Here is a 57110-nt window from a genome sequence, read left to right as displayed (position 1 = left end):
GGACCATCAACACGGCCTCGCAGTTCGGCTTCTTCGTCATCCTGCCGGTGCACTTCACCCGGACCGTCGGCTTCAGCCTCACCCAGTGGCTGCACCTGCTCAGCGCGATGTTCGCGACCAACATCGTGGCGAGCCTGCTGTGCGGCATGATCGGCGACCGCTTCGGCTGGCGCCGCACCATCGCCTGGTTCGGCGGCGCGGGCTGCACCGTCAGCACCCTGCTGCTGTTCTACGTACCGCAGGCGGCGGGCGACAACTTCGGCCTCGCCCTGGTGGTCGCCGCGTTCTACGGCGCTACCCTGGCGGGATACGTCCCGATATCGGCGCTGATGCCCTCGCTGGAGCCGCGGCACAAAGGCCAGGCACTGGCGGCGCTCAACCTGGGCGCGGGCGCCAGCACCTTCGTCGGACCGGCCGTCGTCGCGGTCTTCGCCGGGCCGCTCGGCGTCGAAGGGGTGGTCTGGATCTTCGCGGGGATGTACGCGGTCAGTACCGTGCTCACCGTCTTCCTGAAGCTGCCGGACGAGCCGGGCACGGCACCGGCGGAGGCGGCTCCCACCGCGGCCGCCGCGCCGTCCGCCCCGTCACCGGCGTGAGAGGACGCACCTGATGTCCGTACTGACCATCGACGTCGGCACCACGATGATCAAGTCCGTGGTCTTCGACGACCTGGGCCGCGAGATCGCGGTCTCCCGGCTCGCCACCGAAGTGCTCCGCCCCCGCCCGGGCCGCGCCGAGCAGGACATGGACGCCGTCTGGAACGCCGTCGTCTTCACCGTCCGCAACGCCCTGTCCGAACTCGCCGGCCGCCCCGGCCCGGCCGACCCCGTGTGGCTGGTCTCCTTCACCGCCCAGGGCGATGGCGCCTGGCTCGTCGACGACCGGGGCCGCCCCACCGGGCCCGCGATCCTGTGGTCCGACGGCCGGGCCGGCGAGATCGTCGGCCAGTGGCAGCGGGACGGCGTCCTGGAGGCCGCCTTCCGCCGCAACGGCTCGCTGACCTGCGCCGGCATGCCCAACGCGATCTTCGCCTGGCTGGCCCGGCACGACCCGGACCGGCTCGCCCGCTCGCACGCCTCCCTCACCGCCGCGGGCTGGCTCTTCCTGCGGCTGACCGGCGTCACCGCCGTCGACGAGTCGGACGCCTCGGCGCCCTTCCTCGACCACGCCACCGGCGCGTACGACCCGCACCTCCTCGACCTCTTCGGCCTCACCGGGTACCAGCGGCTGCTGCCGAAGGTGCTCGGCGAGCACGAGCGGATCGCCGAGATCACCTCCGAGGCGGCCGGCCAGCTCGGGCTGCCCGCCGGCCTCCCGGTCGTCATGGCCCCGTACGACATCGCCGCCACCGCGCGCGGCGTCGGCGTGGTCAACCCCGGCCAGGCGTGCAGCATCCTCGGCACCACCCTGTGCACCGAGATCGTCCGCACGACCGTGGACACCACCGGCGAACCGTCCGGCATCACCATCGCCTACCGCGGCCGCGAACGCGTCCTGCGCGCCTTCCCGACCCTCAACGGCGCCGAAGTGCTCGGCTGGGCCGCGCGCACCCTGCACCTGTCCGGGCCGCCGGAACTGTCGCGGCTGGCCTTCGAGTCCGAGCCGGGCGCACACGGCCTGATGTTCCTGCCGTACCTCTCCCCGGCGGGCGAACGGGCACCGTTCCTCGACGGGCAGGCCCGCGGCGGGTTCTGGGGCCTGTCCCTGGAACACACCCGCGCCGACCTGGCCCGCGCGGTCTTCGACGGCCTCTCGCTCGTCCTGCGCGACTCGCTGACCGCCTCCCGCACGCACGTCAGCGAACTGCGCCTGTGCGGCGGCGGCGCCAACAGCGACGCCTGGTGCGCGCTCATCGCGGACGCGACGGGCGTACCGACCGCCCGCTCCGGCGACACCGAACTCGGCGCCAAGGGCGCCTTCCTCACCGGCCTGGTGCTGTCCGGAGCCGAGTCCAGCATGCACAGCGCCGCCACCAAGTACGTACGGATGCGGTCCAGCTGGGAGCCCGACCCGGAGCGCACCGCCCGCTACTCGGAGCTGTACGAGGACTTCCTGCACTGGCGCGGCCTCGCCCGCGAGGCGGGCTGGCGCCCCGGAGCCGGACGCAAGAGCACCCCCGAAGTCCCCGACCGGCCGCCGGCCCTGTCGCACCCGATACCCGCACCACCCGAACACCCCGCCCAAGGAGCCCCCCACCGTGTCTGACGCCCTGACCGCCGACGCCGTCTGGCTCGGCCTCGACCTCGGTACGCAGAGCGCCCGCTGCGTCGCCGTCGACGGGACCGGACAGCTGCTCGCCGCCGCCTCCCGGCCGCTGACGAGCCACCGCGACGGCAGGCGCCACGAGCAGCGGCCCGAAGAGTGGTGGAGCGCGCTGTCCGCCGCCTGCCGCGCGGCCCTCGCCGGCATCGACCCGGCCCGGGTACGCGGCCTGGCCCTCGACGCCACCTCCGGTACGGTCCTCCTCGCCGACGCAGACGGCACCCCGCTCACCCCCGGCCTGATGTACGACGACGGGCGCGCCGCCGCAGAGGCGGAAGCCGTCAACGAGGCCGGGGGAGCGGTGTGGCAGGAACTCGGCTACCGCACCATGCAGCCCTCCTGGGCCCTGCCCAAACTGCTCTGGCTGCTCCGGCAGGACCCGGGCCTGACCGAGCATGCCCGGCTGCTGCACCAGCCCGACCTCATCACCTGGCGGCTGACCGGCCATCAGGTCCCCGCCGACGCCAGCCACGCCCTCAAGACCGGCTACCACCTCGCCGACGAACGCTGGCCGTCCGCCGAACTGGCCCGCCTCGGCGTGCCCGAGCGGGTCCTGCCGCAGGTCGTACGGCCCGGAACCGTCCTCGGCGCGGTCTGCGCGGCGGCGGCCGAAGCCACCGGCATCCCCGAAGGCACCACCGTTGTCGCCGGAATGACCGACGGCTGCGCCGCCCAGATCGGCGCGGGCGCACTCGCCCCCGGCGCCTGGAACGCCGTACTCGGCACCACCCTCGTCCTCAAGGGCACCAGCCCCCACCTGATCCGCGACCCGCACGGCGTCGTCTACTGCCACCGCGGACCGGACGGCAACTGGCTGCCCGGCGGCGCCTCCAGCTCCGGCGCGGGCGTCATCGCCCGGCACTTCACCCCGGAGAACGGCGACGACCTCGACGCGCTCACCGCCGAAGCCGCACGCGACGGCCGGGACTGGGACGCGGTCACCTACCCCCTCGTCCCGGCCGGCGGCGAACGCTTCCCCTTCCGCGCCCCCGACGCCGAACCCTTCACCCTCGGCGACGTACCCACCCGCGCCCAGGAGTTCCACGCCTGCCTGCTCGGCGTCGCCTGCGTCGAACGCCTCTGCTTCGACTACCTCGACCACCTCGGCGCCCCCGTCGACGGGCCGCTCACCTTCACCGGCGGCGGCGCCCGCAACGCGTACTGGTCACAGCTCCGCGCCGACCTGCTCGGCCGCCCCGTCCACCGGCCCGAACAGGCCGAAGGCGCCCTCGGCATGGCCGTGCTCGCCGCCACCTCCGGCGGCGTCACCCTCCAGGACGCCGCGACCGCCATGGTCCGCACCGGCACACCGGTCACACCCGACCCGGCCCGTACCACCCGCCTGCTCCCCGCCTACCTCCGCTTCCTCGACGAACTGACCCGCCGTGGCTGGCTCGACCAGACCGTGGCCGACCACGCCCGCAGGAGGGCCGCACCGTGACCGACTTCATCCTCGTACGCCACGGCGAGACCGAATGGCATGCCGAGAACCGCTACGCCGGCCTCACCGACGTGGCACTGACCGGACGCGGTGAGGAGCAGGCGGCGGCCCTCGCCGACTGGGCCGCCACCGCCCGCCTGGACGCCGTCTGGTGCTCCCCGCTGTCCCGCGCCCGCCGCACCGCCGCGCCCGCCGCCGCGGCCTGCGGCCTGACCCCGCACATCGACGAACGCCTCTACGAGGTGGACTTCGGCCGCGGTGAGGGCCTGACCAAGGCCGAGATGCGCCGGCGCTTCCCGGACGAGCTGGAGGCGTTCCTCGCCGACCCGGTCGGCCACCACCTGCCCGGTGGCGAGGACCCCCGTGCCGCCGCCCTGCGCGCCGCCGACTGCCTCGCCGACATCGAGCGCGCCCACCCGGACGGCCGGGTCCTGCTGGTCGCCCACTCCACCCTCGTACGGGTTTTGCTCTGCCATCTGCTGGGCATCCCGCTCGCGGACTACCGGCGCGTCTTCCCGCAGCTCCTCAACGGCGCGCTGACCGAACTGCGCGTCCGCGACGGCCAGGCCGCGCTGCTGCGCCTCAACGCCCCCGCCACGCCCGCGCCGGTCGCCACCGCACCGCACTGACCCGCCTCCCGTACGTACGCCGACACCGCACACCCAGGAGAAACACCCCCCATGAGCAGCCCCACCGTTCTCGCCGCCGGCAACCACTTCATCCTCCCCAGCCTGCTCACCGAGGCGGTCCGCGAGGCCACCGGCGGCGCCGTGACCGCCGACGCGATCCGGGAGCTGCAGCTGCCCTGGCCGCACACCCCGCTCGGCAAGGTCGCCGAGGTCGACGAGGCGTCCGGTACGGAGGACCAGCTCATCGAGGCGCTCCAGGGCGTCCGCGTCTGCGTCACCGAACACGCCGCTCTCACCGAGCGCATCCTCGCCCACTGCCCGGACCTGGAACTGTTCTGCGTCGGCCGCGGCGGACCGGTCAACGCCAACCTGGAAGCCGCCACCCGGCACGGCGTCGCCGTCTGCTACGCCCCCGGCCGCAACGCCACCGCCACCGCCGAACACACCCTGACCCTGCTCCTCGCGGCCGCCCGCGGCGTCGGCGACACCCACACCGACCTGCGCCAGGGCATCTGGCGCGGCGACTACTACGACTACGACAAGTGCGGCATCGAGATCGAGGGCACCACCGTCGGCCTGGTCGGGTACGGGGCGATCGGCAGCCGCGTCGCCAAGGTGCTGGCCGCCATGGGCGCGCACGTCCTCGTCCACGACCCGTACGCCGCCCCCGAGGCACTGACCGGCGTCGCCGAACAGGTCGGCCTGGACGAACTGCTGAGCCGCTCGCGCATCGTCTCCCTGCACGCCCGTCTCACCGAGGAGACCCGCGGCATGATCGGCCGCGCCCAGCTCGCCGCCATGCCCCACGGCTCCATCCTGGTCAACTGCGCGCGCGGCGCCCTCGTGGACTACGACGCGGTCTGCGACGCGCTGGAGTCCGGGCAGCTCAGGGGCGCCGGCTTCGACGTCTTCCCCGAAGAGCCGGTCCCGGCCGGCTCCCGCCTGCTGGCCGCGCCCGGCGTCGTGCTGACCCCGCACATCGCGGGCGGCAGCCGCCAGGTCGCACACAAGGCCGCCCGTATCGTCGCCGCCGAAGCCGCCCGCTTCCTGCGCGGCGAGCCGCTCGCGCACTGCGCCAACCCGGACGTGCTGCGCGGCTGACCCGCACACTCCCGGTACGGCGAAGGGCCGTCCCCCAGGCTTGGGTTCTAGGAGTCGTCGCAACACCCCAGCTCAAGGGGTGCGATGGACTTCAGGATCCGAGGGGACCGGACGCCGCAGGGCCCCGGGAAGCTGTCACGGGAGCGGGAGGCATACTCCCGGCTCGTGCAGCAGGGATACAGCAACACCGAGGCGTGCCGAATCGTCGGCGTCGAGGCGCGGACCGGCCGGAAGTGGCGCAACGGCCGCAGTGCCGGCCGGCGGCAGAAGGCGGCACCACCGATTCACCCGGTGGTGCCGCCTTCCGGCCCGTCCCGATTCCTGCGTGAGGAGGAGCGGATTCACCTCGCCGACCGGTTGCGGGAGAAGGCCACGGTGCGGGCGGTCGCCGCGGAGCTGGGCCGCAGCCCGTCCACGGTCAGCCGTGGGATCCGCCGCAACCCTCACCCCGGAAGCGGGGCCTACCGCCCGCACGCCGCCCAGGCCCGCGCCGATGCCCGCCGGCCCTGCCCCAGGCCCCGCAAGATCCTGGGGAATCCCGGGCTGCGGGCCACCGTCCAGGCGATGCTGGACGAGAAGTGGAGCCCGGAGCAGATATGCCAGGCTCTGCGGACACGATTCCCTGACCGGCCGGAGGTGCACGTGGTCCACGAGACCGTCTACCAGGCGCTCTACGTCCAGGGCAGGGGCCAGCTGCGGCGTGAGCTCGCCGGTGCCCTGCGTTCCGGCCGTGCCCGGCGCAGGCCGCAGCGGCAGGCCAACTGTCGCCAGCCCCGCTTCACGACACCGATGGTCATGATCAGCGAACGCCCCGCCGAGACCGAGGACCGGGCCGTGCCCGGTCACTGGGAGGGCGACCTGATCATCGGCAAGGACGGGAAGTCCGCGATCGGCACCCTGGCCGAACGCGCCACCCGCTACGTCATGCTCCTGCACCTGCCCGGCGGCCACAGTGCCGAGGCGGTCCTCACCTCCCTGACCTCCACCGTCCAGACCCTGCCCGCCGAGTTGAAGCGGTCCCTGACCTGGGACCAGGGCGGCGAGATGGCCGGCACGGCGAGTTCACCCTCGCCACCGACATCCCGGTCTACTTCTGCGACCCGCCAGCCCCTGGCAGCGCGGCTCGAACGAGAACACCAACGGCCTGCTGCGGCAGTACTTCCCCAAGGGCACCGACCTGACGGTCCATACCCCTGAACACCCGGCCGCAGTCGCAGACCAGCTCAAGCGCCGCCCACGCAAGACGCTCGGCTGGGAAACCCCAGCCGAGCGTCTGCATAAACTGCTCGCGGCCTGATCAAACCGACCACGTGTTGCGACGACCCCTAGAAACCGCCAGGTGGGGACGGCCCTTCCTGCGTAGGTGCCTACCGGCGCCGCACCAGCGGGAACGGCAGCGTCTCGCGGATCGACAGCCCCGTGAGGAACATGACGAGACGGTCCACGCCGATCCCCAGACCACCGGTCGGCGGCATCGCGTATTCGAGGGCCTGCAGGAAGTCCTCGTCCAGCTCCATGGCCTCCGGGTCGCCGCCCGCCGCCAGCAGCGACTGGGCGGTCAGCCGGCGCCGCTGCTCGACCGGGTCGGTCAGCTCCGAGTAGGCGGTGCCCAGCTCGGTGCCGAACGCCACCAGGTCCCAGCGCTCGGCGAGCCGCGGGTCCTTGCGGTGCTGGCGGGTCAGCGGCGAGACGTCGGTGGGGAAGTCCTTGTAGAAGGTGGGCAGCGTGGTCTTCTCCTCGACCAGCCGCTCGTACATCTCCAGGACGATGTCACCGCGTCCCAGCTCCGGCTTCACCGGCACCCCGGACCGCAGACACAGCCGGCGCAGCTCGTCCGGCCCGGTGTCCGCGTCGACCTCTTCGCCCAGCGCCTCGGAGATCGCGCCGTAGACTGTCTTGACCGGCCAGATGCCCGAGATGTCGTGCTCGACGAGCTTGCCGTTCGCGTCCGCCTTGCGGGCGGTGGCGCTGCCGAACGCGGAGACGGCCGCGCCCTGGATCAGCTCCCGGGTCAGGTCGAGCATCACGTCGTAGTCCGCGAACGCCTGGTACGCCTCCAGCATCGTGAACTCGGGGTTGTGCTTGTACGAGATGCCCTCGTTGCGGAACGTGCGTCCCATCTCGAAGACTTTCTCCATACCGCCCACGCACAGCCGCTTGAGGTACAGCTCGGGCGCGATACGCAGGTACAGGTCGAGGTCGTAGGCGTTGATGTGGGTCTGGAACGGGCGCGCGTTGGCGCCGCCGTGGATCTGCTGGAGCATCGGCGTCTCGACCTCCAGGTAGCCGCGCTCGATCAGACCCTGGCGCAGCGCCTGCACCGCGGTGCTGCGGGCCCGCAGGTTGTCCCGCGAGTCCGGCGAGACGACCAGGTCGACGTAGCGCTGACGGACCTTGGCCTCCGGGTCGGTCAGACCGCGCCGCTTGTCGGGCAGCGGGCGCAGGCACTTGGCCGTCAGCCGCCAGTGGGTGACGAAGACCGTCAGCTCGCCGCGGTCGCTCGCGCCGACCTCGCCCTCCGCCTCGATGTGGTCGCCCAGGTCGATGTCGTCGGCGAACCGCGCCAGCTCCTCGGCGCCGGTGCCCTCGCGGGTCAGCGCGACCTGGAGGTCACCCGACCAGTCACGCAGCACGGCGAACAGCACACCGCCGTGGTCGCGGGTGAGCAGCACCCGGCCGGCGATCCGGACGACCTTGCCGGTGCGCGTACCGGAGTCCAGGTCCGGGTGTTCGTCACGGACGTCACCGAGCGTGTGGGTGCGCTGGACGCCGACCGGGTACGGGTCGGTGCCCTCGGCGCGCAGCCGCTCCAGCTTGAGGTGCCGCACCCGGACCTGCTCCGGGAGCGCCGCCAGCTCGCGCTCGCGCAGCTCCTCCTCGGTCGCGGGCTTCTCCACCAGGCCCAGCTCGTCCAGCGACGGCAGGTTGGCGGTGTTGGCCGGGGCCATCACCCGCTTCTTGCGGCCCTTGCCCCACAGCTTGCCCAGGCTCGGTACGGCCACGAAGCCCTCGGCGATGCCGGAGGCCATGCCGATCCGGGCCAGGGCGCCGGTGTCCGCGTAGCACAGGAAGCGCGGGTACCACTCGGGCGCGTACTTCGCGTTGGAGCGGTACAGCGCCTCCAGCTGCCACCACTTGGAGAAGAACAGCAGCAGCTTGCGCCACACCTTCAGGATCGGCCCCGCGCCGATGCGCGCGCCCTCCTCGAAGGCGGACCGGAAGACCGCGAAGTTCAGCGAGATACGGCGTACGCCGATCTGCCCGGCGTGCGCGCACAGCTGGGCGACCATGTACTCCATCACGCCGTTCGGCGCGCTGCGGTCGCGGCGCATCACGTCCAGCGAGATGCCGTCCTTGCCCCAGGGCACGAACGACAGCAGGGCGATCATGTTGCCGTCGCCGTCGAACGCCTCGGCCAGCAGGCAGTCCCCGTCCTCCGGGTCGCCGAGCCGGTCCAGCGCCATCGAGAAGCCGCGCTCGGTCTCGGTGTCGCGCCAGGCGTCGGCCCGGTGGATGACCTCCTGCATCTCCTCGTCCGACAGCTCCGAGTGCCGGCGGACCCGGAAGGTGGCGCCGCTGCGCTCGACGCGGTTCACCGCCTGGCGGGTCACCCGCATCTCGCGGCCGTCCAGGTCGAAGTCCTTGACGTGCAGGATCGCCTCGTCGCCGAGCTGCAGCGCGCTCAGGCCGCTGCGCGCGAACGCCTTGGCGCCGTCCTCGCTGGCGCCCATGACGGCGGGCTGCCAGCCGTAGCGCCCGGCGACCTTCAGCCACTCCTCGATGGCCGGGCCCCACGCCTCGCGGTCACCGACCGGGTCACCGCTGGCCAGGCAGACGCCGGCCTCCACCCGGTAGGTGACGGCGGCCTTGCCGCTGGGGGAGAAGATCACGGCCTTGTCGCGGCGGGTGGCGAAGTAGCCGAGCGAGTCCCGGCCGCCGTAGCGGGCCAGCAGCGCCCGGATACGGGTCTCCTCGTCGCCGTGCAGCGCGGCCTCCATGCGCTGCGACCGGAAGAGCGTCAGGGCCGCGTTCAGCAGCGCCACCGCGCCGAACAGGCCGAGCAGGAAGATCACCCAGTGCGGCGGGTGGCCGTGGAACTGGTGGTTGCTGAGGGTACCGCCGCAGACCCGGTCGGCCGCCCACAGCAGCCGGCTGTCCGCGCCGTGCTCCAGGCTGCCCGGGAAGAGCGACACCAGGCCCCAGCCGACGAGGATCGACACCACCAGGCCCGCGACCAGCACACCGGTGGCGCGCCAGAACGCGCCGCGGCGGGTGACGGCGTAGAACTCGCGGTGCGCGACCAGCAGCAGCACCAGCGCGGCCGAGCACAGCACCAAGGAGAAGCAGAACTCCCGGTTGCCGTCGATCACGAGGATCGCGTCGGTCAGCGTCACCAGCACCATGTAGACGACGGCGAACCACAGGGCGACGCGTTTGCGCGCCGTCATGGCCGCGGCCAGCAGGAAGAGGAAGACCGCGTACGCGAGGTTCGGTTCGACCACGATGGTCAGGATGTCCAGCCATTCGATGACCGGTTTCAGGGCGCGTCGCAGCGGCCCGATCAGCGCCGTGACGGCGCAGAACAGCCCCAGAAGGCTGAAGAAGATGGCAAAGCCGTTGGGCACGCGGCGGCGAAAGCGCGCCCACGCCGTTATTTGGTCCTGGTCCTGCACGGTGCTCATTCCGTCACACTAGGCTCTGTAAGGGGTCAGCTGCTCGATGGGAGGGCGCTCTTCTTCTGCCACTGGGGCCAGTCGACCATCCAGTCCCCGAGCCCGTTGTTCTCGGCCGCCCTCCCCCGTACGGAGGAACCGGTGACCTCGAACGGGTCACCGACGCGCACCTTCGAGTAGAGCCAGTCGGCGTCGGCGTCGGTCAGCCCGATGCAGCCGGAGCTGTCGTTCACCCGGCCCACCTTGTCGGCGTTCCACGGCGCCGCATGGGCGTACGTGCCGGAGCTGGTGAGCTTCATGGAGTCGCGCACCGTCTTGTGGTACGCGTCGCCCAGCCCCACGGTCTCGGAGTTCATGGTGATCGTGCCCTCCTTCGCCATGAGCGGGAAGACGCCAGTCCAGGTGGAGTGCTGCGCGTCCGGCCGGCCGGCGGAGAAGGGAATGTCCTTCACCTCCTTTCCGTTCTCGGTGAACGTCAGATGCCTGCTGTCCAGATCGATCTTGACCACATGGCTGTCGCCGATGGTGAAGTTCAGGTCGTAGTCCTTGGCGAAGTAGCGGCCGCCGCCGGAGTCCACGCCGTTCAGGTCGGCGCGCAGCCCGACCTTCGTCCCCGGCTTCCAGTACTCCTTCGGCCGCCAGTCCACCCGGTCCTTGCCGGAGAAGTCCTTGACCCAGCCCCACGAGCCCGTCGTCCGGTTGTCCGTGGTGACCTTCAGGTGCCGCTCCACCTCCGCCTTGTCGGTCACCGGGAAGTCGAAGGTGACCGAGACGGGCTGGGCCACGCCGACGGTGGCGCCCTGCGAGCCGGGGTTCAGCACCAGCTTGTTGAGCTTGTCGGCCTGGGCGGTGGTCAGCGACTCCTTGACCGTGTCCGTGCTGCCCTGCGCGTTCCTGGTCTCGGCGGCGACCGAGTACTTGGTCCCCGGCGCGGTCTTCTCGTGGGAGGTCCACACCCGGCCGCCGTCGCCCAGTCCGCCGGGCAGCCGACGGCCTCTGGGGTCGGTCACGACGACCTTGGTCAGACGGCCGCCATCCGCACTGACCTGCAGTTTGTCGCCCGCCTGCACCGTCTTCACACCGTTCGCCGCACTCAGCGTCACCCGCACCGGAGCGCCCTTGGTCGCGGATGCCGCGGGGCCTCCGCAGGCGGTCAGCGCGCCGACACCGATCAGCGGCGCCAGGGCCAGCGCGGCCCGCGCACTGCGCGGCGGCCGGTGGCGGTGCGGGGCGGAGGCAGGGGTCATCAAGGGGCTTTCCATGTGGCGGTCCGGCGGATGTCGGCCGCTAAGACGCGAACCATCGAGAATGCGTTGCGGTGCGTGACGTGATCCATGACACGCCGCGCCACCGGTGCGCGTGTCCCGCCCGCGCGATGGCGTGTTTCATGATCCGCGTTCTGGTGTGCTGCCTTGCCCGCTCTCTCCCGACCTGTTGTTCGACTTTGATCCCTGCACCGTTGACGACGCCACCTTCCGCCCCTACGGTTCCCGCGTGTATCGCTTACGGGCCGCGGTGGCGGCAGCAGCAGCACTTCTCCTCACCCTCACGGCGTGCGGAAACGACGGTTCCGGATCGGGCGGCGACGGTCCCGACACGATCGAGGTCGGCGCGCTCTCGATCGTCGACACCGCACCGGTCCACCTGGCCCGGTCGCACGGCTTCTTCGCCAAGCAGGGCATCGACGCGAAGATCACGCCCGTCCAGGGCGGCGCGTACAGCTCCTCCGGCGTCATCAGCGGCCAGTTCGACTTCGGCTTCAGCAACACCACCACGCTCCTCACGGCCCGTGAACAGGGGCTGCCCCTGAAGGCCGTGGCCAACGGCGTGGCCTCCACCGGGCAGACCGGAGCCCGCAAGGACTACAGCGCCGTCCTCGTACCCAAGGGCAGCGCCATCAGATCGGCCAAGGACCTGCCCGGCCACAAGATCGCGGTCAATCAGCTGAAGAACATCGGCGACACCACCATCCGGGCCGCCGTGCGCCGGGCCGGCGGGGACCCCGAGAAGCTCGAATTCACCGAGATCCCGCTCCCCGACATGCCCGCCGCCCTCGCCGCCGGGCGGGTGGACGCCATCTGGACCGTGGAGCCCTTCCAGACCCAGGCCCTCGACCAGGGCGCCCACGAGGTGTGCTGGCCCTTCGCCGAGGCCACCGGCGACCTCACCGTCGCCATGTACTTCACCAGCGAGAAGCTGCTCCGCGAGAACCCGGACCTGGTCAAGCGCTTCAAGGCCGCCATCGACCAGGCGCTGGCCTACGCGAGCGCGCACCCCGACGAGGTACGCAAGGAACTCGGCACGTACACCAAGATCCCGCCCGCCGTCATCCAGCGGATCGTGCTGCCGAAGTGGCCCACCGAGATCAATCGCACGTCCGTGCAGACCATCGCCGACTTCGCCCGCAAGGACGGTGTCCTCAAGAAGCCCGCCGACGTCGGCGCGCTGCTGCCGTGACCCGCCGAGGGGTGCGCGCCGGGGCGCCGATGAGCGTGCCGCGCGCCGCCGGCCTCGGGCTCCTGGGCCTGGCCTGCCTCTTCGCCATCGCCGAGGCGGTGCCCCGGCTCGGCCTGGTCGACCCGAGCCACCTGCCGCCCGCCACCGCCATCCTGCGCCGCCTCGCCGCCGAACTCGGCGATGCGACCCTGTGGACCGCACTCGGCGAGACCCTGCGCTCCTGGGCCCTCGGACTCGCCATCGCCTGCAGCCTGGCCGTCGCCCTCGGCGTCCTCATCGACGCCGTACCGGGACTGCGCGCCGCCACCGCCTCGACCATCGAGTTCCTGCGCCCCATCCCGTCCGTGGCGCTGATCCCCCTGGCCACCCTCCTCTTCGGCGCCGAGACCGGCTCCACCCTCCTCCTCGTGGTCTACGCCGCCTTCTGGCAGGTGCTCATCCAGGTGCTGTACGGCGTGGCCGACGTCGACCCGGTCGCCCGTGAGACCGCCCGCAGCTACCGCCTCGGCCGCTGGGCCCAGCTGCGCCACCTCGTCTGGCCGACGGCCCTGCCGTACGTCATGACCGGCCTGCGGCTGGCCGCCGCGGTGGCGTTCATCCTCGCCGTCACCGCCGAACTGGTCATCGGCAGCCCGGGACTGGGGCTGCGCATCCAGCTCGCCCAGTCCGGCGGCGCGGTCACCGAGGTCTACGCGCTGATCGTGCTGGCCGGGCTGGTCGGGGTCACCGTGAACGCGGCGGTACGGGCCGTGGAACGCCGGGTGCTGGCCTGGCACCCGTCCGTGCGGGGCGAGGCGGCGCGGTGAGCACAGTACGTACGGGGGGCGCGGCCCGTAAGCGTCTTACCGGGCCGGTGCGGCGCGCGGGCCTGTGCCTGCTGCGCGTCCTGGGCCTGCCGGTTCTGCTCGTCCTCGGCTGGTGGGCGTACAGCTCCGCGAGCCCCACCTTCTACCTGCCGACGCCCGGCCGGGTCGCCACCGCCTTCACCGAAGTGTGGTTCTCGGCGCGGATCACCGAGGACGTCCTGCCCAGCGTGGGCCGGCTGCTCACCGGCTACGCCCTCGCCGGCCTGCTGGGCGTCGGCCTCGGCGTCGCCATCGGCTCCTCACGCACCCTGCGGGCCGCCGCCGAACCCGTACTGGAGTTCTTCCGCGCGATACCACCACCCGTCCTGGTCCCCCTGATCATGCTGCTCGCGGGCCTGGACACCGCGATGAAGGTGCTGGTCATCGTCTCCGGCTGCGTCTGGCCCGTCCTGCTGAACACCGTCGAGGGCGTACGCGCCGTGGACGAGGTGCTGGACGACACCGGCCGCTGCTTCGGGCTGCGCGGGCCCGCCCGGCTGCGCCACCTCGTACTGCCCGCCGCGAGCCCGCAGATCATGGCGGGGCTGCGGCAGGCCCTGTCGATCGGCATCATCCTGATGGTCATCGGGGAGATGTTCGCCAGCACCTCCGGCATCGGCCACACCGTCGTCCTCTTCCAACGCGGCTTCGCGATCCCCGAGATGTGGAGCGGCATCGTCGTCCTCGGACTGCTCGGATTCGGCCTCTCGCTCGCCTTCCGCGCCGCCGAACGCCGCATACTGTCCTGGCACTTGGCACGCGGCGAGGAGCGGGGGCGACATGCTTGAGATCACCGGGCTGGGCAAGGTGTACGAGGGGCGCGGCGGCGTCGAGGCACTACGGAAGATCGACTTCCGGGTGGCCGACGGCGACCTGGTGTGCGTCGTGGGACCGTCCGGCTGCGGCAAGACGACCCTGCTCAAATGCCTCGCCGGGCTCCTGTCACCGACAACGGGCGAGGTACGGGTCGCGGGCCGCCGCGTCACCGGCCCGCCGCCCGGCATGGCCGTCGTCTTCCAGGAGTACGGGCGCAGCCTCTTCCCCTGGATGACCGTGCGCAAGAACGTCGAACTCCCGCTGCGCGAGAAGAAGATCCCCGCCCCGCGCCGCCGCGAACTGGTCGAAGAGGCCCTGTCCGCCGTCGGCCTGGCCGACGCGGCGGCGGCCCACCCGTGGCAGCTCTCCGGCGGGATGCAGCAGCGCGTCGCCATCGCCCGCGCCATCGCGTACGAGCCGCAGGTACTCCTGATGGACGAGCCGTTCGCCGCCGTGGACGCGCAGACCCGGGCAGAGCTGGAGGACCTGCTGCTCACCCTCTGGCGCCGGCTCGGCGTGACGACGCTGCTGGTCACCCACGACATCGACGAGGCGGTCTACCTGGGGCGGCGGGTGATCGTACTGTCCTCGGCACCCACCGTCGTCCAGGAGGACCTCCCGATCGACCTGCCGGCCGCCCGCGACCAGATCACCACCCGCTCGGCCCCGCGCTTCGCCGAGCTGCGCGCCCATGTGTACGCGCAGATCAAGCACGCTAAGGGCGGCGTGGCAGCAGAGGACGCACCGGCCTGCAGGACGGAGTAGACCGCACCGCGGAGCCTCGGCGGGGAGGACGCGGAGACGCTGACCAGAGCGGTGCATACGCAACTGCCCGGGGACGACGAGGTGACCGGGCTGCTCGCGCTGATGCCGCTGACCCACGCCCGTTGCCGCGGGCGTACGACGGCGGCGGTGATCCGGTGCCGCCGGTCTCGCCGAGCGGCGCTGTCTGGAGTTCCGGGCCGGGCGGGCGAGGGCGTGAGTGAGAGCCCCCCACGCGTACCCGTGGGCCGGATTCCGTGGTTGACCACCGCATCCGGCCCATGAGTGCGGTACCGCAGGGCACCGGTACCTCAGGGCGTGCGGGGGTGTTACGCCTTCCACTCCACGTCATAGGCGCCCATCTTGCTCTTGCCGCAGCTCATGCCGAACTTCCAGCTACCGCGCCCCATCCACCGTCCGTAGTGTGACGTGCCGTCGTGGCACTCCACCATCGCGCGCGCCATGCCCTTGGTCACGCGGCAGTCGGCGGTCCAGCCGTGGCTGGTCGTCTTCCAGTTGGTGCAGCGGTAGCCCGGATTGGCGGCTTGGGCGGGGGAGGCCGTCATGACGCCGCAGATCGCGGTCAGGGCAATGGCGCCGACGGATGCCGCGGCCTTGTTGCGCACGGTCGAGAACTTCACTTCACGTGTCCGTTCTGTGGGTGAGATCGGCGACTCGCCTGTCGAATCGCCTTCGCGGGCGGCCGGGCGAACCCCCGTCAGCCGGGGGTCGAAATGGCCGAATCACCGGAAAGGCATATGTCCCCGCCGGGCCCGTCGAAGATCATCTACTGGCCGCGACCGATGTACATAATCTTCCGCCTGTGATCCGCCTCACCGTCCGGGGGCGACTCCGCGCCAGGGCCCTGCCGGACTACCGGGCTGTCCGGACCCACCGGGGTGCCGGCAGGAACCGCAGGTGGCAGGCCACGAAGATGGTCCTCTTTCAGTATCGCCGCGTAGGCGGGGTGGGAGGCGTTGCGGGTAAGCGTCCGGTGCGCCCGCCACCGGCCGGTACGGCTTCACCTTGTTGATCCGCTTGATCCTGGCAACAGGCCGAAGTCCAGCGGTCGCGTGCTGCCGGAGCCGATTTCCGACTGGCCATGCGAGTCGTAGTTCGCTTCCACGTCCATGGGTGACGTCGAATTCTGTCTTGTGCAGGGCCAGTGCGGTTGCTTTGCCGGCGATGGTCGCACCCCGGGTGCCGGCAACCCGTGTCGGCGTACTCGGAGTCGGTATGCCCGGTGCAGGCATACCCGTGCGATGCCGCTCGCCGACTGTGGCTACAGTGATCTCGCGCGGTCAACCATCCCATTTCTGCAAAGACTTGGAATGGAGATGGTAGTAATTCGTATATGGGGCGCCAAGTGGCCGCAGTGCGTCCCTATACGGACAACGGGGTCACGGGAGGGCCTAATGGGTAAGGGCTACGACGTCGAGAGCGCTGCTCTGCGCCGGTATGCCAACGCGGTGGACGAGGCGGCGGGCCGGGTCGAGAGGATCCGTAACCGGGCCCGCGGGCTGGAACTGTCCAGCGGGGTGTTCGGGATGCTCTCCGAGTCCGACAGCCTCAAGGCGGACTACGACAAGCAGTCCGAGGAAGCCGTCAGCGATCTCCATGACGTCAAGGAGTCCCTGGGGGCCATCGCCGACGGCATGCGGCTGGCGGCCGACGGCTACGACACCAATGAGGACGACCAGGTCCGGCTCATGGGCGGTGGTCAGGCGTGAGCCAGGTGCTGGAACGTATCGGGTTCGACGTCGACTGGAGCAACCCGCTGGCGGGCGCGCTCGATTCCACGATCCGCGGCGCCGTCAAGAGCCTCGGACTCGACGAGTACCTGGAGAAGGTCAGCGGTGACAACGAGAAGCTGATCGCCACCGCCCGCGAGTGGCGGACCGCCGCCTCCGAGATGCAGGGCGTCGTCGACGACCTCCAGGCCGAGCGCCGGACGCTGCAGGCGTCCTGGACAGGGGAGGCGTCCACCGCCTTCGGCACGACCATGACCGAGTTCGAGCAGGCCTTGAAGGGCGAGGCCGAGGACATGATCACGGTCGCCGAACTCCTGGAGATGGCGGCGGAGGCCTGCACCGAGGCCGAGGAGACGATGATCGAGCTGATCACCGAGATCGTCGAGGCGCTGCTGGTGGCCGCCGCGACGGCGGCGATCGTCGCGATCCTCACGGCCGGCGTCGGCGCGGCCATCGGCCCGCTGATCGGGGCCGCGGGGGCCACGCACCGGGCTTTGAAGGCCGTACGGATCACCGCCAAGCTGGCGGACAAGCTCAAGGACCTCGCCGACCGGATGCGCGCCCTGCAGAAGCTGCGGAGGGCACGTATCAAGGCCAAGGCGCTGTGGCGCAACAAGAACGCCCGCAAGAAGATCAGCAGGGGGGTCAAGCAGGTGGTCAAGCGGGCCGCGGGCGCCAAGGCCGCCGGGGCCGTCATCGACGCGGCGCCGCTCGCCAACAGCGTCATCGAGCACCACACCGGCGTGGATGTCGGCGAGAAGGTCGGCCAGTGGACCGACAAGGGCGAGGCCGCTCTCCATGACGCGACCGGCCTCAAGTGGGTCCAGGCCGGCGACCACCGATGGGACGTCGAGCACCAGGACGCGGGCAAGCCGCCGCCCACGGAGCAGCAGAAGCAGTACGCCGACCGCCCCGACCCCAAGAGCTTCGACGAGCGGCTGGCCGAGGCGGCTCCGCGGGCGGCCAAGCCCGTACGCGAGGTGTTCGGATGAGTCTGCGTGTCGCGCTGGGCAGGGTCCCGTACAAGGAAGCCAGGGAGCGGGCCGGCGAAGCGCTGCCGGGTGACGAGCGGCTCGTACAGAACGAAGTGGCCTTCCCCGGGCACCGGCTGCCCAAGCCGCGCCGGTGGAACCGCCCCCGCGTCCTGGCGGGCCGCCGCCTGCCGGGCGACCGCTGGGAGGGCGCCAAACGGGTCTTCTGGCTGGTCGACGCCATCATCCAGCCGATCCCCGATCTCTTCGGCGCCCGGCGCAAGAAGGGCAAGCCCTTGAAGGGCGGCTGGGGGAGCCTGGCGGGCCAACTGGCCACCGCCCTGTGGCCCCGCGTACCGACCACCGACGCACTGCCCGTACTCCAGCTCACCGACCGCCACCTGCACGTCACCTATGTGCAGCGCGGCCGCCGCCGCGGCGAACTCGGCGCGGTCGAGGCGGGCTGGAGCACGCCCGCGTCCCGGGTGGCGTGGATCCGGCACCGTACGGACATCGACGCGGACACCTACGAAATCGGCTTCACGGACGAATCCTGGGCCCGGGTGGAGATGCGCAGCCAGCACGCCGTGTATTTCGTGGAGCGTTTTCCGCGGGGCGGTTGAGAAGGCCGGGCGGGCGCCTGGTTCCGATGCCGTGACGGGTTCCGGGCGCCGCGTCCGGCGGCGGATGCCCGGTTCCGTCGCCGCCGTACTTGTACCGAGGGGATGCGGGGCGGCAGGCCGGCGACTCCCTCGTGACTCCTTCTTCGTAGGGGCAATGTACCGGCGAACGGCGGCCAGCGGTGTGCCAGCCAGGACTGGAACCAGGAAATCATCGTGTACGGCGAGTTGTTGAGTCGCAAACTTTCCCGTTGACGGGAGGCCGTCAGGAAAACGCTTGGCCGTACACGAGGAAGGCCAGCAGCAGCACCGAGCACAGCACCTCCACGGCCCCGACCACCGCGATCCGCACACTGCGCGTGGGCAGCGCCACTGCCCGGACGAAGAACAGTACGAACGGCACCGCCAGCCACGGATCCAGTGAGACGGCGGCCACCACCGCGAGCCCGTGGTACACCGTCGACACCACCCGGAAGGTCTCACTTCCGCGCTCGCGGATCATCGTCTTCACATAGAGCACGGTCCCGGCGAAATACAGCAGGCAAGCCGCGGCGGCCTGCCAGGAACCGGAATCCAGGGTGCCGCTGCCCAGCCGGTCCGAGACGAGCAGCATTCCGCAGGCGGGCACCACCGCCGCGATTCCGTTGACCGTGGCGCGTTCTTCGTTGCGGTACGCGTAGACGATATTCACGGCGAAGAACGGCGCCGCGCACAAGGCCGCCACCAGCAGCCAGGGACGCGCCACCGTCAGCGGTACGGCGCACACGACGAAAGCCGCACCGAATCCGGCCATCGGTGCCACATGGCGGCGTGGCGCCCGCGGATTGCGGGAGACGCGCCGCAGCCGGAGATATTGCTGGGCGTGGAATGCCGTGCAATAGGCCAGCAGCCACGCGGGCAGCAGGACGGCGTGCCAGCCGTCGAACCCGCCCAGCAGCGCTCCCGCCAGGAACGGCACGAGAAGCATGGCCCAGGCGCCGTGCTGGTTCGGTATCCAGCGGCGAAGTGCGCGCCGTCCCCGCGATGTGCTCATCCCATGAATATAGGCGGTACGCAAGCCGGTTCGGGCCGCCGAAGGTCCGGGACCAAGGTCCCGGATGGCGGTGGGCGCTTCGAGTGGGCTCCCTTTCCGTACGGAAAGGAACGGAAATTGCGGTTGGCGGCATCCGCCGCTGCCGGTGACCCGTAGTGATCACCTGTATGGCGCACCCGCAGAGACGCGGGGAAAGGCGCGTAATGAGCCACACTGGCGCCCGTTGTCGTCCGTTCGGGCGGCGGGGTGAGGAGGTTCTGTCGTGGCTATTTCGATCTCGGTCGTCGTGCTGCTCGTCGTACTGACCGTCGTCTTCCTGCGCAGCGGACGGCTGAAATTCACACACGCCCTCGTCTGTATGCTGCTCGGTTTCTACCTGGCGGGCAGCAACCTGGCGCCGGACATCCAGAACGGCCTGTCCGGCGCGGCGGACGTGGTCAGCAGCGTCCGCCCGTGAGCACGCCCCGGCGCGGGCCGGGGTGCGGACACCGGCTCTCACCCTCGCGCGAACACGCCGATGGCGTTCGGGACCGGCCGTTCCGCGCCCGCCGAGGGGTGGTTCCGTACGATCGCCCCGGGGCTGCCCGGCTCGCGTGTGACGAGCGTGGAGGAGCCGCCGCCATCCAGGTTGACCGCGTCCCGGGCGCCCAACCGGTCCATCAGCTCGGCCAGTTCACGTACCGTCACGCCCGCCCGGCCCACCGCGCCGTCCAGTGCCAGCAGCAACAGCCGGCGCCCGCCCGCGCCGACGCCGGCTGAGGTCCGTACGGCCGCGGTGACGGTGTCCAGGCCGGCCAGCGGCTCGGCGCCGCGGACGATCGGGAACCCGCCGACGGCGAAGCGCAGCGGCGCGGGCTGCCGCCCGGTCAGGGCATGGCCGACCCGGACCCGGTCGCCGACGTGCAGTTTGCGCAGCTGCCGGGCGCCCTCCTCCCGGCCGACCAGCGTCGTCGTGCCGCGGGCGATGCCGCCCCGGCCGGGCACCTGTACGGCGTTGGTCACCCGGCCGTGCCGGACCGTGACTTCATAGGTCTCCGTGCTGCACGGCGCGGCCCGGTCGGTGTCGGTGCCGCAGGTGGCCCGGACGCGTGAGGTGGGCCCCCACCGGGAGGTGAACGCGCCGATGCCGTTCACCGGCAGCGCGTACTGGTTCAGGCCCTTCAGGGGGAGTGCGCCGTTGGCGGTCACCACGGCGCCGCGCAGGGACAGCCGGTCCAGCCGGGCGCGGCGGTCGAAGCCCACGCCGATGACGTCCTTGTTGTTCGTACCGGGTGGCAGGGCGGGGCCGAAGCGCTGGCCGTCGGGCACCGCCGCTTTCAGGTGCCGCCCGGAGGCGATGGCCGGGCCCACCGGGGCGCCGGTCGCCTCCACGCCGGGGTGCTGGGTCTCGGTGATGTTGAAGAAGTCCGCGTTGACGGCGGCCACCGCGGCACGCGCGTCGGCCAGCCGGGAGACCGGGGCCCGTGCGCCGACCACGCCGGGGTACAGCAGGTCCACCGTGACCCGCCGGTCGGTCAGATCCACCGTCAGCAGGTGTCCGTGTGCGGTGCCTCGGCCCACCACGACGTCGAAGGCGCTGTACGCGACCCCCGGCGCGACGCGGACCGCCCGTCCCAGCCGTAGGGCGCCGTCGTCCGTGGTGGCCCCGGCGGCCACTTCGCTGCCGGCCAGTACGCCCCACGCCGTCAGTGCCGTCAGTACCGCCCGTGCACGAACGAATCGATTCTTCACGATCCCCCCAGACGTCGCGGCAACTGTCCCATGGGTACGAGGAGGCCACTATGGCCCGGAGGTGTCAGAAATCCGTACAACCGCCGTACGGTCGTCGTGTCGCTCCCGTCACCCGGATGCCGGAGTGCGCGGGCCGGACCGGCCGGACCGGGCGGCCTCCCGGGCCCCGGCGACGGCGCTCACCCACTTGCGCGCCATCGGCCCCGTACGGCACGTCCCGGCGGCGCAGATACAGGAACCGCTCCTCCGGCCCAGGGCCGTGGCCACGGCCCTGGACCGGAAGAGCGGGAAGCTGACGGGGACGGGGAACGGAACGCGTGCGGGGGCCGCACTGGTGCGGTGCCGGCGGGGAAGGCGGTCCTGCCGAGCGGAACGCGCGGGTGGTGCGGCCCGCGTCAGGCCTGCGCGCCCGCCGGGGGAGTGGTCGGGCAGATCACGCGGGTTGCGGGGGTGAAGAAGGTGCCTTCCTTGGCGGGCTGGCCGCCGGCGAACTCGGTGTAGATGTACGAGTAGAAGGCGACGTCCGGGTAGCCGCAGGAGGAGTCGGCGCCGACGGTGTAGGTCATGGTGACCTTACGGGTGGCACCGGGGGCGATCGGCACGGAGTAGGTGGCGCCCTGGCCCGCGGTGCAGGTCACGCCGGGGTCGGCCGTGCAGGTCTTCCAGGTGTACTTCAGACCGCTCGCGGAAGTGGTCTCCCACGTGGGCTGGAACGACTGCCACACGAACCGCACGTCGGCGGTGCCGGTGTTGGTGAACGTCATGGTCAGGGTGACGTCGGAGCCGGGAGTGGCCTGCGCCTTGTCCACGGTGAAGGTGAGCGCCGGGGTGTCGGCGGCGGACGCCGGGGAAGCGCCGGCCAGGCCGAGGACGGAGACGACGAGGGCGAGGAGGGCGGCGAAACCGGCCCTGCTGATGCTGCTCATTGTTCTGCGCATGACCAGGGAGCGTAAGGCGTGATCCGTTCTTCGGGGCGGTTCCGGGAGAACCTGTTCTTTCGACCGAAAAGGTCTGGCCACTCCCAAATGGCCTCCTGGCGGCCGGAATTACGCGAAGCGGCCGGATTCGGGTGGCGGGCACCGTCCGGATGGAGACGTAGCGGTGGAGCTGGTGCGAGGGGCGGCGCATGACGGTTCGGCGGCGACGCCTGCGTCCACCGAGCCTCCGCGGATCGGCTGCACCGGGCGGCCACCGCCCGCGGGTTCCGGCCAGGCCGCGTCCGCGTACCGGTACGCCTCCCGGGCTGCCCGGGCTGGCGTAAAGCCACTGCCGCAGGAGGGCGGAAGGCACCTCTCCTCAGCGCCACAATCACTACCGGCACACCGTCAACGTCTCGGCGGACGGCAGAAGTTCCCGGGCCCGCGAGCAGGTCGGCCAAGGGGCGTCCTTCGATCTTGGTGAGGACCTGGCCGAGGAGCTGGGTGTCGATGCTGCGGTAGGAGCCCTTTCCGTCTCGGTGGTCTTCAGGAAGGTGCCGACGCCGACCCGTTTGCCCTTCCACGGCGCCGAGTCCGCCAGCATCCGCTGGAACCACGCCACGTCGTCCGGTGCGAGCCCGAACTCCTCCAGGGCCTTGAGGGGCGGCTCCATGGAGGCGAATTCGCCCGGCCCTCTGGTGTACCGGCATGCGACGGTAGCATCGACGTACCGACGTAGGGGTGCGCCTCGTAGACGTCCACCAGCGCTCGCGCCAGGGTCTGCAGCCGCTCCTTGCGCGTGGTTCCACACCAAGCGTCTCGCCGTCGAGTGCCGCTACGGTCAGCTCTTCGCGACATCGCCTCTCGAAACGAGAAGACCGCCACCTCTCGCGAAGCGGCGGTCGTCCTCGTCTGGTTCCTGCTCGGGGCGGGGCCCGTCCGGGCCGGGCTCTAGTGGCCGATCTCCACGTCCTCCAGGACGCCCAGTGCGTCCGGTACCAGTACGGCCGCCGAATAGTAGGCGCTGACCAGGTAGTTGATGACCGCCTGCTCGTTGATGCCCATGAAGCGGACCGACAGGCCCGGCTGGTACTCGTCGGGGATGCCCGTCTGGTGCAGCCCCACCACGCCCTGGTTCTCCTCGCCGACGCGCATGGCGATGACCGAGCTGGTCTGGTCCGGATTGATCGGGATCTTGTTGCAGGGCAGCAGGGGGATGCCGCGCCAGGCGCGGACGGCCGTACCGCCGATCTCCGCGCCGGTCGGGTAGATGCCGCGGGCGTTCCACTCCCGGCCGATCGCCGCGATGGTGCGCGGGTGGGCGAGGAGGTACTGGGTCTTGCGGCGCCGCGAGATCAGGTCGTCCAGGTCGTCTGGGGTGGGCGGGCCGCTGCGGGCGTGGATGCGCTGCTTGAGGTCGGCGTTGTGCAGCAGGCCGAACTCGCGGTTGTTGACCATCTCGTGTTCCTGGCGTTCGCGCAGCGCCTCGATGGTCAGCCGGAGCTGCTGGTCCAGCTGGTTCATCGGGTCGTTGTAAAGGTCGGCGACCCGCGTGTGGATCTTCAACACGGTCTGTGCGACGCTCAGTTCGTACTCGCGCGGCGCCAGCTCGTAATCGACGAAGGTGCCCGGCAGTGCGGGCTCGCCGACATGGCCCGACGTCACGTCGATGGCCGCCTCGCCGTGCTTGTTCTGCGGCGGAACCTGGACCGTGCGGTAGCGCTCCAGGTGGTCGCGCAGGGCGGGGGAGCGGTCCGCGAGCTGTTCGTACTCGGCGCGGGGCAGCGTCAGTACGGTCACCCGCGTGACGGCCCGTACGGAGTGCTCCCAGGTCGCGTCCGGCGACAGCAGTGCCGCCTCGCCCAGGTGGTCGCCGTCCGCCAGTACGCCGAGAACCGTTTCGTCGCCGTACTTTCCGGTGCCGACCCGGTTCAGCTTGCCGTGCGCGACGAGGATGACCCGGTCGGCCGGCGCACCCTGTTCCACCAGGACGTCACCGGGCGCGTGCTCTTCCTGGACGAACCGGCCGGCCAGCGCCTCCAGCGCCGCCGGATCGTCGAAGTCGCGCAGCGGCGGCAGCTCCCGCAGTTCCGCGGGGATGACCCGGACGTCGGAACCGGTACTGGTGAACTCGACCCGGCCGTCCCCGAGGGTGTGGGTCAGGCGCCGGTTGACGCGGTACGTACCGCCGGATACCTGGGCCCAGGGCAGCACGCGCAGCAGCCAGCGGGAGGAGATCCCCTGCATCTGCGGCACAGTTTTGGTCGTGGTGGCGAGATTGCGTGCCGCGGCTGTCGCCAGGCTGGTGCGCGCCTGGTCGGTGTCCGGGGTGCCGCCGGGGCCGGACGTCGGGTCCGCCGATGTGGTCATGGGGGGTTTCACCTGTTCCTGTCGGTCGTTCGGCGTCGTGCGTCATTTCTCGGCAAACGGTTCTTCAATCGTTTGCCATGGCTGAAATGGTGCGGTTCATTGGCCGGTCTGTACGTCTTCCAGAACGCCCAGCGCGTCCGGCACGAGGACCGCGGCGGAGTAATAGGCGCTCACGAGATAGTTGGCGACCGCCTGGTCGTTGACCCCCATGAAGCGGACGGAAAGGCCCGGTTCGTATTCGTCGGGAATTCCCGTCTGGTGCAGACCGACGACGCCCTGCTTCTCCTCACCGGTGCGCATCACCAGGATGGAGCTGGTACCGTCCGCCGACACCGGGATCTTGTTGCACGGGAAGATGGGCACGCCGCGCCAGGAGGGCAGCGAGTGCCCCATGAAGTCGACCGCCGTCGGGTACAGGCCATGGGCGCTGCACTGGCGGCCGAACGCGGAGATCGCCTTGGGGTGGGCCAGCAGGAAACCCGGGTCCTTCCACACCGTCGCGAGCAGGTCGTCCAGGTCGTCGGGGGTGGGCGGGCCGCTGCGGGTACGGACGCGCTGGGTGAGGTCGGCGTTGTGCAGCAGGCCGAACTCGCGGTTGTTGACCATCTCGTGTTCCTGGCGTTCGCGCAGCGCCTGGATGGTCAGCCGCAACTGCTCCTCGACCTGGTTCATCGGGTCGCTGTACAGGTCGCCGACCCGGGTGTGGGTCCGCAGCACGGTCTGCGCCACGCTCAGTTCGTACTCGCGCGGCGCCAACTCGTAATCGACGAAGGTGCCGGGTACGGGCGGTTCGCCGTGGTGGCCGGAGGCGACCTCGATGGCCGACTCGCCGCTGGCGTTGCGCGCCGGCGCGGTGCCCGTGCCGGCTGTCGCGAGGCGCTCGCGCAGCTGTGGTGAGCGGTCGGTGATCTCCTGTGCGGCCTGCCGGGGCAGCGCCATGACGGTCACCCGTGTCACCGCGCGGTAGGTGTGCTGCCACGACGCGGCGGTGTCGGTGAGCGGCTCGTCGCCGAGGTGGTCGCCCCCGGCCAGCGCCCCCAGGACCGTTTCGTCGCCGTACTTGCCGGTGCCGATCCGGTCGACGCGGCCGTGCGCGATCAGCACCAGGCGGTCGGCCGGTGTGCCCGCGGCGGCGATCACGTCGCCGGGCGCGTACTCGTGCTGGACGAAGCGCTCGCCGAGCGCGCCGAGCACCTCGCTGTCGGTGAAGTCGCGCAGCGCGGGCAGTTCGCGCAGTTCGTCGGGGATGATCGATACTGCGGTGCCGGAGACGGCGAAGTCGATGCGTCCGTCGCCGACTGTGTAGGTCAGCCGCCGGTTGACGCGGTACGTGCCGCCCGAGACCTGCACCCAGGGCAGCAGCCGCAGCAGCCAGCGCGAGGTGACGCCCTGCATCTGCGGCACGGTCTTGGTGGTCGTGGCCAGCTGGCGTGCCGCGGCCGTCGTCAAACTGGAATGGGGTGTTTCGCCTCCGGGGCCGGGAATTGTCTCGTCGGTAACCGTCACGGCTTCGCCACCAATCTAGGGAAGTTGACAATCGGACGGCAGCCGGAGCCACGGCCGTTCGGTGAGACGAGGTCCGTGCCGCTCGCCGCACTGAACATAGACGGGTTGTTTTAATCTGGGCAATCACTCAAAAGAGTGGCATGAAAAATTATTCAGGTGGACAGGTTTAGTGGAATCCGTTGGTGGAAAGTGTGCCGGGGTGATTCCGTCGGCGCGGCGCCGGGAGGCGCGGTGAAGCCGAAAAGGCGTCGAGGTGACGGAACGGGTCATCTTCCGGAAGGCTGCCGGAAAACAGCGGGTGTGCGGGACCGGTCCAGCGGGTCGTCGAGTACGGCACGCAGCGCGGCGTGCGCCGCTCCGAGCAGCGGCCCGTCCGCGCCGACCCGGGAGACGGTCACCCGCGTGCGCGGCACGGACGGCCCGTGCGGACCAGCGCCGGTACGGTCCGCCAACTCCCGCTCCAGCGACGGCAGAACCCAGGGCGCCAGCCGGGCCAGCGCACCGCCGAGCAGTACCGCCTGAGGGTCGAGGAGATGCACGGCGCCGGTCAGGGCGATGCCGAGCGCCGTCCCCGCGTCCCGCAGCGCGGCCAGGGCGGCGCGGTCCCCGGCTGCGGCCCGGCGGGCGAGCAGTTCGACCCGTGCCCGCGGGCCGGTCGCCCCGGCCGACGCCCGCCCGGAATCGAGACCGGCCGCCCGGAATACGGCCGCTTCCCCGGCGTACTGCTCCAGGCAGCCCCGGCCGCCGCAGCGGCACGGACGGCCACCCGGGTACACCGGCATATGCCCCAACTCGCCCGCGAACCCCCGCACGCCGCGCAGCAGTCGTCCGTCCACGACGACCGCGGCGCCGATCCCCACCTCGGCCGAGACATGGAGGAAGTCGGACGGCGGCGGTGCACCGCCGTCCGGTCCGCCGCCGAGCCGCATCTCGGCCAGCGCGCCGAGGTTCGCCTCGTTCTCGACGGTCAGCGGGCAGGCGTCGCCGGTCGGAGCGCGCAGCGCCGGAGCCGGATCGACGTCGCGCCAGCCGAGATTGGGAGCGTGCACCACGGTCGTCGTACCGCGCGCGACCAGACCGGGAACCGCGACCGTCAGCCCGGCGGGCCGCAGATCCAGCGGCCCGATCCGGTCCGTGACCTCCTTGACCAGGCCGGCCAGTTGGCGCAGTACGGGTCCGGGCGCACTGCCCCGGCCGGTGGTGTCGGCCAGCACCCGGGCCCGTACTCGCCCGCGCAGATCGACGGCGCACACCGCGAGATGGCCGACGCCGATCTCGGCGCCGATGCCCGCGGGCCCGGTGTCGCTGACGGTCAGTCCGCTGCCCGGCCGCCCGCGTCCGCTGGGCGCGGCGGGCCCCGACTCGACCAGCAGACCGGCCCGTAGCAGCACATCGACGAGGGTGGAGACGGCGGCCCGCGTCAGCCCGACCCGCGCGGCCACCCCGGCCCGCGACACGGGCCCGTCTGCGGCGACGGCACCGAGGACCCGCGCCAGATTGCGGCGGCGGATGCCGTGCTGCGTGTCGGCACCGGCGGAGGTCACGGGACGCCCGCGGCGTACGTGGCGGACATGACGGAAGTGGCGGGCGTGGTCGACGGGCTGTACGGGGCGGTCATACGAATCGCGGCTCTCCGGAACTCATCGGTGGTACGTACATGTACGGGTACGAGGCGGCCGCCGGTCGGAGCCCCGGCCGGGTCCTCACCCGGCGGCCTCAGCCGGTGGCGTCCGTCCGGCCGGTCCCGAGCGGCCCGTACATCTCGGCGAACGCCATGTCGGCGCACCGGCCCAGGCTCGTCAGCAGCCCGGCGGCGCTCTCCTGGGGTGCCGCGGGCGCCGCCGGGTCGGCGTACTCCTCCAGCACCAGGTAGGCGCCGGGCTCGGGCAGCGTGAACCAGCGGTAGGTCGGGCCGCACGGCTCCGGGCCGGCCGCCTCGTGCAGAGCGGTGGCACTCCGCTCGGTGCCGTCCTGTCGGCGGTCGCGGACATCGAACCGGGCACGAACAAAGATGCTCATGCCCGGCACCCCATCACAACTCCCGCGCTCGCGGTACGGCGGCGTCCGAATCCGCTCTCCGGATGCGGCTTTCCGGAGACCGCCCTGTCGGGCGGGAATATGCCCCGGTCAGACCCGCAAAGCGACCGGCCGGGCCCGGTCAGCGGCAGACCGCCCCGGCCGTCACGCCCCCAGCAGCGGCCCGCCCGCCGCAAGCGTCTCCGCCAGCCGCTCCCGCGCCGCCGTGTCGCACGGCACCGCCGCGTACTCGGCGCCGCGTGCCGTCCCCCACCGCCGCGCCACCGCCGCCGGATCCTCGCCCAGCAGCAGCCCCGCCGCCTGCGCCGCCGCGCCCAGCGCGACCAGTTCGCGGGCCCCGGGAACCACCACCGGCCGCCCCGAAAGGCGGCGTACGGTGTCCCGCCACGCGGCCCCGCGCGCGCCGCCGCCGATCAGCAGCAGTGGCGCGTCGGCCGGTACGTCCTCGTCCACGATCCGGTCCAGCGCCTGGAGCAGCGCGAACACTGCACCATCGTAAGCCGCTTGGAGCAGCTGACCACGTGTCGTGTCGTGCCGCAGACCGTGCAGCAGTCCGGAGGCGTGCGGCAGGTCGGGCGTGCGCTCGCCGTCCAGGAAGGGCAGCATCACCGCCGACCCGCCGGATTCGACGTCCTCCCGGTCCAGGCCGAGCAGGGCGGCGACCCGGTCCACGGCCAGCGTGCAGTTCAGGGTGCAGGCCAGCGGCAGCCAGTCGCCGCGTGCGTCGGCGAATCCGGCGACCGTGCCCGTCGGATCGCCGGCCGGCCGCCGGGTGGACACCGCGTAGACCGTGCCCGACGTACCCAGGCTCAGTACGGGCTGCCCGGGGCGCAGCCCGAGCCCCAGCGCCGCCGCCATGTTGTCGCCGGTGCCCGTGGCGACCAGCGCGCCCTGGGGCAGCGGCAGATCACCGGCCTGTACGGTGCCCGCTGCCTCGCCCGGGAGCGCGACCCGCGGCAGCGCCTTCGGGTCCAGGCCGATGAGTCCGAGGATCTCCGCGTCGTACGCCTCGTCGGCCGGTGACCACCAGCCCGTCCCGGAGGCGTCGCCGCGGTCGGTGACCGCCTCGCCGCCGATGCGTTCGGTGAGGTAGTCGTGCGGCAGCCGCACCGCGGCCGTCGCGTCGGCCGCCGCGGGCTCGTTCTCGCGCAGCCAGGCCCACTTCGTCACGGTGAACGCCGGCAGCGGCACGCTCCCCACCCGCCGCGCCCACTCCTGCGGCCCGCCGTACTCCGCCAGCAGCCGCCGGTGCTGCGGAGCCGACCGTACGTCGTTCCACAGCAGCGCCGGGCGCACCGGGCGCCCCGACGCGTCGAGGGTGACCAGGCCGTGCTGCTGGCCTCCGACGGACACGGCGGCGGCCTGCCGCGCGGCGTCACCGCACTGGCCCAGCGCCTCGCCGAGCGCCCGCCACCACTGTTCGGGGTCGCTCTCCTTGCCCGCGCCGTCCGCTTCCGTGCCACCGCCGGTGACCACGTGCCGAGCCTGGCCGCGGGCCACGACCTCGCCGGTCGCGGCGTCCACCACGAGCGCCTTGGTGGACTGGGTGGAGCTGTCCACACCGACGACGAGCGGTCCCGCTGCCTGTGTGCCCATCGCGTTCTCCCTCTCCGCGCTGCGGGGGACGGCCCCGCCGGATGCCGGGCGGCACGCCCGTTCCAGGGCTTCCCCGGCGTGCTGCCGCATATTAGTTTGGGACGGCCGCAATTTGTAAAGCGCCATGACGAATTGGTGAGTCGGCCGAGGGAGCCCATGATGAGCTACCAGCCCGTGCCCGAGGACAAATTCAGTTTCGGCCTGTGGACGGTCGGCTGGCAGGGCCGCGACCCCTTCGGGGACGCCACCCGCCGTCCGCTCGACCCGGTGGAGTCCGTCCACCGGCTGGCGGAACTGGGAGCGTACGGCGTCACCTTCCACGACGACGACCTGATCCCCGCCGGCTCCGGCGACATCGCCCGCGAGGCGGCGGTCAAGCGCTTCCGCCAGGCTCTGGACGTCACCGGCCTGACCGTGCCCATGGCCACGACGAACCTCTTCACCCACCCCGTCTTCAAGGATGGCGCCTTCACCGCCAACGACCGCGACGTCCGGCGCTACGCCCTGCGCAAGACCCTGCGGAACATCGACCTCGCGGCCGAGCTGGGCGCCCGTACGTATGTGGCGTGGGGCGGGCGCGAGGGCGCGGAGTCCGGCGCGGCCAAGGACGTGCGCGCGGCGCTGGACCGGATGCGGGAGGCGTTCGACCTGCTCGGCCAGTACGTCGTCGAGCAGGGCTACGACCTGCGGTTCGCCATCGAGCCGAAGCCCAACGAGCCGCGCGGTGACATCCTGCTGCCCACCGTCGGCCACGCCCTCGCGTTCATCGAGCACCTGGCGCGGCCGGAGCTGTACGGCGTCAACCCGGAGGTCGGTCACGAGCAGATGGCCGGCCTGAACGTCCCGCACGGCATCGCCCAGGCCCTGTGGGCCGGCAAGCTCTTCCACATCGACCTGAACGGGCAGTCCGGCGTCAAATTCGACCAGGATCTGCGCTTCGGCGCCGGGGACCTGCGGGCCGCCTTCTGGCTGGTGGACCTGCTGGAGACCGCGGGCTACGAAGGCCCCCGGCACTTCGACTTCAAGCCGCCGCGCACCGAGGACCTGGACGGGGTGTGGGCCTCGGCGGCCGGCTGTATGCGCACCTATCTGATCCTCAGGGAGCGCGCGGCGGCCTTCCGCGCCGACCCGGACGTCCAGGAGGCCCTGCGTGTCTCCCGGTTGGACGAGCTGGCCCGGCCCACCGCCGAGGACGGGCTCGCGGCCCTGCTCGCGGACCGTACGGCGTACGAGTCCTTCGACGCCGAGGCGGCCGCCGCCCGGGGCATGGCGTTCGAACGGCTCGACCAGCTCGCCATGGATCACCTGCTGCGCGCACGCTGATCTGCCCGTAACGGAACGGTCCGTTCGGGGGCCCGTTCAGCGGAACAGCTTGCGCAGGAAGCGCATCTCCTCCGTCCGCTGATGCCCGCCGCCGCCCTCGTGCCCGTTGAACCGCCACAGCCGCAGCTCCTTCGTACCCGCGTAGTGGTGGTAAGCGGCGAAGCCGGTGGAGGCCGGAGTCACGGGATCGCGCAGCGCGGTACCGAAGAGCGCGGGGGCGTCCGCGCGCACCGCGAAGTTCAGGCCGTCGAAGTGGTCGAGGGTGTGCAGGGCGGCTTCCACCTGGGTCCGGGCGCCCGCGAGGTAGCGGGACAGTTCACCGTACGGGCCCTCGTCGGTGATCTCGACGGCGCGCCGGACGTGCGTCAGAAACGGTACGTCGATCAGCGCGCCCGCGAGCCCCGGCACCAGCCCGGCCACGGCCAGCGCGATGGCACCGCCCTGGCTGCCGCCCGCCACCACCACGCGCTCGGCGTCGACCGCCGCGTGGCCGCGCGCCGCCGCCACGGCCCGTACGCCGTCGGTGTAGACCCGGCGGTAGTAATAATCGTCCGGGTCGAGCAGACCCTGCGTCATCTTGCCGGGCACGCCCGGATGGGGAGAGCCGACCGGGTCGGGCGTATCGCCGGGCCGGTTGGGGCCGCTCTGCCCCCGGGTGTCCATGACCAGCGTCGCGTAGCCCGACGCCGGCCACAGCAGCCAGTCCTGCGGATGCAGCCGGCCGCCGCCGTACCCGAGGAACTGCACGACACAGGGCAGCGGTCCGCTCGCCTCCCGGGGCACCAGGAACCAGCCCCGGATGCGGTGTCCGCCGAAGCCCGAGAACTCCATGTCGTACGTGTGCAGCAGCGACAGTCCCGCGTCGGTCTCCTCGAAGCGGGCGTCCAGGCCGTACGCGGCGGCCTCGTCCAGCGTGCGCCGCCAGAACGCGTCGAAGCCGTCGGGTTCGGGCAGCGGCGGACGGTAGCCGCGCAGCTGGTCCAGGGGCAGGTCCACGAACAAGCGGTGCCTCCAGGGCGAAAGCGGGCGACGGCCGCGCGACGGCGCCCGCCGGGTGCCGGGCGCGCAACCTACCAGCGGACGGCCCGGTCACGGCCCGTCCCGCTCCTCCTCCGGCGCCCGCGTCCCGGCCTCCGTCACCTCGCTGATTCCGGCGGCCGCCGGGTCGAGCACGCGGGCCAGGAATGTCCGCGTCCGCTCGTGCTGCGGATCGGCGATCACCCGCTCGGGTGACCCCTCCTCGACGATGACCCCGCCATCCATGAACACCACCCGGTCGGCGACCTCCCGCGCGAAGCTCATCTCGTGGGTGACCACGAGCATCGTCATGCCCTCCTGCGCGAGCGAGCGCATCACCGCCAGCACGTCGCCCACCAGCTCCGGGTCGAGCGCCGAGGTCGGCTCGTCGAAGAGCATCAGCTCCGGCTCCATGGACAACGCGCGGGCGATGGCCACCCGCTGCTGCTGGCCGCCCGACAATTGCGCCGGGTACGCGGACTCCTTGTCGCTCAGACCGACCCGCGCGAGGTTGGCGCGCGCGACCCGTCCGGCCGCCGCCCGGTCGCGGCGCAGCACCCGCCGCTGGGCGATCGTCAGGTTCTCCAGGGCGGTCAGGTGCGGGAAGAGGTTGAAGGACTGGAAGACCATCCCGATACGGCGCCGGACCCGGTCGATGTCCACGTCCGGGTCGGTGACCTCGGTGCCCGCCACGGTGACCCGTCCCGCGGTCGGCTCCTCCAGCAGGTTCACACAGCGCAGCAGCGTCGACTTGCCGGACCCGGACGGGCCGATGACGCACACCACCTCGCCCCGCTCCACGGAGAAGTCGATGCCCTTGAGGACCTCCAGCGTGCCGAAGGACTTGTGCAGCCCCTCGACCTCGATCGCACGGGCGGCGGTCGCCGTCGCCTCGTCGGTGCCCATGGGGCTCACCTGGCCTTCGCGGTACGGGCCTCCAGCCGCCGGACCAGCTGGCCCAGGGGGAGGGTGATGACGAGGTAGAGCAGGCCGGCGATGAGGATCGGCGTCAGGCTCTTGTGCTCGTTGAGGGCGTCCCGCCCGAAGTTCGCCAGCTCGAACTGGCCGAGCGACAGACCGAGCAGATAGACCAGCGAGGAGTCCTTGGTCAGCAGGATCAGCTCGTTGGTCAACGGCGGCAGGACGATCCGGAACGCCTGCGGTATGACGATCGAACGCATCGCGCGCCCCGGCGACATCCCCAGCGAACGTGCCGCCTCCGACTGCCCCTTGGGCACGGCCTGGATGCCGGCCCGGATCGTCTCCGCCATGTACGCGGCACCGACCAGACCGAGCGAGAGCATCACGGTGATGTTCATGTCCAGCGCGACCTCGAAGGCGAGCGGCACGCCGAAGCCCAGCGCGATGAACACCAGCAGCGCCGGCACACCGCGGAAGAACTCGATGTAGGTGACCGCCAGCCAGCGGTACGGCGGCACCTGCGACAGCCGCATCAGCGCCAGCACCAGCCCGAGCCCCAGCCCGAAACCGAAGCCGAGCAGGGTGTAGAGGACGGTGTTGACCAGCGCGGTGGTGATGATGTCGGGGAACAGCGCCTTGGCGACTTCCACGTCGAAGAACGCGTGGCGCAGCGTCCCCCAGTCGGCGACCAGGGCGAGGACGAGCACGGCGGTGGCCAGCACGGCGTACTGGCCACCGCGCAGCAGGCGGGCCCTCCGGCGTCGGGACAGGGGCATCAGTGTCGGCTCCTCATGCTGGCTGCGGGATCAGCCCTGCTGGGGCGCGGTGCCGAACCACTTCTTGTAGATACGGTCGTAACTTCCGTCGGAGCGAGCCTTCTTGAGCACCTCGTTGATCTTCTTGCGCAGTGCTTCGTTGCCGGTGCGCACACCGATCCCGTAGTGCTCACCGGTGTCGAACTCCGCGGTCACCGCCGTGTCCGGGTTCTGCTTCACATAGTCGAACAGCACCCCGTTGTCGTTGATGCCCGCGTCCACCTGCCCCGACTTCACGGCCGTGAGCAGCAGCCCCAGGTCCTCGAACTCGACCAGTTCGACGCCCGCGCCGTTCTTCTTGGCGTACTCGGCGCCGGTGGTGGCCTTCTGGTAGCCCAGCTTCTTGCCCTTCAGATCCGCGATCTTCTTGTAGGGCGCGCCCTTCTTGGTGATGAGCGCCTGGGTGGCGTTGAAGTACGGGTCGGAGAAGTCCATGACCTTGTCGCGCTTGGCGTTGATGGTCATCCCCGCCGCGGCCAGGTCACACTTGCGGATGTTGAAGTCCTGGCCGGTCTCGATGCCCTCGAAGGGCGTGTTGACGATCTCCTGCGGCACCTTCAGTTCCTTGGCGACCAGGTCGACCAGGTCCACGTCGAACCCGACGATCTTGCCTTCCTTCTTCACCTGGAACGGCGCGTACGGCAGATGCGTGCAGGTCTTGAGCGTGCCGGGGGAGACGAGCCGGACGCCCGAGGCCGACTTCTCGCCGGCCTCGCCGCCGGACTTGGTGCTGGTACAGCCCGTGGCGAGGAGGGCGGCGGCCGTGACCAGGGCGGCCGTGGCGGACATCGAGGAGCGAACGGACACGGGTCCTCCGGATCAGGATGCGGCCCAACACTCACCGGTCGGAGGTGAGTTGGCTGCATCCTGCCATCGGCCAGGGCCGATGTCGCCGCCGCCGGTGTTGCGACCGGGTAACGACCGGATCCCGTTCCGTGCCGACCACGGCGCTGTACGCGATACGGAATCAGCCGGTCAGCTGCCGTGCCAACGCGGCCACCGCGTCCGGCCCCACCCGGCAGCAGCCGCCGACGAGCCGGGCCCCCGCGGCGGTCCAGGCCGCGACCCGGTCCGTGTCGAAGGCGGAGGTGCCGCACCAGGCACGCGCCCGTGCGTCCCAGCTCTCGCCGCTGTTCGGGTAGACGACCACCGGTTTGCCGGCCGCGCGGGCCGCCACCGCGACCGCCCGGTCGGCGTCCTCGGGGGTACAGCAGTTCACGCCCACCGCCACCACCTCCGGGACGTCCGCCGCGAGCGCGAAGGCGTCCGCCAGCGGCTGCCCGGCCCGGGTGCGGTCACCGGCCGCGCTGAAGGACAGCCAGGCGGGCACGCCGAGCCCGCGTACCGCCCGCAGCAGGGCCCGCGCCTCGTCCGCGTCCGGCACGGTCTCCAGCGCCAGGACGTCGGGACCGGCCGCGGCCAGCACCTCCAGCCGCGGACGGTGGAACCGCTCCAGTTCGGCCACCGACAGCCCGTAGGCGCCCCGGTATTCGGAGCCGTCCGCGAGCATCGCGCCGTACGGGCCCACCGAAGCGGCGACGTACAGCGGTCCCGCCGCGCCGGCCGCCGTCGCCTGTCGCGCCGCCGTACGCGCCAGCTCCACACTGCGCCGCAGCAGCCCGGTGGCCTCCGCCGCACCGATGCCCCGCCTGGCGAAACCTTCGAAAGTCGCCTGATAGCTGGACGTGATCGCCACCTGGGCGCCCGCCTCGTAATACGCGCGGTGCGCCGCGACCACGGCGTCCGGGTCCTCGGCGAGCAGCCGCGCCGACCACAGCGCGTCGCTGAGGTCGTGCCCGGCGGACTCCAGCTGGTTGGACAGCCCGCCGTCCAGGACCAGCGGTCCCGCGGCGAGGGCGGCGGCGAACGAGGAGGCGGCAGCGGTGCTCATGCCGCCCAGCCTCTCACCCCTGGCCGCGGCGCCCCGGGTCACTCCGCCTGGACGGCCTGGATGTCCAGTTCGATGCGGATCGTGGCGCCGATGGCCGCGATGCCCCGCGCGAGCATCTTGCGCCAGTCCAGCGTGAAGTCCTCCCGGTGCAGCTCGGTCACCGCGGAGCACGCCGTACGCGTCTCGCCGCCCATGCCGGTGCCGAGGCCCAGGTAGCGGGTGTCCAGCTGCACCGACCTGCTGACACCGTGCAGATGCAGCACCCCCTGTACGGCCCAGCGGGCACCGCCCTTGTGCACGAACCGCTCCCCGGCGAACTGGAGATACGGGTAGCGCGCCACGTCCAGGAACTCCGCCGACCGCAGATGGTCGTCGCGCATCTTCACACCCGAGTCGATGCTCGCCGCGTCGATCGTCACCTCCACCCGGGAATTCCGCATGTCCGGCGCGATCCACAGGCCGCCCTCGAAGTGGTTGAACCGGCCGTGGATCTCGGCCAGCCCGATGTGCCGGGCGGTGAAGCGGATGGACGAGTGGTCGGGGTCCAGCCGCCACTGCCCCGGCGTGGGCATCGGCGGCGCCGGGGCCGGCTCCAGCGCCAGCGTCCGCGGCGCGGTCCGCTCGCCCTCGGTGACCAGGCTGTCGAACCGCTCCGGACGGAAGCCGTCGCAGGTGACCACCACGTGGTACGCGGCGGGCGCCAGCGTCGCGGTGAACATGCCGTTCGGGTCCGTCTGGCCGCGCGTCACCTCGGTGCCCTCGGTGTCGCGCACCGATATCGCGGCCCGTGCCATCGGCAGCCCGACGGGGTCCTGGACGCTGAGGTCCAGCGCTCCGGCGCCACGCGGGATCGGGGCCGGAACGGGGGCACTGCGGGCGGAGCGGTCACGAAGGCGGGTGAGGATGGCGAGCGCCATGGCAGGACGGGGCCTCTCGGTCAGTTGCGTCGAAAAAGGTGCATCTCCATCCTGTCATTGGTTTAGACCGCTGAGGACGACAGCTGTCAATAGCCGCAGAAACGTGAAATTCATCGCAGTGAGTACAAGATGACGGCGAACCGGGCAGGAACCGCCGCCAGCTCGTACCGAGGCAGCACCCCGGGGCCGCACGACCGGCTGCCGATGCCGTGCTGGGCGTGGTCGAGATGGAGCCAGATCCGGTCGCCCGCCGTCAGGTCGGTGGTGTGCCGGGCGGCGTCCAGCTGCTCGCTCGTCCAGCGGCGCGCGCTGAACCAGAACGCCGGCTCACCCTCGGCCCGCAGCCCCGAACCGTCGCTGCGGGCCAGCTCCACCCACCGCACATCGGCCCGCGCCCCGTTCTCCTGCGGCCGCACGTAGGGCGTCTGCAACGCGTCCACCGGCATCCGCCACAGCCCCGTGCGCGCCGCCGCCCGGGTGTCCGGATATGCCTCGCCCGGTCCGCCGCCGTACCACCGCGCCGTCGTGAGACTGCCGCACACGCCCATCCGGACACCGAGCCGGGCAGCGGACACGGCCACTCGCCGTACGGGCGCACCGACACCTCCAGCCGCAGCCGCCCGCTGTCCGCGCTCCAGCGGTAGTCCGTGTCCAGGGCCAAGCCGGAGCCGGCCGGCGCGACCCGGGTCCGTACCACCAGCGCGTCACCGCCGTACTCGACGGACGCCACCCGATGGCGCATACGGTGCAGACCGATCCGGCGCCACTGCTCGGCGAGGCGCGGCCCCGGCTGCCAGGGCGCGCCCTCGTCGTTGTCGGTCGGCGCCCGCCACACGTCCAGCCGCGGGCCCGTCACCTGCACGCCGTCGAGATAGCGGAGCACACCGGTGGTCGCGTCGAAGGCACCCGGACCGAGGAGGACGAGATTGCCCTCGCCGCGCCGCGGGGACGCGCGTACGGAGGCGGCACGCGGGGTGGGGCGGGGCGTGGCAGGCCCGGCGGGCAGCTGGCCCCAGGCGACCTCGTGGCCCGCCGTGGCCCACGCGGCGTCCTCGGCCAATAACGCCCGCACCGTCCACAGGGTTTCGCGGCCACGACGCCCGGCGGGTTCCCGGGGCAGCGCCACCTCGGCGTGCGCCCCGGGAGCGAGCGGCGGCACGGCCAGCGGCCCCTCGGCGAGCATCTCGCCCTCGGCCTCGAAGGACCAGCGGAACGCCAGGTGGGAGAGGTCGGTGAAGTCGTGCAGGTTGGTGATCCGCACCGCGTCCGGCGCGGCCCCGCCGTCGCCCGCGCCCGTACCGCCGATCCGTACCGGTTCGACGACCTTCTTGAACTCGGCCAGGCCGGGCGACGGCACCCGGTCGGGGAAGACCAGCCCGTCGCAGACGAAGTTGCCGTCGTGCAGCTCCTCGCCGAAGTCGCCCCCGTACGCGTGGAACACCTCGCCGAACACGGTGCGCTGCCGCAGCCCGTGGTCGATCCACTCCCACACGAAGCCGCCCTGGCAGCGCTCGTACGTCTCGAAGAGCCGCTGGTACTCGCCGAGCCCGCCGGGCCCGTTGCCCATCGCGTGCGCGTACTCGCACAGCACGAACGGCAGGGCGCGACGCCGGGCGTCCGCCACCGGATCGGCGAGCGGCTCCTCCTCCCGCCGGCCGATCCGCTCGACCTCGGCGTGGTCCGCGTACATCCGGGAGTAGACGTCGGTGTCGGCGCAGGACCGGTCGCCTTCGTAGTGCAGCGGGCGGGACGGGTCGCGGTCGCGTGTCCAGGCGGCCATGGCGGACAGGCCGCGGCCGGTGCCGCACTCGTTGCCCAGCGACCACATGATCACGCTGGGGTGGTTCTTGTCGCGCTCGACCATCCGGCGCATGCGGTCCAGCAGCGCCGGGGTCCACGCGTCGTCGTCCACCGGGTTGCCCCGCCAGCCCTGCTGCTTGAAGCCGTGCGTCTCCAGGTCGCACTCCTCGACGACCCACAGGCCCAGCTCGTCGCAGAGGTCGAGGAAGGCGGGGTGCGGCGGGTAGTGGCTCGTACGGACGGCGTTGACGTTGTGCCGCTTCATCAGCAACAGGTCGCGGCGCATCACCTCCGGGCCCAGCGAACGCCCGTAACGCGGGTCGAACTCATGCCGGTTGACGCCGCGGAACAGGACGTGCCGCCCGTTGACCTTCAGCAGGCCGTCCTCGACGCGTACGGTACGGAAGCCGACGCGCAGCGGGACGCGCTCACCGGGCGTGCGCAGTTCGGCGTCGTACAGCCGCGGTGTCTCGGCCGTCCACGGGACGACCGGCACCGTCGCGCTTTCCCCCGTCGCCAGATCCAGGCCGAGCGCGGGGACGGTGACCCGGCCCGCCGGTGAGCAGTCCACCCGGAGGGTGCCGTGGCCGGTCCGGTGGTCGTACGAGGCGTGCACGAAGTGGTCCAGGACGGCTCCCGCGGGCCGGTGGTGCAGCGTGACATCACGGAAGACGCCGGGCAGCCACCACTGGTCCTGGTCCTCCAGATAGCTGCCCGAGGACCACTGGTGGACGCGGACCGCCAGCACATTGCGGCCGGCGCGCAGCAGATGGCCCACCTCGAACTCGTGCGGCAGGCGACTGCCCTTGAAATGCCCCAACTCCCTTCCGTTGAGCCACACTCTGGCGCAGGACTCCACACCCTCGAAACGCAGCAGGGCGGGCCCCGGTTCCCAGTCGGCGGGGAGATCGAAGGAGTGCCGGTGATCGCCGGTCGGGTTCTCGTCGGGCAGCAGCGGCGGATCGACGGGGAAGGGGTAACGGGCGTTGGTGTAGGCGGGTGCGCCGTGTCCCATGAGCGCCCAGTGACCCGGTACGCGCAGGTCGGCCCAGTCCGTGTCGTCGAAGTCCGGCCGGGCGAAGGAGGTGTCGGCGGAGCGGGCGGTCGGCAGGAGCCGGAACCGCCATGTCCCGTGCAGCGACATCCGGCGCGCGTCCGAACGGGCGAACCAGGCGCGGGGCGGACGGCAGCCCCTGCCGGGGGTCACGTCCTCGTAGTACGGGAGGCGCTGCGGAGGGCGGGGGACGGGTATCCCGGGAGCGTGTTGTGCGGGTGTGGTGTGCTCGGCGTCGGGTGCGGTGCGGGGGCCGGCGGGCTCGGCGTCGGGCAGGGGCAAGGGTCCTCCTCGCTGCGGGGACACGGCAGGGGCGTGGGGGATCACGCCAGCGAACCACGCGCGGCGGCGCGCCGCGACCACATACGAATGATTGACCGCTGAAGCATTGACTCTGTGTCGCGAACGCCCCCGAGTACCCCATTCGTGCCGGAGCTTTTCGAAGCTTTCCGCGGGGCGTTCGAAGAGTGATCGGGGGGCGACCGGGACCTTTCCGTCCCGACCGGTGGGTTTCGGCTCCGCCGGTGAGAATCGGCCGCCCCCGGGCACTCAGGCAGCATGAACGATTCACCGAAGAACCCGGACCCGGTACCGGAGCGCACCGCCGGCCTGGAGCCGGGCGGCGGGGTGCCGCCGGGCGAGACACCGCCCGCCGAGGGCAGCACCCCGGACGCCGGGCCCCTGGAAACCCACAACCCCACCCGCGGCTGGTCCAAGGGCCCGGTGCTGGTGCTCGCCGTCGTGGTCGTCCTCGTCGCCGCCTTCTTCATCGCCCGCATCTGGGGCGTGTAGCCGGGCACGGACCGGCCTCAGGAGGGTTTGCGCAGCGGCCCCGTGTAGTCGCGGAACAGCAGAATCCGGCCGTCCCGGATGCGGAACAGCTGCACCGAGCGGCCCTCGAACGCGTCACCGCGTCCCACGCCCTTGGCGAGCATCTCCGCCACGACGACCTCCGGGTCCTCGGTGCGGTGGACGGCGAGCGTCTGCAGCGTGTCGATGCGCAACGCGGACATCGCCGCCCGCGCGAACGCGCGTATCGTCTCGCGCCCCTCGATGCGGTCGGGCACGTCCGGACCCGCGAAAGGCAGCTCGATCACACCGTCCGGCGCGAACAGCTCCGCGAAGGCGTCCGCGTCCTGCCCCGTGATCGCGGCACGTCGCCGTTCGAGGACGTCCAAGGGGCTCACAGCAGACACGGTCCCTCCCAACGGCCGGACGCCAGGCCGACGGTCGGTGCGCCGGCCTCCTGACGCCGAGCAGAGTAGCGCCGCGCCGTGGGGACAGTCAGCCGTACGGACAGTCGGTACGCGGGAAGCGGGTGGGCCCCGGAGCGGGCGGGGACGGACCCGGAACGGACGGGGCCCGGGGAGCGGGCCGGGTGGGTGTACGTGCCACCCGTCCCGGCCACGAGCCACCGCCCTTTCCGGCCGCCGGGCGGCTACCCGGCCTGTCCGATATCCCCGGCCTCTACGAGCCTCCCGGCCTCCCCACCCCCGCCGCGCAGCGCCGCCAGCGCCGCCGCGGGGTCCTCGGCCGCCGGTCCCGCCGGTGCCCACTGCCCGCGCTCCTTCGCGTACGGCCACCACCGACCGTCGCGCCCGTACCTGAGCTGGGCACCTGCGCCGACCACGGTCCAGCGGTTGCGGTCGTGGCGCAGCTGTGGTCGCGGTTCGTCCTCGTCCCAGGCGGCGGCGAGCTGAGCCGTGGCACGGGCCAGGGCCGCCGGTTCCGGCGCCCACTCCTCCTCCAGGGCCGCGAGCGCCGAGGCGCCGCCGTACTCCCAGGCTCGTACGGCCAGGGCCAGCGTCTTGGCCGTACGCCCGGACCCGGATGCCAGCCGTGCCGCGATCCGGGGCTCCGGGGCGGCCGCTGCCAGCCGTACGGCGTCCTGTGCGCAGGTCAGTGCTGCCTGCGGCGCGCTGTCGGCATGGCCGGGAGCCAGCGCGTCGGCCAGCAGCCGCTGAGCGCGCGCCGCTGTGTCGGCCACCAGGAACTCCAATGCTGGTACCTCCACCCCGGGTGCGGGCTCCGTCCCGCCCCCGAGCACCGGCGCGGCGCCCGGCTCGTCCACGGCCGGCGGGGGCGCGGGCAGCGGCGGCAGGATGTCGCGCGCGGCGTACGCCTCCGCCGCAGGTATGCCCTCGGCGGCAGCCGGTTCCACCGCGGACGCACTGGACGCGAGTTGCTCAGCGGCTTCCCGCGCGCGAGAGGCGGTGCGGGTCTGGAGGTCGTGCAGCAGCTCCTGTTCGCCCCGTCCGCGCATCAGCAGCAGCACGAAGGGGTCCTCGTCCAGCAACCGTGCCGTCTGGTGGCAGAGCGCGGCTGTGTGGGAGCAGTGGTCCCACGCCTCGCAACCGCACTCCGCCTCCAGATCACCGATGCCGGGAAGCAGTTCGATGCCGGCGGCGGCCGCGTCCTCCACCAGGTGCGGCGGCATGTCGTGGTCCAGCAGCGCCGCGATGTGCCCGGCCCGGTCCGCGACCAGGTCCAGGAAGCGGTGCCAGTCCGCTTCGCTCAGCTCCTGGAGCAGTACGTCGCAGCGGTACGGCGTGCCGTCGCGGTCCTGGACGACCGCGGTGATCCGGCCCGGCCGTACGGAAACCGCGCCGACTGCGCCCGCCCGCGCGTGCCGGCGGCCCTGCTTGACCTGCTGGTTGTCCAGCGCACTGTCCTCAAGCGCCTTCAGCCATGCCAGACCCCACCAGGTGCGGGCGAAGCCACGGCCGTGCGCCGGCGGCAGCGCCGCGAAGGTCCGTTCCCGGTCCGGACCCGGCGGACGCACGGCCTCGGAGGGAGCCTCCGGCAGGGCTTCCCGAACGTTCTCATGGGGGTCGGTCATCGGTCACTCCCTCGCAGTGCCACCAGGTCCGCCAGCTCGGCGTCGGTGAGTTCGGTCAGCGCGGCCTCGCCGGAGCCGAGCACCGAGTCCGCCAGCCGCTGTTTGCGCGCGAGCATGTCGGCGATCCGGTCCTCGACCGTGCCCTCGGTGATCATCCGGTGCACCTGCACCGGGCGGGTCTGGCCGATGCGGTACGCCCGGTCGGTGGCCTGTGCCTCGACCGCGGGGTTCCACCAGCGGTCGAAGTGCACTACATGGGCCGCCCTGGTCAGGTTCAGCCCCGTACCCGCCGCCTTCAATGACAACAGGAAGACCGGTACGTCACCGTCCTGGAAGCGCTGCACCATCTCCTCGCGCCGCGGCACCGGCGTACCGCCGTGCAGCAGTTGCGCCGGCACCCCACGCCCCGCCAGGTGCGTTTCGAGCAGCCGCGCCATCTGCACGTACTGCGTGAACACCAGCACGCCCGCGTCCTCGGCGAGGATGGTCTCCAGCAGCTCGTCCAGCAGCTCCAGCTTCCCGGAGCGGCCCGCGATCCGCGGCCGGTCCTCCTTGAGGAACTGCGCCGGGTGGTTGCAGATCTGCTTGAGCGAGGTCAGCAGCTTGACAACCAGGCCGCGGCGCGCGAGGCCGTCCGCCTCCGCGATCTCGCCGAGCCCCTCGCGCACCACCGCCTCGTACAGCCCGGCCTGCTCCTTGGTCAGTGCCACCGCCCGGTCGGTCTCCGTCTTCGGCGGCAGTTCGGGCGCGATGCCCGGGTCGGACTTGCGGCGGCGCAGCAGGAACGGGCGGACGAGCCGGGCCAGCCGGTCGGCGGCGGCCGGGTCCGTACCGCCCTCGATGGCCATGGCGTAGCGCTCGCGGAACCGGGCGAGCGGGCCGAGCAGGCCGGGGGTGGTCCAGTCGAGGACGGCCCACAGTTCGGACAGGTTGTTCTCGACCGGGGTGCCGGTGAGCGCGACCCGGGCGCCCGCCGGGAGGGTGCGCAGTGCCCTGGCCGTCGCGGAGAAAGGATTCTTGACGTGCTGGGCCTCGTCGGCGACGACCAGCCCCCAGCGGGTCCCGGCCAGTTTCGCCGCGTCCAGCCGCATCGTGCCGTACGTGGTGAGGACGAACGCGCCGTCCGTCAGTTCCGCGAGGCTGCGCCGGTCCGCGTGGAAGCGGCGCACCGGAGTGCCGGGCGCGAACTTCTCGATCTCCCGCTGCCAGTTGCCCATCAGGGACGCCGGGCAGACGACGAGCGTGGGCCCGGCGGACGCCGGGTCGCTCTGCCGGTGCAGGTGCAGGGCGATGAGCGTGATGGTCTTGCCCAGGCCCATGTCGTCGGCGAGACAGCCGCCGAGGCCGAGCGAGGTCATACGGTGCAGCCAGGTCAGACCGCGCAGCTGGTAGTCGCGGAGGGTGGCGGCGAGGGCGGCGGGCTGGGCGACGGGGGCATCGGCGTCCGCGGCCGGACCGCCGGCCTCCGGTACGACGGCCCCCGGAACGGGCGCGTCCGGTGCGGCGGTGTCCGGTACGGGGCTGCCCGGCGCGGCGGTGCCCGCCGTGGCGGTGTCCGGTGCGGTCAGCCGGTCGCGGAGACGGGCCAGCCAGCCGGACGCCTGCACCGCCACCCGTTCGCCGTCCTCGGACTCGACGGTCCCGGTGAGCGCCGCACCGAGCGCGTCCATGGGCGCCACCTTGCGGTCCTGACGGTCGCGGGCCGCCCGCAGCGCCTCCGGGTCGACGAGCACCCACTGGTCGCGCAGCCGTACGAGCGGGCGGCCCGCCTCGGCCAGCCGGTCCAGCTCCGCCCTGCTGATCTCCTGGCCGCCGACGGCGAAACGCCAGCTGAACGAGAGCAGCGCGTCGGCCGCGAGGAAGGACGGCACGTTGGTCGCGACGCGGTCCTGACCGGGGGCGCCGAGGCCCTGGCCGGAAGCGTCGTCCCGGTCTCCTCGCGCTCCCTCTGGCGCGTCGTCCTGATCGGGCGGCCCCACCACGGCCCGGGTGCTGAGCCCGCGTACCAGGTCACGGGGCCAGTGCACCTGCACGCCGGCGGCGGCCAGCGCGCGGGAGGCGGGCCCGAGCAGCTCGGCGATCTCCTCGTCGGCGAGGTCCACGGCGTCCGGTACGGCGGCGGACAGCAGGGGCGTGAGCGGCGTCCACGCCGCGGCGGCGCGGCGCAGCGTGAGCAGCGTGTCCATCCGGGCCCGCGGGCCGAACGCCTGCCCGGTGGGGGAGGTGCCCGCCCACACCTCGGACACGTCGGCGACCAGGGTGGGGTCGGCGAGGTCGTGCAGTTGCAGTACGGCGGTGAAGCCTGCGTGGTCGGCGCGGGCCGCGACGGCGGATCCGGCCGGGCCGGTGTCCGCTCCGGACAGCCCGGCGACCTCGATACGCAAGGAGATCCGTACGCCCGCGTCGTGTCCGGCCGCCACGTCGGCCGCCCAGTCGCGCTGTTCGGGAATGTGCTGCGGCTCGGGCGCGGCGAACGCCGGTCCGCCGGTGACCAGGGCGGCGGCGGGGGAGCGGGGCAGTCCGTCCGCCACCGCGTCGAGGAAGTCCCGTACCAGGCGCTCGGGGTCCGGCAGCAGTACGGGGTCGGGCAGCAGTACGGGGCCGGAGCCGGGACCGTCGCCGGAGCCGGTGGGGCCGGGGAGCGGGGCGGCGTGCGCCTGCGGCGGGAGCGCTGCGGCCAGCTCGCGCAGCCGTTCGGTATCGGTGGTGTCGAGCGGGCCCACGCGCCACGCGTCGTGACCGGAACGGCTCACTCCGGGCAGCAGCCGCCCGCGGGCCACGAGTTGCAGCGCCAGTACGGCGGCGGCGCCCCAGAACGCCGCGGCCGGATCGGCGGTAAGGGCCGTACGGGCGCGGGTGAGGACGGGAAGGGCGTCGGCGACGGACAGGACGACCGCCGGCACCTCGATCAGTTCGACGCCCTCGCCACCACCGTTGCCGGGTCCGGCCGGGACGGCGACGGTCAGCGACCGCGTCGGCCACCCGCCGCCGAACCCCTCATCGCCCGCCACGCCTTCCGCGTCGTGAAAGGCCCTGCCGTCCGGATCCGGGCCGTCCGGAAACCAGAACGCCATCCGTCCCGTGCGAGGCGGATCGGCGGGCAGGAAGACCGCCGCCCGGCGCGCGAGCGCGGGCGGGGGAGTGGATGGTGCCGTGGGAAGAAATGCCACGTGCAGCGAACTCCTCAAGTTTGACTACTGTCGACCGGAGCGCCCGAGGGTACACCACGCACCGGGATCGCGCCGACCGCCGCCGGGACGGCCGTCCCCCGTCCGTCGTCACGGATGGAACCCATGAGGCCGGAAAGGCGTTCAATGGGGTACAGAGAGCGCGGCAACCGCCGCGGAAGGGACGTGAAGGATGTCCATGAACGCAAAGGTCGCCATCGGTGGCGTGGCGGCGGGAGTCATCCTGCTGTGGCTGCTGCCGTTCTGGGCGGCGGTGCTGGTCATGGTCGGTGTGCCGGCCGTGGCGTATCTGACGCTGGACCCCTCGCAGCGGCGCAGGCTGCGCCGTGTGACCCGCAAGGAGATAGGGCGCTGACCGGGTGGCCGGTGCCCGGACCTCCGACGGCGTGAGCCGGGCGGACGGCCGGGCCGCGACGACGTCCCCGACAGCGGACCCGTGGGCGAAGAGCCTGCGGGTGGGGCGCCGCCACGGCTCGTCGACGGACGGTCAGGCCGGCCGGACCGCCAGTGTCTCCAGTGCCCGCAGCAGCCCCGGCAGTTCGGGTCCGCGTCCCACCGGCAGGACCTCGCCCGGCTGCTCGTCCAGGAGGACGAACGCGATGTCGTCGGTACGGGCCACCATGCTCCACCCCGGGCCGTCCACGCGGAGCGTACGGGCCTCACCGGCGGCGAAGGACGAGCGGACCCGCCCCGGCGGCGGAGGCTCCGCCACGTAACCGCGCGCCTCGGCCAGCACCCGCCGCACCCCGGCGTGCGGCCGGGTCCCCGGATCGACGAAGGTGACGCCGTCCTCGACCTGTTCGCGCCAGGCCGCCCACTGCAGCGCTATCTCGTCCGCGCCCAGCCTCCGCTGCGCCGGTCCCCACTGCGCGGCGTCCGGCGGCCGCAGGACGGCCGGACCGCCATCCTCCGGTTCCGGGTCGTGCGGCGCCGGCACCCCGGGTGCCGCGACGGCGAGCGCGATCGGCCAGCCGGGCAGTGCTTCGACCACACTGCCCTCGTCCGGCGAAAGGTCGTACTCCATCCCGCAGTCCCAGGCCGCGACGGCGCACGCGACGAGCGAGACATCGTCCGTCACCACCGTCCAGCGCGCGCCCCGCCCGTCCTGGCCCAGCACCAGCCCGTACCCCTGCTCGTACGGTTCCAGGCCGAGCCCGGCGCACACCTCCGGATAATCGTCGCCGAGCACGCTCGGGAACTGCGCGGGCGTCAGCAGCACCGCCGTCAGCACGAGCAGCTGGTCGTCGTCGACGCTCTCGGACGTGAGCCCGCCGGCGTTCCCGGCCGTGGACGTACCGGCGCTCTCGGTCGACACCTGGGCCTCCATCCGATGCGCCCGGACCCGAAGCGGCCCGAGCGTTCCGATCAGTCGTCGGCGCACCCTAGTTGGCCGGACAGCAGGTTGTCACCAGCCGTACGCCACGACCCGGGCGATCCCGCCGCCGTGCCGGGCCGCCCGCCCCTGCCCACCCGTCGCCGGTGTCTCCCCGGCCACCCGGCCTGCCCCGGCCGCCCCGGCTGCCCCGGGGGCCTCAGCCCACCGGCAGATTGAGCAGATCCCGGGCCACCGTCTGCGGCGACTCCCTGCGCTCCCGGGCGAGCGCGATCACCGCCCGGCAGGCCAGCTCGTTGATGCCGAAGGCCAGCGCCTCGGGGGAGACCCATTCCGCCGTCTCGGCGCTGCGCTCGTCGTCGTCCTCGGCGCACGCCGCCACATGGGCGGCCGCCGCTTCGAAGATGTTGTGCCGCCGTTTCGCCCCGGGCGCCCGGGGCCCGGCCGTATCCGGCATCGGCTTCGCGGTGCGGACGCGGCTGAAGAAGTCCCGAAGGCCGCGGAACAATCGGGAGATGCCGCGCAAGAATCCGGTCATCGTGTCCCCCATTCCCGGTTCCCGTCCCGGTCGTTCCAGTGTGCCCGGGGCGCTTAGGATTGGCACTTCGGCGACGAAAGGGCGGGTACTCGGTGCGGCGATATGACTGGCTGAAGGAGATCCAGCGGATGGACCCGGAACGGGACTTCCTGCGTATCCACCGCATCACCACGACGTACGAATTCCCGTGGGACGTCGCACGCGCCCTGGAACTGGCGCTCTACCGCACCTACGCCGTTCCCAGCATCGGCCGGCTGCTCGCCGAAACCGCCGAGCTGACGGACCGTACGCAAAAGCGCTACGACGACACCGCGCTCCTCCTGGACTCGGTGACCGAGCACGGCTTCGACTCCGAGGACGGCCGGACCGCGATCCGTCGCATCAACCAGATGCACCGCAGTTACGACATCACCAACGACGACATGCGGTATGTCCTGTGCACCTTCGTGGTGGTCCCCGCACGCTGGCTGGACGCGTACGGGTGGCGGCGGCTCAGCGAGCACGAGAAGCATGCCTCGGCCGTCTATTACCGCACTCTCGGGCGCCACATGGGCATCACCGGCACCCCGCAGGACTTCCAGGCGTTCGAACGCTGCCTGGATGACTACGAGCGCGCGCACTTCGGCTGGGACGAGGGCGGCCGACGGGTCTCCGACGCCACGCTCGGCCTGATGGCGGGCTGGTACGGCCCGCTGGCCCCGGTGGTGCGCGGCGCGAGCATGGCCCTGCTGGACGACACCCTGCTGGACACCTTCCGCTACGAACGGCCCAAGCCGGCCGTCCGCGCGGCGGTGCGCGGCGCGCTGCGGCTGCGCGCCAAATCCGTCCGCCTGCTCCCGCCGCGCCGGCGCCCGCACTACGCCCGTCAGAACCCGGAAATCAAGGGCTACCCGAACGGCTTCACCATCGCCGGCCTCGGCACCTTCCCCCAGGGCCGGCCCGCGGGCGGCTGCCCTGTGCCGCACTGAGGCGGCGGACGCACCTCAGACGCCCCGGCGCCCGGCCCGGGCGCTGGACGCGCCTCAGGCGTCCTGACGCACGGCCAACGCCAGGTAGCACGCGTCTTCGTCCACGTAACGCTTCAGGTCCCACCCTGCGCCCGTCAGCAGCGGCCGCAGGTTGGGCTCCGCCCGTACGTCGTCGGGAGTGATCCGGCGGCCCTTCCGCGCCGCCAGCGCGGCGCGCCCGACCGGGTGGAACAGCGCCAGCCGGCCTCCGGGCCGTACGGTCCTGGCGAGTTCGGCGAGGCACGCGCCGGGCTCGGCCAGGTGGGACAGCAGCCCGGCGGCGAAGACGGCGTCGAGCGACGCGTCCGGCAGCGGAAGCCGATGCACGTCGGCGACCACGAGGGACGCCAGACGCCCGCGTCCGGCGCGCACGGCCGCCGCCGGCATCTCGGGCGTCAGATCGGCCCCCAGCACCGTACCGCCGCCCCCGACGGCCGCCCGCAGAGCGGGCACTGCTCGCCCCGTACCGCAGCCCGCGTCCAGGACCCGGTCACCCACGCGCAGCTCCATCGCGTCGACGCCCGCCTGGTAGGCAGGACCGTCGTCGGGAAACCGCGCGTCCCAGTCATGCGCGCGGGAGGCGAAGAATTCCCGCACGTCATGTGGCTGGCGGACACTCTCGGGGGCCTTGGCGCTGTCGTCGTTCATACCGCTCAGTCTTTCAGGCGGTAGAAGTGAATCGGCGAGTTCGGCTTGAAACCGATACGCGGGTACACGGGGGCCCCGGCGACGGTCGCGTGCAACGTGGCGCGGGTCAGCCCGGTGGCCCGGCCGCCCTCGTACAGCGCCTTGCGGGTGACCGCCTCGCCGTAGCCCTTGTGCTGCCACTGCGGGTCGGTGGCGACGAGGATGACGAAGAGGCGGCCGTCCGCTTCGACCGTGGCGGCGCACGTCACCGGTGTGTCGCCACGCATGCCCAGGTAGGCGTACACCTCGTCCTTCCAGAGTGCGGACCCGGCGAGGCCGTCGCGGCCCTGTTCCAAAGGGAAGCCGTAAGCGCGCGAGTTGAGGTCGGCGTAGGCCCGCACCTGCTCATCGGTGGTCACGCGCGTGAATGTCAGGTCGGGGTGGGCCGGCTCGGGGAGCGGGAGCAGGTCTCCGGCCATGCCCGTGCCGGGGAAGGCGAACTGAAGACCTGCCTGCTCGGCCGCCGTCCGGACCCCGGAGCGCGCCTGCTCGTCGAGGAGGTCTTCGAAGAGCCACAGGAAGCCCGGCTGCGGCTTCGCGCGCATGATGTCCGCCGCCTGGGTAAGCCGCTGCCCGACGAGTTCCGGCCCCGCGCCCACGTCGGTCAGGGTGACGCAATTCCAGAACGCGAACCGGGAGTCGGCCCAGCGGACGGCGATGCCCGGAAGGTCGCGGACATCCGCGTCCGCATCGCGGTCGAGCACCATGGCGCGCCACACCACGGTGAGTTGCTGTAACGATTCGACGGACTCCGCGAGACCAGTCACCGTACCCCCACGATTTCTTACGCTGGTGAAGGCCCCTGAGCAGGTACTCAGCAGGTACACAGCAGGTACTCGGCAAGTGCTGGATGACTCTGGCGCCTCCGGGTCAAGGGGCACCCTACTTGTGGCATGCGGTCTTGATGCCGTCAGCTGACGTCCTCCAACGCATTCTCGCCGTCGCGGGTGTTGGCAGTATCGGAGCGCGGCACGTCGTAGGAGCGGCGCCCGATGCGCCACCACAGGGCGGCCAGGGCGAGGGCCGCCAGTGTGGCGATCGGTGTGTAGTTGAAGGTGGCGGCGGTGACCGGGCTGGTCTGCGGCAGCAGGAACAGCACCGTCACCGCGGCTGCCCACACCACCGCTGTCCAGCCGATCGGCCGGCTGAAGCGGCCCAGGTGCCAGGGCCCATGTGTCCACTTGTCGCGGTGACGCAGCCGCAGCAGCACCGGGATGGCATAGGCAGGTGTGAAGCCCACCACCGAGATGGCGGTCACCGCGGAGAACGCGGTGGTGGAATACAGGGACGGCAGGGCGAGTACGAACGCCACGGTGACCGCGAGCCAGACCGCGTTGGCCGGGACGGCGGTGCGGCGGCTGACCCGCCGCCAGCGGGCCGAGCCCGGCAGGGCGCCATCCCGGGAGAACGCGTAGATCATGCGTGAGGCGGCCGCGGTCACGGTGTAGCCGCACAGGAACTGGGCCACGATGACCACCAGCAGCAGGGCTTTCGCCGTCGCCACCCCCAGCGCGTCCAGGAAGACCTGCGCCACCGGCACGCTGGTCGGGCCTGCCAGGGTCGTGGCGTAGTCCTGGATGGCGAACAGCAGCGCCGCCAGCAGGATGCCGCCGGCGACCCAGGACACCGCCACCGAGCGGACGATGCCGCGCGCTGCGGCGACGGAGGCCTGGCTGGTCTCCTCGCTGAGGTGGGCCGAGGTGTCATAACCGGCCAGGGCGAAGCACGGCAGCAGCATGCCCAGCAGGATCACGTACGCGGGGGCGCCCCAGCCGGTGTTGTTGGTGAACTCGGTGAACACGAAGCTGGCTGGCTGGTGGTGGGAGGGGATCAGCGCCAGAGCGCCGATGATGATGACGGCCCCGGTGAGGTGCCACCACGCGCTCAGGGAGGTGAGGGCGTTCATCAGCCGGGTGCCGAACAGGTTCAGCACCGCGTGCAGTACGAGGATGACCGCGTACAGGGCCAGCAGGGAGCCCGGGGTCGGTACATGGCCGAACTGCAGGTACGCCCAGGCGGCGGTGAACGTCGCGATGCCGTAGTCCTGGGCCGCGATCCCGGCCAACAGGCCCAGAAGGTTGAGCCACCCGGTGTACCAGCTCCACCGCTCACCGCCGAGCTGACGGGCCATGTAGTACAGGCCACCGCTGGTGGGGTACCGGGAGGTGATCTCGGCCAGCGACGCCGCCAGGCACAGCACCAGTGGCCCGATGACGATCCACCCCCACATCACCACCGCGGGGCCGCCGGAGTTCAGGCCGTAGCCGAACAGCAACAAGGTCCCGGACATGATCGAGATGGCTGACAGGGACGCGGAGAAGTTGCCGAAGGCGCCCAGCCGCCGGTGCAGTTGCTGGGAGTACCCGAGCGCGTTCAGGACACGCTCGTCCTCGTGGTGACGGTGTGCGTCGCTCCGCCGACGCCACGTTCTCACCGGAGTGCGCATCGTGAACCTCCACTGCTCGTGCCGACGGGCGTCAGGTGTCCGTTCCCTAGCGATTCCGGCGTGCAGGGCGGTGATCCGGGCTCGTGCTGTCGACGCCGGACCCGCTGCCGGCAGTGACCGATGGGAGCGCTACGGGCGGGACTCTGGACGTCGGCAGCCCGGGCAGCCCGTACAGGGCCGGGAGCAGCGGTGGTTGGCGCCACAACTGTTTCCTTTCAATGTCTTTCGTTCCCGGCCGCCCGGCGTAATCATGCAGGCATGACGGACACGGGGAAGTGGAATTTCGTCGACCATTTCGGTGCCGATCCCAAGGGCCTCGTCGACGCGGCGGCTCTCCTGCAGCACGCGGTGACCACCATCTGTGACGCCGGCGGCGGAACCCTGGTGATTCCTCCCGGGCGTTATCGGATGCACAGTACGGGGACCGTGGTACCGGACCCGGGAAACCTGACCGTGATCGCGTACGGCGCCCACATCTTCCGCAGTGACACCTCCGCCATCGACACGCTCTGGGGCGGTGGTTTCTCCCACGACGGCTACAACGGAGCGTCCAACATCAGCATTCGCGGCGGACGGTGGGACGGCGGCGCGAACAATCCGCTGCCGCTGGACATGTTCGCCTTCTGCTCCGCCGAGAACATCCTCTACGAGGACCTGGTGGTGGAGAACATCCCGGACTGGCACGCGATCGAGTTCCACGGCATCCGCAACGGCACGGCGCGCAACTGCGTCTTCCGGCGCTTCAAGGCGACCACACCCACCCGGTTCTACTCCGAGGCGATCGAGGTCCAGGAGGCGCCGGACGGCACACACAGCACCAACATCGTCGTGGACGGCTGCTCGGCCGACGGGTACGGAGCCCTGGTGGGCACGCACACAGCCACCTTCCCCGGGCGTTTCCACGACGGTCTGCGGGTGGTGAACAACCGGATCACCAACGCCGGGAACTACGCCGTCCGCGCGCACAACTGGCGCCACGCGGTCATCGCGAACAACATCATGGAGGACTGCAACAGCGGAATCCAGGTACAGATGGATCCCTCCGCGCAGTACCGGTCGTGGTTCTGGTCGCAGACCGAGGACATCGTCATCGCGCACAACGTCCTGACGCACATGGGCCTGGAGAAACAGCCGGGCCAGGGCCCCCGTTACGCCACCATCGGCGTGTACGGAATGTCGGACACACCGATCGAGAACGTCGTCGTGACCGGCAACATCATCCGGGACTGGGCCAGTTCGAACGCCATCGCGCTGCAGTACGTCCATGAAGGCGTGGTCACCGGGAACATCGTCAAATACAGCCAGGGCGGTGACGGGACCGCGATACTGTTCACCTCCTGTTCCGGCGGAACGGCCACCGGGAACAACGTCCGCTATGCCGGCACGGGCATAGCCGGTGCCGAAATCTCCGCCGGAAACAGGATCAGTCTGCGGTGAAACCGGACGGCGCACGGCGGTGAAAGCGGTCAGCCGGTGACCCGGGCCAGCGAGAACCCGTCGTAGCCCTTGCGGCCCACGGTCTGCACCGCGGTGGCGGTCAGCCTCGGATCCCCGGCGATGAGTTCCAGGAACCGGCGGGTACCGCGGATCGAAGGGTCCGTGCTGTCGGCGTCGGCGATGTCCCCGTTCCGTACGACGTTGTCACCGATGATCAGGCTGCCCAGGCGGGTGAGTTCCAGCGCCCGCTCCAAATAGTGCGGATTGTTCGGCTTGTCAGCGTCGATGAAGACCAGGTCGAACGGTTCGGCACGCTCGGCGGCCAGTTGCGCCAGACTGTCGAGCGCCGGGGCGACACGGACCTCGGTGCACTCCGCGAGCCCGGCGCGCGCCAGGTTCGCGCGGGCGACCTCGGCGTGCTTGGCGTTGGCCTCCAAGGAGATCAGCCGGCCGTCGGCGGGCAGGGCCCGGCCGAGCCAGATGGTGCTGTAACCGCCGAGCGTGCCGATCTCCAGGATGCGGCGGGCGCCTTGTATCTGGGCGAGGAGGTGGAGCAGCTTGCCTTGGGTGGGGGTGACACTGATGGGCGGAAGGCCGGCCGCTTCGCTGTCGTGCAGCGCGGCCCGCAGGGCTTCGTCGGCCGGGGCGAGCAAGGAGTCGAAGTAATCGTCGACAGAGTTCCACCGCTGCTGAGACATACGGCCCCTTCGGCTACCTAGTTAGGTTTGCTAATCAAGCTAGCAGGGGTGCGTACGGCTGTTGGTGTGATGCGCACACAAAAGCCGCAGCGGCTCGATTTCGCCGGTACTGCCGGTGGCACCGGCGCCGCTGGTGCCTCAAGTCCGGTGGCCCCGCTCGTGCAGCGGCGTGAGGTAGTCGCACAGTTCGCACCGCGGCGCGTCACGGGCGGCCCTGATGCCGAGCAGCGGCTCACCGCAGATGGCGACGAGCGGCCGCACGGGCGACTCCCGCGGATGACAGATACGGCAGACGTTGTGCCAGGGACCGGCCTCGTTGTCGCCCGCGGCGGGAACGGCCGCGATGCCCGTGCCGGTACCGGTGGCCTCATGGGTGGACATCATCAGCCTTCTTTCTCGCGCCCCGCCGGTGCGTCGACCGGTCTGCGGCGCGGGCTTCCCGCTGGTGGTGCCCGGCCGGTCGGTGGCCGGGGCTCTCTCCCGAAGCGTACGAACTTGTCAACTCCGTGCCACGCTGCGTAGCGAAAGGAGTACGGTCCTCGCCATGGTTTTCGAGTCGCACGACGAATCCCACGATGCATCCCACGACGTACCTGTAGCGCCTGCCGCCGGATCCGCAAACACCCCCGACGACAGTGTGCTGGCTCTGAAAATCTTGGTGGCGGGCGGGTTCGGGGTCGGCAAGACGACTCTGGTCGGTGCGGTGAGCGAGATCCGGCCGCTGCGCACGGAGGAACAGCTCAGCGAGGCGGGCGCGGCGCTGGACGACGTCCAGGACGTGGTGCGCAAGACGACGACCACCGTGGCGATGGACTTCGGCCGCATCACCATCAGGGACGGACTCTCCCTCTACCTCTTCGGGACGCCGGGGCAGGACCGTTTCTGGTTCCTGTGGGACGACCTGGCGCGGGGCGCGCTGGGCGCCGTCGTGCTCGCCGACACCCGCAGGCTGGAGGACAGCTTCCCCGCCGTCGACTACTTCGAGAACCGCGAGATCCCCTTCCTGGTGGCCGTCAACTGCTTCGCCGAGGCCCGCGCTTACGGGGCCGGTGAGGTGGCCCGGGCCCTCGACCTGGACCGGGGCACCCCGGTGGTGCTGTGCGACGCGCGGGACCGCGACTCGGGCAAGGAAGTGCTGATACGGCTGATCGAACATGCCGGACGGGTGCACACCGCCCGGCTGCTGGACTCGGTGGGCTGAGGGCGCGTCCACGGCTGTCACACTCCGGCGCGCCTCGCCGCCGGAGCATGGCCCGGAGGCATCAGCCGGCGAGGTCGGCCACCGCGACGACCTTGCTGATCCGGACCCGCACCAGCAGTTCCCCCGGAACGCCGTTGCGCGCCCCGTACTCCTCGGCGCGCTCCTCGCCCATGTAGCGGGCCGCGATACGGGTGGCCCAGGCGCGTACCTCGGAGAGCTCGTCACCGGTCTCGGCCAGACCCTCCACGATCGCGAAGCTGAACGGCGGGCGGTCGTCGTCCACACAGAGCGAGACGCGGCCGTCCCGGGCGAGGTTGCGTCCCTTGACCGTGTCGGCGCCGGTGTTGAAGACGAGGTCGTCGCCGTCCAGCAGGAACCACACCGGCGCGATGTGTGGGCGGCCGTCGGCCCGTACGCTCGCCAGCTTGCCGGTGCGGGTGCCCTCGGACAGGAAGCTCTGCCACTCGTTCTTGCTCATGGTGCGTGCCATACCGCCATCCTCCGCCATCCGGCGTGAACGGGCCGTACGGCCGCACCGGACGCGCCGGCCCCGCCGGGCTGCTTGCCCGCACGGCACGGGTGGTCCAGGCTTGCACGGCAATTGCCCACGGGGTTACGGGGAGGAAGCGGTATGGCACTGAGCAGCGGACTCGACTGGCTGCTGGACGACCTGACCGAGCGGATCGACCAGGTGCGGCATGCCCTGGTGCTGTCCAACGACGGGCTCGTGACAAGCGCGAGCGAGCGGCTGGCGCGGGAGGACGCCGAACACCTGGCGGCGGTCGCGTCGGGGCTGCACAGCCTCGCCAAGGGCTCCGGGCGGCACTTCGAGGCCGGGCGGGTACGGCAGACGATGGTCGAGTTCGACGACGGCGTGCTGTTCGTGACGGCGGCGGGAGACGGCAGCTGTCTGTGTGTACTGGCGGGCCCCGAGGCCGACATGGGACAAATCGCCTACGAAATGGCGCTGCTGGTCAACCGTGTGGGGGAACACCTGGGGGTCGCGGTCCGGCGGCCGGAAAGTTGTCCACAGCGCTGAAGCCGGGGGTTGACCGGCTGTCGTACCGCACCGCTATCGTCGTCACTGTCGGTAACGAACCGGCAGGGATCCACGGCGGATCCCGCGAGACGAACGACGACGGGGGAGAGCCACATGACGGTGATGTGCGACGGGCGGCAGGCTTCCGCGACGCTCACGGCGGAGGAGCTGTTCACTACGGGGGAGACGCTCGCGCCGGGGCGCGCGGCCCGCGAACTGGGCATGAAAAGCGGCGAGTTCGAGCTGGCGGTGCAGATGGGGGAAGTCCTGACGCTCCCGCCGGACCCCGAGGCGCGGCCCGGCCCGGCCGACCGGTGGGGGCGGCGCCGGGTGCCGGCGGAAGAGGTCCGGCGACTGCGCGCCGAAGCGGGCTTCCCCGGCACGCTGCGTGAGCGGATCCGCACGGTCGGCGCGACCGAGGCCGCCGAGCTGCTGGACATCAACGCGAGCCGCTTCCTGCGGCTGGCCCGCGCGGGCTGCTTCGCCCCGGTCCGCTTCTACGTCAACCGCTACGGCGCCGTGGTCTGGCTCTACCTGGCCGCGGAGCTGACCGACTTCGCCGCCGGTGAACCCGAACTGCTGCGAGGTAACATCCCCACGGTGCTGCGCGTCATGCTCGACGGCGGACAGGACTGGCGTGGCCGGAAATGGCGCGGCCGCCGGGTAGCCCGGCTGATGGGCCAGGCGACGGACGGCTGGGAGTCGGCCGCCGTGATCGCGGCGGTACTGCCACCGGAGGAACTGGCCTCGGTCGTGGAGGACCCGGTGGAACGCTCCGTGCTACGACACCTGCGCCCGCCCCTGGCCCCGCATGCCGCGGGCCCGACGGTCGGGGGCGCGGTCGAGCGGGCAACGACGGCGGAAGAATTCGACGAGGTGCTCTGGTACCGCGTCAACCTCTCCCGCGCCCTGGACCGCGCCCGCCACCACCAACCGGCGACCGCCCGACTACGCCACTCCGGCCCAACCACACCGCCCGCACCCGCGGACAACCGGTTGTGAACGGCCGCGGCACCGATCGGCCCGCCTCCTTCACCAAGACGGCATTCAGCATTGCCACAGGAACGCAGCCTCGGTACAGGGTCGGCAGTGAAACACATAGCCACGCCCTACTCCACCGAAGTTGGCCGCGGTCGCGAAGCCGTACCCCTCTTCGAGCTCCGCCGTGAAGGTCATGCGGGCGGCACAGCAAGGGCAGCCCGGGGTCTCATCGTCCTGGATCCAGTCGGGTTCACCACCCAGCCGCCCCAGTACGGGCTCCTCCGTGGGGCGGTCGGCGGGGTGGGGCTTCAGCGCGGTGACCGCTCCGAGCAGCGTTTCGCCTTCCTCAGGGACCCCGGCCGCGGCTAGGGCGCTTCTGACGGATCTCCGCGGCATCGCGACGCCCGGCACGCACCCTCGCCGCACGGCGCAAAGGGACAGGTGGCTCCGCCACATGACC

The 57110-nt window shown here is 71.8% G+C and carries 50 protein-coding genes and 3 pseudogenes (1 of these 53 running past the window's edge); 23 read left to right on the top strand and 30 right to left on the bottom strand.

Annotated features, from left to right (window positions below):
• The 6 genes and pseudogenes from ACZ53K_RS19035 to ACZ53K_RS19010 all read left to right on the top strand — a co-directional run.
• Nucleotides 1-596, top strand: the 3' end of a protein-coding gene (locus ACZ53K_RS19035; RefSeq protein WP_468837644.1) for an MFS transporter. Its footprint begins 721 nt before the window's first position; the window shows 596 of its 1317 coding nt (coding positions 722-1317); its start codon lies beyond the left edge, outside the window; it ends in the stop codon at nt 594-596.
• Between the two features lie 13 nt (nt 597-609).
• Nucleotides 610-2205 (top strand): FGGY family carbohydrate kinase, encoded by a 1596-nt coding sequence (locus ACZ53K_RS19030; protein WP_468837641.1) that lies wholly within the window; start codon nt 610-612, stop codon nt 2203-2205.
• The gene (locus tag ACZ53K_RS19025) at nt 2198-3703 is read left to right on the top strand and encodes an FGGY-family carbohydrate kinase (protein WP_468837639.1); all 1506 of its coding nucleotides are present in this window, start codon (nt 2198-2200) and stop codon (nt 3701-3703) included. Before ACZ53K_RS19030 ends, ACZ53K_RS19025 begins: the two co-directional genes overlap by 8 nt.
• Complete coding sequence (locus ACZ53K_RS19020; protein WP_468837637.1) at nt 3700-4332, top strand: histidine phosphatase family protein; 633 nt, start codon at nt 3700-3702, stop codon at nt 4330-4332. The genes ACZ53K_RS19025 and ACZ53K_RS19020 overlap by 4 nt, the downstream gene beginning before the upstream one ends.
• Before the next feature lie 51 nt (nt 4333-4383).
• Nucleotides 4384-5433 carry a 2-hydroxyacid dehydrogenase gene (locus tag ACZ53K_RS19015; protein ID WP_468837634.1) on the top strand — a complete coding sequence of 350 codons (1050 nt, stop codon included), beginning with the start codon at nt 4384-4386 and terminating at the stop codon, nt 5431-5433.
• An 84-nt stretch (nt 5434-5517) separates the two neighbouring features.
• Nucleotides 5518-6730 (top strand): annotated as a pseudogene (locus ACZ53K_RS19010) (IS30 family transposase).
• A 70-nt stretch (nt 6731-6800) separates the two neighbouring features.
• On the opposite strand, the gene lysX reads toward ACZ53K_RS19010, so the two are convergent.
• Nucleotides 6801-10115: a bifunctional lysylphosphatidylglycerol synthetase/lysine--tRNA ligase LysX gene (gene lysX, locus ACZ53K_RS19005; RefSeq protein WP_468837632.1), complete on the bottom strand. Its 3315-nt coding sequence runs from the start codon at nt 10113-10115 to the stop codon at nt 6801-6803.
• A gap of 26 nt (nt 10116-10141) precedes the next feature.
• Nucleotides 10142-11353 (bottom strand): L,D-transpeptidase, encoded by a 1212-nt coding sequence (locus tag ACZ53K_RS19000; RefSeq protein WP_468837629.1) that lies wholly within the window; start codon nt 11351-11353, stop codon nt 10142-10144.
• 247 nt (nt 11354-11600) lie between these two features.
• On the opposite strand from ACZ53K_RS19000, the gene ACZ53K_RS18995 reads away from it, so the two are divergent.
• The 5 genes and pseudogenes from ACZ53K_RS18995 to ACZ53K_RS18975 form a co-directional block, all read left to right on the top strand.
• On the top strand, nt 11601-12563 hold the full coding sequence (locus ACZ53K_RS18995) for an ABC transporter substrate-binding protein (protein ID WP_468837626.1): 963 nt from the start codon (nt 11601-11603) through the stop codon (nt 12561-12563).
• 29 nt (nt 12564-12592) lie between these two features.
• The gene (locus ACZ53K_RS18990) at nt 12593-13369 is read left to right on the top strand and encodes an ABC transporter permease (RefSeq protein ID WP_468837623.1); all 777 of its coding nucleotides are present in this window, start codon (nt 12593-12595) and stop codon (nt 13367-13369) included.
• Nucleotides 13366-14196 (top strand): ABC transporter permease, encoded by an 831-nt coding sequence (locus tag ACZ53K_RS18985; protein WP_468837620.1) that lies wholly within the window; start codon nt 13366-13368, stop codon nt 14194-14196. The genes ACZ53K_RS18990 and ACZ53K_RS18985 overlap by 4 nt, the downstream gene beginning before the upstream one ends.
• Nucleotides 14189-14989, top strand: coding sequence for an ABC transporter ATP-binding protein (locus ACZ53K_RS18980; protein ID WP_468837617.1), 801 nt, complete (start codon nt 14189-14191; stop codon nt 14987-14989). Before ACZ53K_RS18985 ends, ACZ53K_RS18980 begins: the two co-directional genes overlap by 8 nt.
• Before the next feature lie 36 nt (nt 14990-15025).
• Nucleotides 15026-15271 (top strand): annotated as a pseudogene (locus ACZ53K_RS18975) (hypothetical protein); the annotation flags it as partial.
• Between the two features lie 44 nt (nt 15272-15315).
• On the opposite strand, the gene ACZ53K_RS18970 reads toward ACZ53K_RS18975, so the two are convergent.
• Nucleotides 15316-15627 (bottom strand): hypothetical protein, encoded by a 312-nt coding sequence (locus tag ACZ53K_RS18970; protein ID WP_468837614.1) that lies wholly within the window; start codon nt 15625-15627, stop codon nt 15316-15318.
• 774 nt (nt 15628-16401) lie between these two features.
• On the opposite strand from ACZ53K_RS18970, the gene ACZ53K_RS18965 reads away from it, so the two are divergent.
• From ACZ53K_RS18965 to ACZ53K_RS18955, 3 genes are read left to right on the top strand one after another with little or no spacing between them, the layout of a single operon-like run.
• Nucleotides 16402-16716: a hypothetical protein gene (locus ACZ53K_RS18965; RefSeq protein ID WP_468837611.1), complete on the top strand. Its 315-nt coding sequence runs from the start codon at nt 16402-16404 to the stop codon at nt 16714-16716.
• A complete protein-coding gene (locus tag ACZ53K_RS18960) occupies nt 16713-17729 on the top strand; it encodes a WXG100 family type VII secretion target (RefSeq protein WP_468837608.1) in 1017 nt (338 codons plus the stop codon). Before ACZ53K_RS18965 ends, ACZ53K_RS18960 begins: the two co-directional genes overlap by 4 nt.
• Nucleotides 17726-18331, top strand: a complete 606-nt coding sequence (locus ACZ53K_RS18955; protein WP_468837606.1) for a hypothetical protein — start codon at nt 17726-17728, stop codon at nt 18329-18331. The genes ACZ53K_RS18960 and ACZ53K_RS18955 overlap by 4 nt, the downstream gene beginning before the upstream one ends.
• Before the next feature lie 262 nt (nt 18332-18593).
• Here the strand turns inward: ACZ53K_RS18955 and ACZ53K_RS18950 are convergent, their stop codons facing one another.
• Complete coding sequence (locus ACZ53K_RS18950) at nt 18594-19361, bottom strand: YwiC-like family protein (protein ID WP_468837604.1); 768 nt, start codon at nt 19359-19361, stop codon at nt 18594-18596.
• Nucleotides 19362-19623: 262 nt separating this feature from the next.
• Between ACZ53K_RS18950 and ACZ53K_RS18945 the strand changes: the two genes are divergently transcribed.
• A complete protein-coding gene (locus ACZ53K_RS18945) occupies nt 19624-19818 on the top strand; it encodes a hypothetical protein (RefSeq protein ID WP_468837601.1) in 195 nt (64 codons plus the stop codon).
• 38 nt (nt 19819-19856) lie between these two features.
• On the opposite strand, the gene ACZ53K_RS18940 is transcribed toward ACZ53K_RS18945, so the two are convergent.
• The 8 genes from ACZ53K_RS18940 to xylB all read right to left on the bottom strand — a co-directional run bounded on the left by ACZ53K_RS18940 (nt 19857) and on the right by xylB (nt 29518).
• On the bottom strand, nt 19857-21092 hold the full coding sequence (locus tag ACZ53K_RS18940) for a phosphodiester glycosidase family protein (protein WP_468837600.1): 1236 nt from the start codon (nt 21090-21092) through the stop codon (nt 19857-19859).
• A gap of 395 nt (nt 21093-21487) precedes the next feature.
• On the bottom strand, nt 21488-22030 hold the full coding sequence (locus tag ACZ53K_RS18935) for a hypothetical protein (RefSeq protein ID WP_468837597.1): 543 nt from the start codon (nt 22028-22030) through the stop codon (nt 21488-21490).
• Between the two features lie 373 nt (nt 22031-22403).
• Entirely contained in the window at nt 22404-22682 is a 279-nt protein-coding gene (locus tag ACZ53K_RS18930; protein WP_468837594.1) for a hypothetical protein, read from the bottom strand.
• 278 nt (nt 22683-22960) lie between these two features.
• Nucleotides 22961-24379, bottom strand: a complete 1419-nt coding sequence (locus ACZ53K_RS18925; RefSeq protein WP_468837592.1) for a family 2B encapsulin nanocompartment shell protein — start codon at nt 24377-24379, stop codon at nt 22961-22963.
• Nucleotides 24380-24475: 96 nt separating this feature from the next.
• A complete protein-coding gene (locus ACZ53K_RS18920; RefSeq protein WP_468837589.1) occupies nt 24476-25885 on the bottom strand; it encodes a family 2B encapsulin nanocompartment shell protein in 1410 nt (469 codons plus the stop codon).
• A gap of 266 nt (nt 25886-26151) precedes the next feature.
• Nucleotides 26152-27429: an ROK family protein gene (locus ACZ53K_RS18915; RefSeq protein ID WP_468837587.1), complete on the bottom strand. Its 1278-nt coding sequence runs from the start codon at nt 27427-27429 to the stop codon at nt 26152-26154.
• 172 nt (nt 27430-27601) lie between these two features.
• The gene (locus ACZ53K_RS18910; RefSeq protein ID WP_468837586.1) at nt 27602-27904 is read right to left on the bottom strand and encodes a putative quinol monooxygenase; all 303 of its coding nucleotides are present in this window, start codon (nt 27902-27904) and stop codon (nt 27602-27604) included.
• 162 nt (nt 27905-28066) lie between these two features.
• Nucleotides 28067-29518 (bottom strand): xylulokinase, encoded by a 1452-nt coding sequence (gene xylB, locus ACZ53K_RS18905; RefSeq protein ID WP_468837584.1) that lies wholly within the window; start codon nt 29516-29518, stop codon nt 28067-28069.
• A gap of 159 nt (nt 29519-29677) precedes the next feature.
• Between xylB and xylA the strand changes: the two genes are divergently transcribed.
• On the top strand, nt 29678-30841 hold the full coding sequence (gene xylA, locus ACZ53K_RS18900; protein ID WP_468837582.1) for a xylose isomerase: 1164 nt from the start codon (nt 29678-29680) through the stop codon (nt 30839-30841).
• Nucleotides 30842-30877: 36 nt separating this feature from the next.
• On the opposite strand, the gene ACZ53K_RS18895 is transcribed toward xylA, so the two are convergent.
• The 7 genes and pseudogenes from ACZ53K_RS18895 to ACZ53K_RS18865 form a co-directional block, all read right to left on the bottom strand.
• Nucleotides 30878-31843 carry an acetylxylan esterase gene (locus tag ACZ53K_RS18895; RefSeq protein ID WP_468837580.1) on the bottom strand — a complete coding sequence of 322 codons (966 nt, stop codon included), beginning with the start codon at nt 31841-31843 and terminating at the stop codon, nt 30878-30880.
• Nucleotides 31844-31930: 87 nt separating this feature from the next.
• The gene (locus tag ACZ53K_RS18890; protein WP_468837578.1) at nt 31931-32764 is read right to left on the bottom strand and encodes an amino acid ABC transporter ATP-binding protein; all 834 of its coding nucleotides are present in this window, start codon (nt 32762-32764) and stop codon (nt 31931-31933) included.
• A gap of 5 nt (nt 32765-32769) precedes the next feature.
• The gene (locus ACZ53K_RS18885) at nt 32770-33555 is read right to left on the bottom strand and encodes an amino acid ABC transporter permease (RefSeq protein ID WP_468837576.1); all 786 of its coding nucleotides are present in this window, start codon (nt 33553-33555) and stop codon (nt 32770-32772) included.
• 30 nt (nt 33556-33585) lie between these two features.
• Nucleotides 33586-34383, bottom strand: coding sequence for an ABC transporter substrate-binding protein (locus ACZ53K_RS18880; protein WP_468838001.1), 798 nt, complete (start codon nt 34381-34383; stop codon nt 33586-33588).
• A 178-nt stretch (nt 34384-34561) separates the two neighbouring features.
• Nucleotides 34562-35485 (bottom strand): homocysteine S-methyltransferase, encoded by a 924-nt coding sequence (gene mmuM / locus ACZ53K_RS18875; RefSeq protein ID WP_468837574.1) that lies wholly within the window; start codon nt 35483-35485, stop codon nt 34562-34564.
• Nucleotides 35486-35523: 38 nt separating this feature from the next.
• Nucleotides 35524-36402, bottom strand: coding sequence for a YceI family protein (locus tag ACZ53K_RS18870; RefSeq protein WP_468837572.1), 879 nt, complete (start codon nt 36400-36402; stop codon nt 35524-35526).
• A gap of 110 nt (nt 36403-36512) precedes the next feature.
• Nucleotides 36513-39454 (bottom strand): annotated as a pseudogene (locus ACZ53K_RS18865) (glycoside hydrolase family 2 TIM barrel-domain containing protein).
• Between the two features lie 360 nt (nt 39455-39814).
• On the opposite strand from ACZ53K_RS18865, the gene ACZ53K_RS18860 reads away from it, so the two are divergent.
• Nucleotides 39815-40048 (top strand): DUF6480 family protein, encoded by a 234-nt coding sequence (locus ACZ53K_RS18860; RefSeq protein WP_468837564.1) that lies wholly within the window; start codon nt 39815-39817, stop codon nt 40046-40048.
• A gap of 17 nt (nt 40049-40065) precedes the next feature.
• Here the strand turns inward: ACZ53K_RS18860 and ACZ53K_RS18855 are convergent, their stop codons facing one another.
• The 3 genes from ACZ53K_RS18855 to ACZ53K_RS18845 all read right to left on the bottom strand — a co-directional run bounded on the left by ACZ53K_RS18855 (nt 40066) and on the right by ACZ53K_RS18845 (nt 45265).
• Nucleotides 40066-40452 carry a nuclear transport factor 2 family protein gene (locus ACZ53K_RS18855; protein ID WP_468837562.1) on the bottom strand — a complete coding sequence of 129 codons (387 nt, stop codon included), beginning with the start codon at nt 40450-40452 and terminating at the stop codon, nt 40066-40068.
• Nucleotides 40453-40694: 242 nt separating this feature from the next.
• Nucleotides 40695-42095, bottom strand: coding sequence for an SWF or SNF family helicase (locus tag ACZ53K_RS18850; RefSeq protein ID WP_468837561.1), 1401 nt, complete (start codon nt 42093-42095; stop codon nt 40695-40697).
• On the bottom strand, nt 42092-45265 hold the full coding sequence (locus tag ACZ53K_RS18845; RefSeq protein ID WP_468837559.1) for a DEAD/DEAH box helicase: 3174 nt from the start codon (nt 45263-45265) through the stop codon (nt 42092-42094). Before ACZ53K_RS18845 ends, ACZ53K_RS18850 begins: the two co-directional genes overlap by 4 nt.
• Before the next feature lie 190 nt (nt 45266-45455).
• Here ACZ53K_RS18845 and ACZ53K_RS18840 point away from each other — a divergent pair, with 190 nt between their 5' ends.
• Nucleotides 45456-45638 (top strand): hypothetical protein, encoded by a 183-nt coding sequence (locus tag ACZ53K_RS18840; protein ID WP_468837558.1) that lies wholly within the window; start codon nt 45456-45458, stop codon nt 45636-45638.
• 132 nt (nt 45639-45770) lie between these two features.
• Here ACZ53K_RS18840 and ACZ53K_RS18835 read toward each other — a convergent pair whose 3' ends face one another.
• Together ACZ53K_RS18835 and ACZ53K_RS18830 are read right to left on the bottom strand one after the other, a co-directional pair.
• Complete coding sequence (locus tag ACZ53K_RS18835; protein ID WP_468837556.1) at nt 45771-46598, bottom strand: hypothetical protein; 828 nt, start codon at nt 46596-46598, stop codon at nt 45771-45773.
• A 217-nt stretch (nt 46599-46815) separates the two neighbouring features.
• Entirely contained in the window at nt 46816-47073 is a 258-nt protein-coding gene (locus ACZ53K_RS18830) for a hypothetical protein (protein ID WP_468837999.1), read from the bottom strand.
• 173 nt (nt 47074-47246) lie between these two features.
• On the opposite strand from ACZ53K_RS18830, the gene ACZ53K_RS18825 reads away from it, so the two are divergent.
• The gene (locus ACZ53K_RS18825; RefSeq protein ID WP_468837554.1) at nt 47247-48122 is read left to right on the top strand and encodes an oxygenase MpaB family protein; all 876 of its coding nucleotides are present in this window, start codon (nt 47247-47249) and stop codon (nt 48120-48122) included.
• A gap of 54 nt (nt 48123-48176) precedes the next feature.
• Here the strand turns inward: ACZ53K_RS18825 and ACZ53K_RS18820 are convergent, their stop codons facing one another.
• From ACZ53K_RS18820 to ACZ53K_RS18810, 3 genes are all read right to left on the bottom strand, one after another.
• On the bottom strand, nt 48177-48809 hold the full coding sequence (locus ACZ53K_RS18820; RefSeq protein WP_468837553.1) for a class I SAM-dependent methyltransferase: 633 nt from the start codon (nt 48807-48809) through the stop codon (nt 48177-48179).
• 5 nt (nt 48810-48814) lie between these two features.
• Complete coding sequence (locus ACZ53K_RS18815; protein WP_468837551.1) at nt 48815-49615, bottom strand: GNAT family N-acetyltransferase; 801 nt, start codon at nt 49613-49615, stop codon at nt 48815-48817.
• A 143-nt stretch (nt 49616-49758) separates the two neighbouring features.
• Entirely contained in the window at nt 49759-51282 is a 1524-nt protein-coding gene (locus ACZ53K_RS18810) for an amino acid permease (RefSeq protein WP_468837548.1), read from the bottom strand.
• A gap of 270 nt (nt 51283-51552) precedes the next feature.
• On the opposite strand from ACZ53K_RS18810, the gene ACZ53K_RS18805 reads away from it, so the two are divergent.
• Nucleotides 51553-52731 (top strand): hypothetical protein, encoded by a 1179-nt coding sequence (locus tag ACZ53K_RS18805; protein ID WP_468837546.1) that lies wholly within the window; start codon nt 51553-51555, stop codon nt 52729-52731.
• Nucleotides 52732-52760: 29 nt separating this feature from the next.
• Here ACZ53K_RS18805 and ACZ53K_RS18800 read toward each other — a convergent pair whose 3' ends face one another.
• Entirely contained in the window at nt 52761-53429 is a 669-nt protein-coding gene (locus tag ACZ53K_RS18800) for an O-methyltransferase (RefSeq protein WP_468837544.1), read from the bottom strand.
• A 138-nt stretch (nt 53430-53567) separates the two neighbouring features.
• Nucleotides 53568-53813: a hypothetical protein gene (locus ACZ53K_RS18795; RefSeq protein WP_468837542.1), complete on the bottom strand. Its 246-nt coding sequence runs from the start codon at nt 53811-53813 to the stop codon at nt 53568-53570.
• 160 nt (nt 53814-53973) lie between these two features.
• Between ACZ53K_RS18795 and ACZ53K_RS18790 the strand changes: the two genes are divergently transcribed.
• Entirely contained in the window at nt 53974-54630 is a 657-nt protein-coding gene (locus ACZ53K_RS18790; RefSeq protein ID WP_468837541.1) for a GTP-binding protein, read from the top strand.
• A gap of 61 nt (nt 54631-54691) precedes the next feature.
• On the opposite strand, the gene ACZ53K_RS18785 is transcribed toward ACZ53K_RS18790, so the two are convergent.
• Nucleotides 54692-55120, bottom strand: a complete 429-nt coding sequence (locus ACZ53K_RS18785) for a PPOX class F420-dependent oxidoreductase (RefSeq protein ID WP_468837540.1) — start codon at nt 55118-55120, stop codon at nt 54692-54694.
• Nucleotides 55121-55261: 141 nt separating this feature from the next.
• Here ACZ53K_RS18785 and ACZ53K_RS18780 point away from each other — a divergent pair, with 141 nt between their 5' ends.
• Both ACZ53K_RS18780 and ACZ53K_RS18775 read left to right on the top strand, forming a co-directional pair.
• Nucleotides 55262-55669, top strand: coding sequence for a roadblock/LC7 domain-containing protein (locus tag ACZ53K_RS18780; RefSeq protein WP_468837538.1), 408 nt, complete (start codon nt 55262-55264; stop codon nt 55667-55669).
• Nucleotides 55670-55783: 114 nt separating this feature from the next.
• Nucleotides 55784-56671 carry a DUF6397 family protein gene (locus ACZ53K_RS18775; protein ID WP_468837535.1) on the top strand — a complete coding sequence of 296 codons (888 nt, stop codon included), beginning with the start codon at nt 55784-55786 and terminating at the stop codon, nt 56669-56671.
• The last annotated feature ends 439 nt before the right edge of the window (nt 56672-57110 follow it).

This window comes from Streptomyces sp. NPDC033221, from assembly GCF_055577005.1.
This window is presented reverse-complemented; position numbering and strand designations above follow the sequence as displayed.

Bases quoted from the DNA above. Each gene is read 5' to 3' on its own strand.
- ACZ53K_RS18910 (WP_468837586.1), bottom strand. From the start codon at position 27,904: ATGAGCATCTTTGTTCGTGCCCGGTTCGATGTCCGCGACCGCCGACAG.
- ACZ53K_RS18800 (WP_468837544.1), bottom strand. From the start codon at position 53,429: ATGTCTCAGCAGCGGTGGAACTCTGTCGACGATTACTTCGACTCCTTG.
- ACZ53K_RS18965 (WP_468837611.1), top strand. From the start codon at position 16,402: ATGGGTAAGGGCTACGACGTCGAGAGCGCTGCTCTGCGCCGGTATGCC.
- ACZ53K_RS18850 (WP_468837561.1), bottom strand. From the start codon at position 42,095: ATGACCGACCCCCATGAGAACGTTCGGGAAGCCCTGCCGGAGGCTCCC.
- ACZ53K_RS18925 (WP_468837592.1), bottom strand. From the start codon at position 24,379: ATGACCACATCGGCGGACCCGACGTCCGGCCCCGGCGGCACCCCGGAC.
- ACZ53K_RS18880 (WP_468838001.1), bottom strand. From the start codon at position 34,383: ATGTCCGCCACGGCCGCCCTGGTCACGGCCGCCGCCCTCCTCGCCACG.
- ACZ53K_RS18890 (WP_468837578.1), bottom strand. From the start codon at position 32,764: ATGGGCACCGACGAGGCGACGGCGACCGCCGCCCGTGCGATCGAGGTC.
- ACZ53K_RS18885 (WP_468837576.1), bottom strand. From the start codon at position 33,555: ATGCCCCTGTCCCGACGCCGGAGGGCCCGCCTGCTGCGCGGTGGCCAG.
- ACZ53K_RS18820 (WP_468837553.1), bottom strand. From the start codon at position 48,809: ATGAACGACGACAGCGCCAAGGCCCCCGAGAGTGTCCGCCAGCCACAT.
- ACZ53K_RS18980 (WP_468837617.1), top strand. From the start codon at position 14,189: ATGCTTGAGATCACCGGGCTGGGCAAGGTGTACGAGGGGCGCGGCGGC.
- ACZ53K_RS18990 (WP_468837623.1), top strand. From the start codon at position 12,593: ATGAGCGTGCCGCGCGCCGCCGGCCTCGGGCTCCTGGGCCTGGCCTGC.
- ACZ53K_RS18795 (WP_468837542.1), bottom strand. From the start codon at position 53,813: ATGATGTCCACCCATGAGGCCACCGGTACCGGCACGGGCATCGCGGCC.
- ACZ53K_RS18805 (WP_468837546.1), top strand. From the start codon at position 51,553: ATGACGGACACGGGGAAGTGGAATTTCGTCGACCATTTCGGTGCCGAT.
- ACZ53K_RS18870 (WP_468837572.1), bottom strand. From the start codon at position 36,402: ATGGCGCTCGCCATCCTCACCCGCCTTCGTGACCGCTCCGCCCGCAGT.
- ACZ53K_RS18780 (WP_468837538.1), top strand. From the start codon at position 55,262: ATGGCACTGAGCAGCGGACTCGACTGGCTGCTGGACGACCTGACCGAG.
- ACZ53K_RS19030 (WP_468837641.1), top strand. From the start codon at position 610: ATGTCCGTACTGACCATCGACGTCGGCACCACGATGATCAAGTCCGTG.
- ACZ53K_RS18930 (WP_468837594.1), bottom strand. From the start codon at position 22,682: ATGGAGCCGCCCCTCAAGGCCCTGGAGGAGTTCGGGCTCGCACCGGAC.
- ACZ53K_RS18955 (WP_468837606.1), top strand. From the start codon at position 17,726: ATGAGTCTGCGTGTCGCGCTGGGCAGGGTCCCGTACAAGGAAGCCAGG.
- ACZ53K_RS19000 (WP_468837629.1), bottom strand. From the start codon at position 11,353: ATGACCCCTGCCTCCGCCCCGCACCGCCACCGGCCGCCGCGCAGTGCG.
- xylB (WP_468837584.1), bottom strand. From the start codon at position 29,518: ATGGGCACACAGGCAGCGGGACCGCTCGTCGTCGGTGTGGACAGCTCC.
- lysX (WP_468837632.1), bottom strand. From the start codon at position 10,115: ATGAGCACCGTGCAGGACCAGGACCAAATAACGGCGTGGGCGCGCTTT.
- ACZ53K_RS18790 (WP_468837541.1), top strand. From the start codon at position 53,974: ATGGTTTTCGAGTCGCACGACGAATCCCACGATGCATCCCACGACGTA.
- ACZ53K_RS18935 (WP_468837597.1), bottom strand. From the start codon at position 22,030: ATGCGCAGAACAATGAGCAGCATCAGCAGGGCCGGTTTCGCCGCCCTC.
- ACZ53K_RS18950 (WP_468837604.1), bottom strand. From the start codon at position 19,361: ATGAGCACATCGCGGGGACGGCGCGCACTTCGCCGCTGGATACCGAAC.
- ACZ53K_RS18785 (WP_468837540.1), bottom strand. From the start codon at position 55,120: ATGGCACGCACCATGAGCAAGAACGAGTGGCAGAGCTTCCTGTCCGAG.
- ACZ53K_RS18830 (WP_468837999.1), bottom strand. From the start codon at position 47,073: ATGCCGGATACGGCCGGGCCCCGGGCGCCCGGGGCGAAACGGCGGCAC.
- ACZ53K_RS18840 (WP_468837558.1), top strand. From the start codon at position 45,456: ATGTCCATGAACGCAAAGGTCGCCATCGGTGGCGTGGCGGCGGGAGTC.
- ACZ53K_RS19015 (WP_468837634.1), top strand. From the start codon at position 4,384: ATGAGCAGCCCCACCGTTCTCGCCGCCGGCAACCACTTCATCCTCCCC.
- ACZ53K_RS18775 (WP_468837535.1), top strand. From the start codon at position 55,784: ATGACGGTGATGTGCGACGGGCGGCAGGCTTCCGCGACGCTCACGGCG.
- mmuM (WP_468837574.1), bottom strand. From the start codon at position 35,485: ATGAGCACCGCTGCCGCCTCCTCGTTCGCCGCCGCCCTCGCCGCGGGA.
- xylA (WP_468837582.1), top strand. From the start codon at position 29,678: ATGAGCTACCAGCCCGTGCCCGAGGACAAATTCAGTTTCGGCCTGTGG.
- ACZ53K_RS18860 (WP_468837564.1), top strand. From the start codon at position 39,815: ATGAACGATTCACCGAAGAACCCGGACCCGGTACCGGAGCGCACCGCC.